Source organism: Pinirhizobacter sp., assembly GCF_036499745.1.
In the GTDB taxonomy this organism is placed as follows: Bacteria; Pseudomonadota; Gammaproteobacteria; order Xanthomonadales; family Rhodanobacteraceae; genus Pinirhizobacter.
Genome location: NZ_DASYDG010000043.1, coordinates 1 through 49,644 on the forward strand (window position 1 = coordinate 1; position 49,644 = coordinate 49,644).

At 64.0% G+C, this 49,644-nt stretch carries 48 protein-coding genes; 20 read left to right on the plus strand and 28 right to left on the minus strand.

Annotation, left to right across the window (positions count from 1 at the left end):
- Nucleotides 1-632: carboxypeptidase-like regulatory domain-containing protein (locus VGM61_RS14950; RefSeq protein WP_331523641.1), on the minus strand; the 632-nt coding region annotated here is incomplete at its 3' end.
- 382 nt (nucleotides 633-1,014) lie between these two features.
- Between VGM61_RS14950 and VGM61_RS14955 the strand changes: the two genes are divergently transcribed.
- Genes VGM61_RS14955 through VGM61_RS14970 form a run of 4 tightly spaced genes read left to right on the plus strand, consistent with a single transcriptional unit; the run spans nucleotide 1,015 to nucleotide 5,199 of the window.
- Nucleotides 1,015-2,415 (plus strand): SH3 domain-containing protein, encoded by a 1,401-nt coding sequence (locus VGM61_RS14955; RefSeq protein WP_331523642.1) that lies wholly within the window; start codon nucleotides 1,015-1,017, stop codon nucleotides 2,413-2,415.
- Between the two features lie 43 nt (nucleotides 2,416-2,458).
- Complete coding sequence (locus VGM61_RS14960; RefSeq protein WP_331523643.1) at nucleotides 2,459-3,553, plus strand: dipeptide epimerase; 1,095 nt, start codon at nucleotides 2,459-2,461, stop codon at nucleotides 3,551-3,553.
- A 10-nt stretch (nucleotides 3,554-3,563) separates the two neighbouring features.
- Complete coding sequence (locus tag VGM61_RS14965; RefSeq protein WP_331523644.1) at nucleotides 3,564-4,421, plus strand: MurR/RpiR family transcriptional regulator; 858 nt, start codon at nucleotides 3,564-3,566, stop codon at nucleotides 4,419-4,421.
- Nucleotides 4,422-4,440: 19 nt separating this feature from the next.
- A complete protein-coding gene (locus VGM61_RS14970) occupies nucleotides 4,441-5,199 on the plus strand; it encodes a hypothetical protein (protein WP_331523646.1) in 759 nt (252 codons plus the stop codon).
- A 52-nt stretch (nucleotides 5,200-5,251) separates the two neighbouring features.
- Here VGM61_RS14970 and mgtA read toward each other — a convergent pair whose 3' ends face one another.
- The 8 genes from mgtA to VGM61_RS15010 form a co-directional block, all read right to left on the minus strand.
- Nucleotides 5,252-7,864 (minus strand): magnesium-translocating P-type ATPase, encoded by a 2,613-nt coding sequence (mgtA, locus tag VGM61_RS14975; protein WP_331523647.1) that lies wholly within the window; start codon nucleotides 7,862-7,864, stop codon nucleotides 5,252-5,254.
- A gap of 148 nt (nucleotides 7,865-8,012) precedes the next feature.
- The gene (locus tag VGM61_RS14980) at nucleotides 8,013-8,180 is read right to left on the minus strand and encodes a hypothetical protein (protein ID WP_331523648.1); all 168 of its coding nucleotides are present in this window, start codon (nucleotides 8,178-8,180) and stop codon (nucleotides 8,013-8,015) included.
- Nucleotides 8,181-8,446: 266 nt separating this feature from the next.
- On the minus strand, nucleotides 8,447-9,622 hold the full coding sequence (locus tag VGM61_RS14985) for an ABC transporter permease (protein ID WP_331523649.1): 1,176 nt from the start codon (nucleotides 9,620-9,622) through the stop codon (nucleotides 8,447-8,449).
- Complete coding sequence (locus VGM61_RS14990) at nucleotides 9,619-10,353, minus strand: ATP-binding cassette domain-containing protein (protein ID WP_331523650.1); 735 nt, start codon at nucleotides 10,351-10,353, stop codon at nucleotides 9,619-9,621. The genes VGM61_RS14985 and VGM61_RS14990 overlap by 4 nt, the downstream gene beginning before the upstream one ends.
- The gene (locus tag VGM61_RS14995) at nucleotides 10,350-11,927 is read right to left on the minus strand and encodes an alpha/beta fold hydrolase (RefSeq protein ID WP_331523651.1); all 1,578 of its coding nucleotides are present in this window, start codon (nucleotides 11,925-11,927) and stop codon (nucleotides 10,350-10,352) included. Before VGM61_RS14995 ends, VGM61_RS14990 begins: the two co-directional genes overlap by 4 nt.
- A 7-nt stretch (nucleotides 11,928-11,934) precedes the next feature.
- Nucleotides 11,935-12,129 (minus strand): helix-turn-helix transcriptional regulator, encoded by a 195-nt coding sequence (locus VGM61_RS15000; RefSeq protein ID WP_331523652.1) that lies wholly within the window; start codon nucleotides 12,127-12,129, stop codon nucleotides 11,935-11,937.
- On the minus strand, nucleotides 12,126-12,530 hold the full coding sequence (locus VGM61_RS15005) for a hypothetical protein (protein WP_331523653.1): 405 nt from the start codon (nucleotides 12,528-12,530) through the stop codon (nucleotides 12,126-12,128). Before VGM61_RS15005 ends, VGM61_RS15000 begins: the two co-directional genes overlap by 4 nt.
- A gap of 32 nt (nucleotides 12,531-12,562) precedes the next feature.
- Complete coding sequence (locus VGM61_RS15010) at nucleotides 12,563-13,567, minus strand: alpha/beta hydrolase (RefSeq protein ID WP_331523654.1); 1,005 nt, start codon at nucleotides 13,565-13,567, stop codon at nucleotides 12,563-12,565.
- A gap of 154 nt (nucleotides 13,568-13,721) precedes the next feature.
- Here VGM61_RS15010 and VGM61_RS15015 point away from each other — a divergent pair, with 154 nt between their 5' ends.
- Nucleotides 13,722-14,381 carry a zinc ribbon domain-containing protein gene (locus VGM61_RS15015; protein WP_331523656.1) on the plus strand — a complete coding sequence of 220 codons (660 nt, stop codon included), beginning with the start codon at nucleotides 13,722-13,724 and terminating at the stop codon, nucleotides 14,379-14,381.
- A gap of 142 nt (nucleotides 14,382-14,523) precedes the next feature.
- Here VGM61_RS15015 and VGM61_RS15020 read toward each other — a convergent pair whose 3' ends face one another.
- The 7 genes from VGM61_RS15020 to secB all read right to left on the minus strand — a co-directional run bounded on the left by VGM61_RS15020 (nucleotide 14,524) and on the right by secB (nucleotide 22,070).
- Nucleotides 14,524-15,480, minus strand: coding sequence for a M23 family metallopeptidase (locus tag VGM61_RS15020; RefSeq protein WP_331523658.1), 957 nt, complete (start codon nucleotides 15,478-15,480; stop codon nucleotides 14,524-14,526).
- A 177-nt stretch (nucleotides 15,481-15,657) separates the two neighbouring features.
- Nucleotides 15,658-16,221: a hypothetical protein gene (locus VGM61_RS15025; RefSeq protein WP_331523659.1), complete on the minus strand. Its 564-nt coding sequence runs from the start codon at nucleotides 16,219-16,221 to the stop codon at nucleotides 15,658-15,660.
- A gap of 423 nt (nucleotides 16,222-16,644) precedes the next feature.
- Nucleotides 16,645-16,938 carry a type II toxin-antitoxin system RelE/ParE family toxin gene (locus tag VGM61_RS19560; protein WP_414694894.1) on the minus strand — a complete coding sequence of 98 codons (294 nt, stop codon included), beginning with the start codon at nucleotides 16,936-16,938 and terminating at the stop codon, nucleotides 16,645-16,647.
- A complete protein-coding gene (locus VGM61_RS15030) occupies nucleotides 16,935-17,201 on the minus strand; it encodes an antitoxin of toxin-antitoxin stability system (protein ID WP_331523661.1) in 267 nt (88 codons plus the stop codon). The genes VGM61_RS19560 and VGM61_RS15030 overlap by 4 nt, the downstream gene beginning before the upstream one ends.
- A gap of 198 nt (nucleotides 17,202-17,399) precedes the next feature.
- Nucleotides 17,400-20,420, minus strand: coding sequence for a DEAD/DEAH box helicase (locus VGM61_RS15035; RefSeq protein WP_331523662.1), 3,021 nt, complete (start codon nucleotides 20,418-20,420; stop codon nucleotides 17,400-17,402).
- A 127-nt stretch (nucleotides 20,421-20,547) separates the two neighbouring features.
- Entirely contained in the window at nucleotides 20,548-21,573 is a 1,026-nt protein-coding gene (locus VGM61_RS15040) for an NAD(P)H-dependent glycerol-3-phosphate dehydrogenase (RefSeq protein WP_331523663.1), read from the minus strand.
- Between the two features lie 8 nt (nucleotides 21,574-21,581).
- Entirely contained in the window at nucleotides 21,582-22,070 is a 489-nt protein-coding gene (secB, locus tag VGM61_RS15045; protein WP_331523664.1) for a protein-export chaperone SecB, read from the minus strand.
- Between the two features lie 297 nt (nucleotides 22,071-22,367).
- On the opposite strand from secB, the gene rpmB reads away from it, so the two are divergent.
- From rpmB to VGM61_RS15065, 4 genes are all read left to right on the plus strand, one after another.
- Complete coding sequence (rpmB, locus tag VGM61_RS15050; protein WP_331523665.1) at nucleotides 22,368-22,604, plus strand: 50S ribosomal protein L28; 237 nt, start codon at nucleotides 22,368-22,370, stop codon at nucleotides 22,602-22,604.
- Nucleotides 22,605-22,617: 13 nt separating this feature from the next.
- Nucleotides 22,618-22,782: a 50S ribosomal protein L33 gene (gene rpmG / locus VGM61_RS15055; RefSeq protein WP_331523666.1), complete on the plus strand. Its 165-nt coding sequence runs from the start codon at nucleotides 22,618-22,620 to the stop codon at nucleotides 22,780-22,782.
- Nucleotides 22,783-22,916: 134 nt separating this feature from the next.
- The gene (locus tag VGM61_RS15060; RefSeq protein ID WP_331523668.1) at nucleotides 22,917-23,711 is read left to right on the plus strand and encodes a hypothetical protein; all 795 of its coding nucleotides are present in this window, start codon (nucleotides 22,917-22,919) and stop codon (nucleotides 23,709-23,711) included.
- Nucleotides 23,712-23,713: 2 nt separating this feature from the next.
- Entirely contained in the window at nucleotides 23,714-24,130 is a 417-nt protein-coding gene (locus VGM61_RS15065; RefSeq protein ID WP_331523669.1) for a GNAT family N-acetyltransferase, read from the plus strand.
- Between the two features lie 8 nt (nucleotides 24,131-24,138).
- On the opposite strand, the gene VGM61_RS15070 is transcribed toward VGM61_RS15065, so the two are convergent.
- From VGM61_RS15070 to VGM61_RS15085, 4 genes are all read right to left on the minus strand, one after another.
- Nucleotides 24,139-24,948 carry an isocitrate lyase/phosphoenolpyruvate mutase family protein gene (locus tag VGM61_RS15070; RefSeq protein ID WP_331523670.1) on the minus strand — a complete coding sequence of 270 codons (810 nt, stop codon included), beginning with the start codon at nucleotides 24,946-24,948 and terminating at the stop codon, nucleotides 24,139-24,141.
- A gap of 69 nt (nucleotides 24,949-25,017) precedes the next feature.
- Entirely contained in the window at nucleotides 25,018-25,305 is a 288-nt protein-coding gene (locus VGM61_RS15075; RefSeq protein WP_331523671.1) for a HigA family addiction module antitoxin, read from the minus strand.
- A gap of 28 nt (nucleotides 25,306-25,333) precedes the next feature.
- The gene (locus VGM61_RS15080) at nucleotides 25,334-25,612 is read right to left on the minus strand and encodes a type II toxin-antitoxin system RelE/ParE family toxin (RefSeq protein ID WP_331523672.1); all 279 of its coding nucleotides are present in this window, start codon (nucleotides 25,610-25,612) and stop codon (nucleotides 25,334-25,336) included.
- Between the two features lie 165 nt (nucleotides 25,613-25,777).
- Entirely contained in the window at nucleotides 25,778-26,974 is a 1,197-nt protein-coding gene (locus VGM61_RS15085) for a DesA family fatty acid desaturase (RefSeq protein WP_331523673.1), read from the minus strand.
- A gap of 223 nt (nucleotides 26,975-27,197) precedes the next feature.
- Here VGM61_RS15085 and VGM61_RS15090 point away from each other — a divergent pair, with 223 nt between their 5' ends.
- The 6 genes from VGM61_RS15090 to mutM all read left to right on the plus strand — a co-directional run bounded on the left by VGM61_RS15090 (nucleotide 27,198) and on the right by mutM (nucleotide 32,841).
- Nucleotides 27,198-27,926, plus strand: a complete 729-nt coding sequence (locus tag VGM61_RS15090; protein WP_331523674.1) for an ABC transporter ATP-binding protein — start codon at nucleotides 27,198-27,200, stop codon at nucleotides 27,924-27,926.
- Nucleotides 27,923-28,678: an ABC transporter permease subunit gene (locus VGM61_RS15095; RefSeq protein WP_331523675.1), complete on the plus strand. Its 756-nt coding sequence runs from the start codon at nucleotides 27,923-27,925 to the stop codon at nucleotides 28,676-28,678. The genes VGM61_RS15090 and VGM61_RS15095 overlap by 4 nt, the downstream gene beginning before the upstream one ends.
- Nucleotides 28,678-30,024: a GldG family protein gene (locus VGM61_RS15100; protein WP_331523677.1), complete on the plus strand. Its 1,347-nt coding sequence runs from the start codon at nucleotides 28,678-28,680 to the stop codon at nucleotides 30,022-30,024. The genes VGM61_RS15095 and VGM61_RS15100 overlap by 1 nt, the downstream gene beginning before the upstream one ends.
- Complete coding sequence (locus VGM61_RS15105; RefSeq protein WP_331523679.1) at nucleotides 30,003-30,503, plus strand: hypothetical protein; 501 nt, start codon at nucleotides 30,003-30,005, stop codon at nucleotides 30,501-30,503. Before VGM61_RS15100 ends, VGM61_RS15105 begins: the two co-directional genes overlap by 22 nt.
- A gap of 110 nt (nucleotides 30,504-30,613) precedes the next feature.
- A complete protein-coding gene (gndA, locus tag VGM61_RS15110; RefSeq protein ID WP_331523680.1) occupies nucleotides 30,614-32,020 on the plus strand; it encodes an NADP-dependent phosphogluconate dehydrogenase in 1,407 nt (468 codons plus the stop codon).
- A gap of 8 nt (nucleotides 32,021-32,028) precedes the next feature.
- Nucleotides 32,029-32,841 carry a bifunctional DNA-formamidopyrimidine glycosylase/DNA-(apurinic or apyrimidinic site) lyase gene (gene mutM, locus VGM61_RS15115; RefSeq protein ID WP_331523681.1) on the plus strand — a complete coding sequence of 271 codons (813 nt, stop codon included), beginning with the start codon at nucleotides 32,029-32,031 and terminating at the stop codon, nucleotides 32,839-32,841.
- A gap of 4 nt (nucleotides 32,842-32,845) precedes the next feature.
- On the opposite strand, the gene VGM61_RS15120 is transcribed toward mutM, so the two are convergent.
- The 3 genes from VGM61_RS15120 to VGM61_RS15130 are packed head-to-tail and all read right to left on the minus strand — an operon-like array spanning nucleotide 32,846 to nucleotide 35,634.
- The gene (locus VGM61_RS15120) at nucleotides 32,846-33,625 is read right to left on the minus strand and encodes a hypothetical protein (RefSeq protein WP_331523682.1); all 780 of its coding nucleotides are present in this window, start codon (nucleotides 33,623-33,625) and stop codon (nucleotides 32,846-32,848) included.
- A gap of 9 nt (nucleotides 33,626-33,634) precedes the next feature.
- On the minus strand, nucleotides 33,635-34,267 hold the full coding sequence (locus VGM61_RS15125; RefSeq protein ID WP_331523683.1) for a thymidine kinase: 633 nt from the start codon (nucleotides 34,265-34,267) through the stop codon (nucleotides 33,635-33,637).
- 59 nt (nucleotides 34,268-34,326) lie between these two features.
- Entirely contained in the window at nucleotides 34,327-35,634 is a 1,308-nt protein-coding gene (locus tag VGM61_RS15130; RefSeq protein WP_331523684.1) for an NAD(P)/FAD-dependent oxidoreductase, read from the minus strand.
- A gap of 90 nt (nucleotides 35,635-35,724) precedes the next feature.
- Between VGM61_RS15130 and VGM61_RS15135 the strand changes: the two genes are divergently transcribed.
- Nucleotides 35,725-37,722, plus strand: coding sequence for a UvrD-helicase domain-containing protein (locus VGM61_RS15135; protein WP_331523685.1), 1,998 nt, complete (start codon nucleotides 35,725-35,727; stop codon nucleotides 37,720-37,722).
- On the opposite strand, the gene VGM61_RS15140 is transcribed toward VGM61_RS15135, so the two are convergent.
- Nucleotides 37,719-38,738 carry a hypothetical protein gene (locus VGM61_RS15140; protein ID WP_331523686.1) on the minus strand — a complete coding sequence of 340 codons (1,020 nt, stop codon included), beginning with the start codon at nucleotides 38,736-38,738 and terminating at the stop codon, nucleotides 37,719-37,721. The genes VGM61_RS15135 and VGM61_RS15140 overlap by 4 nt on opposite strands.
- Nucleotides 38,739-38,880: 142 nt before the next feature.
- Here VGM61_RS15140 and VGM61_RS15145 point away from each other — a divergent pair, with 142 nt between their 5' ends.
- The 3 genes from VGM61_RS15145 (at nucleotide 38,881) to plsB (ending at nucleotide 43,493) form a co-directional block, all read left to right on the plus strand.
- Complete coding sequence (locus tag VGM61_RS15145) at nucleotides 38,881-39,786, plus strand: 5'-nucleotidase, lipoprotein e(P4) family (RefSeq protein WP_331523687.1); 906 nt, start codon at nucleotides 38,881-38,883, stop codon at nucleotides 39,784-39,786.
- Between the two features lie 173 nt (nucleotides 39,787-39,959).
- On the plus strand, nucleotides 39,960-40,859 hold the full coding sequence (locus tag VGM61_RS15150; RefSeq protein ID WP_331523688.1) for a hypothetical protein: 900 nt from the start codon (nucleotides 39,960-39,962) through the stop codon (nucleotides 40,857-40,859).
- A 9-nt stretch (nucleotides 40,860-40,868) separates the two neighbouring features.
- Entirely contained in the window at nucleotides 40,869-43,493 is a 2,625-nt protein-coding gene (gene plsB / locus VGM61_RS15155; RefSeq protein ID WP_331523689.1) for a glycerol-3-phosphate 1-O-acyltransferase PlsB, read from the plus strand.
- Here plsB and VGM61_RS15160 read toward each other — a convergent pair whose 3' ends face one another.
- The 3 genes from VGM61_RS15160 to VGM61_RS15170 form a co-directional block, all read right to left on the minus strand.
- On the minus strand, nucleotides 43,494-45,305 hold the full coding sequence (locus tag VGM61_RS15160; protein ID WP_331523690.1) for a monovalent cation:proton antiporter-2 (CPA2) family protein: 1,812 nt from the start codon (nucleotides 45,303-45,305) through the stop codon (nucleotides 43,494-43,496).
- Nucleotides 45,306-45,368: 63 nt separating this feature from the next.
- The gene (gene hemB, locus VGM61_RS15165; protein ID WP_331523691.1) at nucleotides 45,369-46,364 is read right to left on the minus strand and encodes a porphobilinogen synthase; all 996 of its coding nucleotides are present in this window, start codon (nucleotides 46,362-46,364) and stop codon (nucleotides 45,369-45,371) included.
- 81 nt (nucleotides 46,365-46,445) lie between these two features.
- Nucleotides 46,446-47,549, minus strand: a complete 1,104-nt coding sequence (locus tag VGM61_RS15170; protein WP_331523692.1) for a sn-glycerol-3-phosphate ABC transporter ATP-binding protein UgpC — start codon at nucleotides 47,547-47,549, stop codon at nucleotides 46,446-46,448.
- 148 nt (nucleotides 47,550-47,697) lie between these two features.
- On the opposite strand from VGM61_RS15170, the gene glk reads away from it, so the two are divergent.
- Nucleotides 47,698-48,711, plus strand: a complete 1,014-nt coding sequence (glk, locus tag VGM61_RS15175; protein WP_331523693.1) for a glucokinase — start codon at nucleotides 47,698-47,700, stop codon at nucleotides 48,709-48,711.
- A 13-nt stretch (nucleotides 48,712-48,724) separates the two neighbouring features.
- Here glk and VGM61_RS15180 read toward each other — a convergent pair whose 3' ends face one another.
- Nucleotides 48,725-49,471, minus strand: a complete 747-nt coding sequence (locus VGM61_RS15180; protein ID WP_331523694.1) for an FAD-binding oxidoreductase — start codon at nucleotides 49,469-49,471, stop codon at nucleotides 48,725-48,727.
- Between the last annotated feature and the right edge of the window lie 173 nt (nucleotides 49,472-49,644).

Genomic DNA, 49,644 nt, shown 5'->3' on the forward strand with positions numbered 1-49,644 from the left:
TGGTAGAAGGCAAACGGCGCCTCGGAAAACCCGTTGCGGTTGTAGAAATCGGTAACGTTCAGTCCGTTGACATAGAACGAATTCTCCGCCACCGACGAGCCACCGAAGGAAATGCCCCCGAAACCTGCATTGCCCTTGTTCACACCCGGCGCCAACAGCGCCACGGCCTGGACGTTCTGATCCACCGGTAACCGTGACAGTTGTTCCCGGCTGATGTTGGTGGCCGATTCGGTGGAGGTCACGTCAACCACCGACACCACGCTGGGCGCGGTCACCTGCACACCGGCCAGGTCCACCGCCTCGTTCTTCTCGCCCACATTGACCGTGGTCGCATTGCCCAGGCTCACCGTCACGCCGACGGGCGAGCCCACCGGTTGACCGTCCTTGCTGCTTTCCAGCTGATAGTGGCCTACCGGCAGGTAGGAGAAGCGATAATTGCCGCTACTGTCGGCCGTGACCGAGCGCGTCAGTCCAGTACTTGGATCGCGGATGGTGACCACCGCACCGGGACGGGTGCGACCGACCACCGAACCATCTGTGTTGGCCGCATGCACGGGTTGCCAGGCGGCCAGGCAGAGGCCTACGGCCACGCACAATGCACCACGACGCAGGACACGCCTGCCTTGCTTCATCTGCCACATCGTCCCCACTCCCCAGGCAAAGTTGTCTAACTGGTCAGTTCCTCGCGGTGCTGCCCGCGCTTTCCGATGCGGGCTTCACTTCCCCCCGCGTGTTCCTGCACCCCGGCTGCTGTGCCGGCCACACACAACAGCAAGAACAAAGCACCGGATCGCAGGAAACTGCGAACTTGCGTCGCGTGAAATCGCCCTGTCCGGGCCATCACCGCCGATGGAACCCTCTTCAAGCCGGCGCCCCGCGCGCCGTCTCCCGAAAAGGCTGTGTAACATGCTTGCAAACGGCGGTCAATAATTTATGCTTCGACCATAATATCTAGGAATAGATATTCCTGGCAGCGGTGATGTCCAGGCCGGCTTTTTAAGGACTCTTCAATCCATGCGAACGCTGAAAACGTTTTTTCTTGCCGCCGCCCTGGCGCTATCCCTGGGCACGATGCCGCTTCACGCCCAGGCGTCTTTCAGCGTACCGCCCTCCGGCGTGCTGGGCATGGACGACACCAAGCTCTCACCGGACTTCTGGCTGGCGCGCCTGACCGACGCCGACCACGTGGTGATGGATGCCAGGTCCATCGATGCACTGAACCAGAAGGTGCTGACGCTGGATCCGTCGATGTACGACCTCCGGGCCCTTCCTGCGAACCTGACAGCCGAGCAAGTGAAGGGCTGGTTGACCAAGCTCGCCAAACGGCCCGAACACCCGATCTACGATGTCCATGGCCAGGAGGTGTCGAAGGCAACCATCGACGCCGTCTTTGCCAATCGCGCGCTCGACACCGTTCCCGCCCTGGCGCCCACGCGATTCGGCATGGCCGTACGCCGCACCGCGCTGCGTGGCGTGCCCACGGACATGCGCGTGTTCAGCCATGCGGGCGACACCGACATCGATCGGTTCCAGGAGAGCGCGCTTTTTCCCGGCGATCCGCTGGTGATCGCCCATGCGAGCAGCGACGGCCACTGGCTCTTCGTGGTGAGCCCGCGATATGCGGCGTGGGTGTGGGCGCAGGATGTCGCCGAAGGACGCCGCGAAGACATCCTGGCCCATGTCGACGCTACGCCCTATCGCATCATCACCGGGGCAAAACCCCGCACGGTGTTTACCCCCGAAGCCCCCGCGGTGTCGGAACTGCAGCTGGACATGGGCACGCGCGTTCCACTGGATACCACGGTGCCCGCCGACCAGCCGGTAAACGGTGAGGGCGCGTATACCTCGTGGGTGCTGAGCCTGCCGGTGCGCAAGGACGATGGTCAACTCGCCTTCGTCCCCGCCTTGCTGCAACGGAACCAGCAAAGCAGCTCTGACTACCTTCCGCTCACCCGGGCCAACATCATCCGGCAGGCCTTCAAGTTCCTCGGTGAGCGCTATGGCTGGGGAAACGCCTACAACGGCCGGGACTGCAGCGGCTTCGTTTCCGACGTATACCGCAGCATGGGCGTGCAGATGCCACGCAACACGCGCGACCAGAGCATCAGCCCCGGCCTGCAGCACACCGTCTTCGGCCCTGCCGACAAACACGACGCGCGGGTGAAAGCCGTGCTTGCGATGGATGTGGGCGACCTGATCTACATCCCGGGCCACGTGATGATGGTGATCGGCAAGGTCGAGGGCCAACCCTATGTCATCCACGACGTGTCCGGCATGAGCTACGTGCAAGCTGACGGCAGCATGCGCCGGGTGAAGCTGAACGCGGTGTCGGTCACGCCCCTGTTGCCGATGATGGCCAACGCGAAGGAGTCCTTCGTCGACCACATGACCAGCATCGTGCGCATCCGGCCCTGATTGATCATCCCCTTTCGAAGAATAACGAGACAAAGACGTCCACATGAAAATCACCGACATCCAGTTCGGCATGCTGCGTGTGCCATTGAAGACACCTTTCAAGACGGCGTTGCGCACGGTCAAGAGCATCGAAGACATCGTGATCATGGTGAACACCGATACCGGCCATGTCGGCTACGGCGAGGCTCCCGCCACGGCAGTCATCACCGGTGACACGCATGGGTCGATCATCGATGCCATCCGACACTACATAGCGCCGCGCCTGTTGGGCCAGGACGTGGCCGACCTCAACCACATCACCCAGCTGATCCAGGGCGCGATGGAGAAGAATTCCAGCGCGAAGGCGGCGGTGGAAATCGCCGTCTACGACCTGTGGGGCCAGCTCTACGGGGCCCCCCTGTACAAGCTCCTGGGCGGTGGCGATCCGGCGATCACCACCGACATCACCATCAGTGTGGACTACATCGACAAGATGGTGGCCGATTCCGTCGATGCGGTGGACCGGGGATTTGAGTCACTGAAGATCAAGGTCGGCAAGGACATCGGCGTGGACATCGAGCGCGTGCGAGCCATCTACGCGGCGGTGGAGAACCGCGCACTGCTCCGCCTTGACGCCAACCAGGGCTGGACGGCGAAGGAAGCGGTGTATGCGCTGAACACGCTCGAAGACGCCGGTGTACGCCTGGAGCTGGTGGAGCAGCCGGTGAAGGCGCGCGACCTTGCTGGCATGCGCTATGTCACCGAGCGCGTGCACACGCCGATCATGGCCGATGAGAGCGTGTTCGGGCCGATGGAAGTGATCGAGCTGATCCGCATGCGCGCGGCCGACATCATCAACATCAAGTTGATGAAGACCGGCGGCATCTCCAATGCCATCCGCATCGCCGACATCGCCGGCATGTTCGGCGTGGAGTGCATGATCGGTTGCATGCTCGAGACAAGCATCAGCGTGGCGGCGGCCGTGCATCTGGCGGTGGCCCATGCCAACGTGATCACCAAGGTGGATCTGGACGGACCGTCGCTTTGCCAGTACAACCCGGTGGACGGCGGGGTGATCTTCAACGAGTCGGAAATTTCCGTAACCGACGCGCCCGGCCTTGGCATCCGCGAGATCCGCGGACTGGAACCGTGTCACTGAAGGCCGTCCCATGTCGCCCCTGGTCAAGATCCGTTCCGAACGCGACCGCATGTCGGCGGTGGAACGGCGTATTGCCGACTTCATCCTGGAGAACGCGCAGCTCTTGCGCGACTATTCCTCGCAGCAGTTGGCCAACGCCCTGGGGATCAGCCAGTCGAGCGTGGTGAAATTCACCCAGAAGCTCGGCTTCCGCGGCTATCCGGACCTCAAATTCTCGGTGGGGGAAACCATCGCCCGCGGCGAGAACGGCGACGGCGGGGAACTTACCGCGCCGGCACCAGCCCACGCGGGATCGAGCGCGGTGATGGCGCTATGGCGGAAGAAGACCGAAGCTGAAGAAGCCACGCGCCTGATCAACGCCCCGGAGTCGCTCGATGCCACGATAGCTGCGCTGACCCGCGCCGGCGCGAACGGGCGCGTCTTCATCATCGGGCTGGGCGAGGACGACCTCTACGCCCGGGGCTTTGCCCTGAAGCTGTCGTTGCTGGGTATTCTGGCGGTCCACAGTTTCGACGCTTCGCGCATGGCGTCCAACGTATCGGCCGCCCAGCCTGGCGACGTGCTGGTCGTGTTCTGCGAGCATGGGCGGCACCCGGCGCTGTACAAGATCGCACGGTACTTCCACGAGCGGCGCGGGCAGGTAGTGACTGTCACCCGGCATACCTTGAACCCGCTGCGCACGATGGCCGACATTGCCCTGGTGGTGTCGGCGCACGACGAGCAGCAACACGTGCAGTCGCTGGTTTACCAATCGTCGCTGCAACACTTGCTGGACGGCCTGTTCATGCGTCTTTGCGAGGAAGACGACAACCGCCACGCGCAACTGGTGGCCAACCTCGAACGCATCGGCCAGATGCTCGAACCATGACCAGGAACAGGGCCCACACATGTCGCGACTGATGATCCAACGAACCTCCTTCCTTGCCATGGGCCTGCTTGCCACGCTGGCGCCCGCGTTCGCGGCCCCGCGCCTGCCCTGGGCCGATGCGCGGCAAATGGTGGTGGTCACGGTGCCGGGCTGGGACAGCACCCAGGGGCAATTGCGCACGTACGAACAACATGATGGCCACTGGCGCGAAGTGGGCGTGGCGGCACCGGTGGTGATCGGCAAGGGCGCGGCCTGGGGCGTGGGATTGAATGAGCAGCCTTCACGCGGACCGACCAAGCATGAAGGCGATCGTCGCAGTCCGGCAGGGGTATTCCGTGTCGGCGAAGCATTCGGTTATGCCGGCAAGGCAGCGACGACCATGCCTTACCGGGCACTGAGCGCCACCGACTACTGTGTGGATGTCAGTGGCTCGCCGCTGTACAACCGCATCGTGGATGCACGGCAGGTCGGTGAGAAGGCCGTGGCCGGTGCGACCGAGGCGATGCGGCGGGACATCCACGACAACGGCGACCACGCGTACCGGATCGGCTTCGTGATCGAACACAACCCCGACGGCCGCGTAGGCGCCGGCAGCTGCATCTTCGCGCACCTGTGGAAGACTCCCAGCTCACCGACCGTCGGCTGTACCGCCATGGCCGACGGCACCATGGATCGCCTGCTGGCGTGGCTGAAGCCCGATGACAAGCCGGTGATCGTATTGCTGCCGGAGGCGGAGTACACAAGGTTGCGCACGCCGTGGAACCTTCCCGCGCCGTGAATACCATCACCCACGCCGATGTGATCGTCCCGGGCTTCCTGGCTCATCCGCCCTACAACCAACGCCCGAAGCGGCGAATGTAGAGCATCTTCATCAGCTGCGTGAGCACGCAGTACGACAGTAGCGTCACCGCCAGGTAGCCGAAGTACACGCCGGGCAGTGGCACCAGGCCGATCTTCGCGCCCAGCAGCGAGAACGGCAGGTACATCCCCACCACCATGATCGCCGCCGTGAGCGCAAGCACGGGTGCGGCGGCAATGCTCTGCACGAACGGGATGCGCCGGGTGCGGATCATGTGCACCACCAGGGTCTGCGACAGCAGCCCTTCGATGAACCAGCCGGACTGGAACAGCGATTGATGCCCGGGTGAGTTGGCACCGAACACATGCCACATCAGGAAGAAGGTGGTGATGTCGAAGATGGAGCTTACCGGGCCGATCCACACCATGAAGCGGCCGATGTCGCCTGCGTCCCATTTGCGCGGCTTGCGCAGGTATTCCTCATCCATGCGGTCGAAGGGGATGGCCAGCTGAGACAGGTCGTACAGCAGGTTCTGCACCAGGATCTGCAAGGGCAACATCGGCAGGAACTGAAGGAACGCACTGGCCACCAGCACGCTGAACACGTTGCCGAAGTTCGAGCTGGCCGTCATCTTGATGTACTTCATGATGTTGCCGAAGGTGATCCTGCCTTCGATCACCCCTTCTTCGAGCACCATCAAATTCTTCTCAAGAAGAATGATGTCGGCCGACTCCTTGGCGATATCGGTGGCGGTGTCCACCGAAATACCCACGTCCGCCTCGCGAAGCGCCGGCGCATCGTTGATGCCATCGCCGAGGAAACCCACCGTATGACCCTGGCGCTGAAGCGACTTCACCACGCGCGCCTTCTGCAGCGGGGACATCTTGGCGAACACCGTGGTGCGGGCCACCATGGCATCGAGCGCCGCGTCGTCCAGCGGCTCGATGTCGCGGCCGAGCGCGGAATGCTCCACGTCCAGGCCCACCTCCGCGCAGATCTTCCGCGTCACCGCCTCGTTGTCGCCGGTAATCACCTTCACCGCCACGCCATGATGGTTCAGCGCCTTGATCGCGGTGGCCGCCGAATCTTTCGGCGGGTCCAGGAAGGCCAGGCAACCCACGGCGGTAAGGCCCGATTCGTCGGCCACGCTGTAGGGACGGTTATGCGCGCCGTGCTGGGCGATCGCCACCACCAGCACGCGCAAGCCATCTTCGTTAAGCTCGCGGGTCATCGCGCGGATCTCGCGGCGACGCTCGTCGGTCAGCTCGATCACGTTGCCGCCAATGCGTGCATGACTGCAGATCAGGAGCATTTCCTCCACCGCGCCCTTGCACACCAGAAGGTGCTGGCCATCGTTGCCCGACACCACTACCGACATACGCCGGCGCTGGAAGTCGAACGGGATCTCATCAACGATGTGGTAACGCTCGGCGATGGGCTCGAGGTCACGGTGCGAAAGCACCGCCTTGTCCATCAGGTTCTTAAGCCCCGTCTGGAAGCGGCTATTGAGGTAGCCGAATTCCAGCGCCTCGTCGGACTCTTCACCGTCCAGATCCAGGTGGCGTTCGAGCACGATCTTGTCCAGGGTGAGCGTGCCCGTCTTGTCGGTGCACAGCACATCCATCGCGCCAAAGTTCTGGATCGCGTTCAGCCGCTTCACCACCACCTTGCGGCGGCTCATGGCCAACGCACCTTTGCCCAGGTTCGCGGTGACGATCAACGGCAGCATCTCGGGGGTGAGGCCCACCGCCACCGACAGCGCGAACATCGCGGCGTTCAGCCAGTCGTGCTTGTCCAGTCCGTTGATCACGAACACGATGGGCACCATCACCGCCATGAAGCGCAGCAGCAGCCAGCTGACGCTCTTCACGCCGCGATCGAAGCTGGTCTGCACGCGCTGGCCGGACAGGCTGCGGGCCAGTGATCCCAAATACGTGCGCTCGCCGGTAGCCACCACCACGGCCGTTGCCGTACCGCTGACCACGTTGGTGCCCATGAAACAGACGGTGGGCAGGTCCAGCGGGTTGCCGGTATCGCCTTCGCCGGCGGCGGCGATTTTCTCCACCGGCAGCGATTCACCGGTAAGGATGGCCTGGCTGATGAACAGATCCTTGGCGGTCAGCAGGCGCAGGTCCGCCGGCACCATGTCACCGGCGCCAAGGTGCACGATGTCGCCGGCCACCAGTTCTTCCACCGGTACTTCGATGCGCTCGGAATGACCGTCTTCCGCCCGGCGGGTAGCCGTGGCGGTATTGCGCACCATCGCTTTGAGCTTTTCCGATGCCTGCGAGGAGCGGAATTCCTGGGTGAAGCTCAAAAGCACACTGATGCCCACCATCACGCCGATGATGATCGGCCCGGTGAGATCGTCCTCGGTGAACAGCTGCACGAAGGCCAGCACCAGCAACACGATGATGAACGGGTTGTTGAAGGCGCGCAGCAGCTGCAGCGCCCAGTGCGGCGGCTTTTCATGGGAAACACGATTGGCGCCGTCGCGATCCAGGCGCTCGGCGATGGCTTCCTCGCCCAGGCCCTTCAGGCTGGTATCGAGCGCCTGCAGCAATTGCGCGTTGGGGCGGAAAGCTTCCTGCGTGGCGGCGCTGCGGCCGGCGGGCGCGGCAGCCGTCGTGGTCTTCACATTCATGGGTTACGCATCCTGGTGCACCGCTTTAACTTCGCACCGGGATGGGCGTCGTCATGAAGGCGACATTTTCCGGTCGATTAGCGACGTTTCGATGAATCGGCGCGCGCCGGGGCTGCAAGGCCGGCGCGCTGGCTAGAAACGGGGTTCATCATGCGTGGGTAGATCGGGTCGAAACCAGGGCATCGCCACGCGGACGAGGCACGGTGATCGTGCGCGGCGGCTGGGCGCGGCGGGCCGCGGCGCGGCGGCGCGCCAGGGCAAAAGCGAGGCGGCGGCCGAACATGCGGGCGCCGGACAGATCGATGGTGAGCTTCATGGCCCATCTCCTCTATGCAGGTGCCCAGGGCACCCGCCAGGAGTGGACCGGACCTTCCTAGACGCGGAAAGCGCCGGCCGACCGGGAGCGGTCGCCGAGGGCGTTCAGATTGTTTGACGCCGGCATCCGAGGCACGCGGTTGCCGACGTAGCGACTAGGGGTGTCGTCCATAGCTCTTGATAGGTTGAACACAGGCCCGGTGGGCGCTTGCGGCGCCGTGGGCGCGCGCATTGTTGCGCTGCGCCAGGGGGCTGTCAAGCGCATGGTCATCCGGAGATCGCCAGCCTTTCGGAACGGTACAGCCAGGCCGTTACGCCGATGGCCACGACAGCGGCCGCGAACCCGCTGGCGAGTACCAGGCCCAGTTCCTGCCCGCTCACCATCTGTCCACGCAACACCTTGATGATGCCCAGGTTCTGCGCCAGGAGCGGCACCGCGTACATCCAGGTCACCGCCTTGATCGGCAGCACCGAAAGCATGGCGCTGGGCAGCACCGGGATGATCATCAGGATGGACAGATAGGTCTGTGCTTCGCGATAGCTCTTGGCGAACGCCGCCACCATCGACTGCAGGGCCGCCAGCAGCACCACCAGCGGCAGCATCAGCAGCAGCACGGTGCCGGCAAAGTGGAACCCCAGGTCCAGCACCATGCCGATGCGGTCGAAGGGGATGAAGAGGCCCGCCGTGGAAAACGCTGCCAGGCTAAGCAACAGGCTCACGGTAGAGAACGCACAGATCGCCAGCAGCTTGCCCGCAAGAATCTGCGAACGGGGCACCGGGTTGGCGAACAGGGGCTCCAGAGACTGGCGTTCCCGTTCTCCCGCCGTGAGGTCAATGGCCAGGTACATGCCGCCGAGGAATACCGTCAGCACGAAGAAGTACGGCAGGAACGAGAACATCAGCGCCGCGCGGGATTGCGACGTCGCCTGGTCGCGCTCGGCCACCTGTACCGGCCACGCCGTGGTGGGCGACAGGCCGCGGGCGATCAGCCGCATGGCACCCTCGCGCTTGGCATAGAGTTCGATGGCCTGCTTCACCCGCTGCACGGCGGTGTTGGCATCGCGTTGCGAGGAGTCATAGATCAGCTCCACCTGCACACCCTCGCCCTTGCTCCACGACTTGGCGTAGTCGGGCGAGATGCGCAGTACCAGGTCGGCATCCTGGGCCACCACGGCGCCTTCCGGATCACTCACCGGGGCCTTGGCATCGATGCCGATACCCTTCATCGCTGCCACGAAGTTCGGTGCGTACTGCGCGCCGACCACGGGCACGGCGATCGGCTTGTCGGCCTTTTCCAGCTCCCGGTTCACCACGATGTTCATCAGCATGATGAAGATCACCGGGCCCATGAGCGGTCCGGTGATCAATGCACTGGTGATGGTGCGGCGGTCGCGCAGGTTCTCGCGCACCTCTTTGAGGAACACCGTGATCCAGGGGCTCATGCGGCAAGGCCCTCGTCGGTACCGATGATGGCGACGAACGCGTCTTCGAGGTTGGCCTGGCCGGTTTGCTTGCGCAGGGCGTCTGGTGTTTCATCGGCCACCACGCGGCCCTTGGCGATCACCACGATACGGTCACACAACGCACCCACCTCCTGCATGATGTGGCTTGAGAACAGCACGCAACGCCCCTCGTCGCGCAGCTGGAACATGAAGCGACGCATGGCGCGCGTGGCCATCACGTCCAGGCCATTGGTGGGCTCGTCCAGGATCACATTGCGCGGATCGTGGATCAGTGCGCGCGCGATCGCTGTCTTCACCCGCTGACCCTGCGAGAACCCTTCGGTGCGCCGGTCGGCGATGTCGTCCATCTCCAGCGCCTTCACCAGCGCATCGCGACGACGGCCGAGGTCGGCCTCGGGCACGCCGTGCAGGCGGGCGAAGTAATCGATGTTCTCCCGCGCGGTCAGGCGCTTGTAGAGGCCGCGGGCGTCGGGCAGCACGCCCAGCGCGCGGCGCACGGAGAGTGGATCGCGGGCGGCGTCCACGCCATCCACCAGCACCTGGCCCTGGTCGGGGTTCATCAAGGTGTACAGCATGCGCAAGGTGGTGGTCTTGCCCGCACCATTGGGGCCAAGCAGGCCCGTGATCTGTCCGTCGCGGGCGGTAAAGCTGACGCCATCCACGGCCTTCACCGTGCCGAACGCCTTGTACAGGGATTTGACCTCGATCATGGCGTGGCTCCGTTGAATCCGACGAAGACGGGAATCGGTCCCACCCGCTCAAGGCAGGTGGTGTCCAGCGATTTGGGTGAGAGCTTGTCGATGAAGTCTTCCACCACCCGTGGCATGCAGCCGCGGCCGATCACGTTGTGGCCCTGGCCCTTGAGCACCAGGTGGCGCGCGTTGGACAAGCCCTTGAGCACTTCATCGCCATAGCGCGGCGGCGTGACCGGGTCGTACTCGCCCGACATCAGCAGAGCGGGTTTGTCGGTTTTGAGCGGATCGTGGAAACCATCCGGGCGCTTGCCATGCGGCCAGATCGAGCAGGCCGTTTTGAAGGCCTCGATCATCTTGTCGCCAAGGATGGTATCGGCGTCCTGCGGGCGCGAAGTCAGCAGGTCCGCATCTTCGGAGCAAATCACCGAATACTGCATGCCGCCGTCCATGGTGTCGCCGAGATCACCGGTGAGAAGCTTGGCCTGCCCAAGCAACGGGCCTACATCGCCGTGCGCGGCGGCGTCGATCGACAGCGGCAGGAGCGCTGCCGTTTCCGGGCCATAGGCAAACATGCGCACCACCGTGGCCAGCGCGAACTCGTTGAGGTTGCGCTTCACCGACTCATAGGTTTGCGGGTCGCGGAAGCTCACCTGGTGCGGGTTGGCGCGCAGGGCATCACGCAACTGGTAAAGCGTCTGGTAGGTATCGCCGAAGCGGTCATGGCAGGCTTTGTCGGCTGTGCAGCGGGCGAACTGGGCTTTCAGCGCAGCGTCCAGGTTCATTGCGAACTCTTCGCCCAGCACCAGCGAATTGGGCGCCACGCCGTCCAGCACGATGCTGCGCACGCCTTCGGGATGTTCGGCGGCATAACGCTGGGCCACGCGCGTGCCGTAGGAAATGCCGACCAGGTTGAACTGCGGCGAGCCCAGCGCCTTGCGGGCGTCCTCGAGGTCGGCCACGGCATCAGTGGTGGTGTAGAAGCGCGGATCGGCGTCCTTGCTTACCTTGTCCAGGCACGCCTGGGTTTCCTTGCGCAAGGCCTTTTCATCGTAGCTGGAACTGTTGTCGTCGAGGCCGCCGGCGCCTTTCTCCTCCCCACCGCATTGCAGCGGGTGAGAATGCCCTGTGCCGCGCTGGTCGATCAGAAGCACGTTTCGATGCGCCAGCAGTGGAGCGAAGGCGGCGGCGACGGCGGGGTAACTTTCGGTGGCCGCCTGGCCCGGGCCACCGGCCAGCATCACCACCGGATCGGCCTTGGGCGCCTGCGCGCTGGAGCGCAACAGGGCAAGGTTGAGCTTGATGTGCCGACCGTTGGGATGCGCGCGGTCTTCGGGCACATCCAGGGGGGCACACCAGGCGGCGGTGGATACACCACTGTTCGGCTGGCCGAGCGCGCAAGGCTTCAGGGCGAGGGAGCCCACCTGCCAGATGCGCGGCGGCGGCGGTTTCACCGGCGCAACCAGCGCGGCCGTGCTGGCACCGGCCGGCACATCGTGCAGTGGCGAGGCTTCCTTATGGCGGAAGTGCTGGCCAGCCAGGATCGCGATCACTACCACGACGACGAGCGATATACGTGCGCGACTTTTCATGCGGGCTTTAATCCCCCGGTTCGAATATGGTTTCGATCGACAGCGCGAAGAGGCGCGCGATCTTGAAGGCCAGCGGCAGGCTGGGGTCGTACTTGCCGGTCTCGATCGCGTTCACCGTTTGCCGCGAAACATCCAGCCGGTCGGCGAGGTCCGCCTGCGACCAGCCGCGCTCGGTGCGAAGTTCGCGAACGTGGTTGATCACGGAAATCCCGGGTTGCCATAGCGGCGCGAGGTAAGCCACATCGCCACGCCATACACGCCTATCAGCGCCGGTAACACCCAGGTGAAGAGACTGCCCGGAAAAGACAGGATCTTCGCACTGGCCAGGAACCCCAGTGCCATGCAGGCCATGCCCACCACGCACACCGCGATCGACAACGCCATCAGGTGCATCTGCTTTTCAAGTTCGTCCGACGCGACCACACGCCGGATGAAGGCCCAGGCAGCAAAGGCCAGGGGCAACATCGGCGCCAGTGCGGCCGCAATTTTCAATACGGGGATGTCCACGCTGTCGACCTTCGGCCAGATCATCAGCATCACGATCACGTAGGCGGCCATCGCTGGCAGGAACTCGCGTAGGTAGCGTTTGTCGATCTGGCGCATGTGGTACATCCCCGATGGTTGCCGCCCGGTATTTACAGACTGTGGAGGAAGTCTGCCAGCGTTTTCTTCAATTGGGCGGGCTGGTCAAGCATGACGTAATGTCGCGCCGGGGCGATAGCGACCACGTTGGCTTTCGGTGCCCCGCCCAGCAAGCCCTTGTAGTACGCGGCCTTCTGCTCCTGCGTGGCCTTCATCGGGCCCATCTGTGCGTCAGGCGCGTAGTAGGGAACGATTTCAAGCACGGGCACCGTGGCTTTGGACAGCTGCGGGCGCCAGTCGCCTGAGGCGTCTTCGGCCATGTAACGTGCCACGGCTTGTTTGTCGCTGCGTGCGTTGAAGGGTGCATAGCGTGCAGCCAGTGCAGGATCGATCACGCCTTTGTTTTGCATATAGCCCAGCTGCTGGGCCTTGAAATCTTCATCGGAGAGCGAGCCCATCCTCTGCGCGAGGTTGGCGCCGAAGGCCTGGCGCTGCGTGGCCGACATGGCATCGAGCCCCGGGAACACCGGCAGTCCGTCTACGGCCACCGCGCCGGCGATCTTGTTGCTATGTTCACCGGCGAAGCGAAGGGCCAGCGTGCCGCCCAGGCTATGGCCGATGATCACCGGCTTTTCCAGCTTCTTCGATTCGATCAGTTGCAGCAGGGAGGCATCGGCGCGATCGAAGTAGCTTTCGTCCCCCACGGGGGCCGCGGTGCCGTCGAAACCCGCCAGGGTGACGGCGTACACCTGATGATCCCTGCGGAGGTCATCAATGGTGTCCTTCCAGACCCAGGCGCCACCGGCCAGACCGGGGATCAGGATCACCGGACGGCCATGGTCGCCGTAGACCTGCACATGGAGGGTGCCGACCTCGAAGCTGCTCCCGGGCCTGGCGGCATATTCGGGCCCAAGCGCGCCTGGTGCCGGGGTCGCAACCGCTGCGGCAAGCGGATCGGCATACGCCGGGATGGCCGCGTCGAACAGAGTGGCGGCAGCCGTCGGCACGGCCAGCGTGGCCAGGGACAGGGCGAACAGGTGGCGAAGCGGGGTACGCATGGCAGTCCTCCTCATGTAAAGTGTGCTTGACACGGATCATCCACTCGATAACGTCGCGTGTCAAGTGTCCTTTACATTTCCCTTGATTCAGAAAACTGCCAAACACAGCAGGTAACCTCCCAAGCCTGGAATATGGGCTAAGGGTTGGGGACACATGGCTGAAGAATTGAGCTTTTCGAACAACTACACGGACGTAAGCCAGCAATACGGCACCGGCGCCGGCTTCCAGTTCGAGTTCTATTGCGAATGCTGCCGCGACACCTGGCGATCCCCTTTCGAGCCTTACCGCAGCGCCCAGGCCGCCGGCTGGCTGCAACGCATGGGGGGCGTGGCAAGTTCCTTCCTTGGCAGTGCCGGCAACGTGTTGGACGAAGCCGCCGAAGGTTATGCCCGCGCAGGCTGGGGCAATGCCCGCGATGAAGCATTCCGCCAGGCCATCGATCACGCCAGGAGCCATTTCCATCGCTGCGCGAAATGCCACGACTATGCCTGCGATAAGTGCTTCAGCACCGAAGCGGGCCTGTGCAACCGCTGTGCGCCGGATGTTGCCGCTGAGGTTAGCGTGGCTCGCCACGAGGGCCTGCTTACGCAGGCGCGTGAGAGCGCCCGCGAAGTGGGCATGGGCCGCGCCGCCAAGGTGGACATTGCTACCGACAAACAGTTGGTGTGCCCTGAGTGCGAGACCGAGACGCATGGCGCGAAGTTCTGCCCAAATTGCGGGCATGCGTTGAATACGGCGAAGAATTGCGCAGGATGTTCGGCGCCGTTGCCGGCGGAAGCGAAATTTTGTCCGGAGTGTGGGAAGGCGGCTTGACGGCAAGCTGACCGCACAGTCGATTGGCTACCGCCTGGCGATGGCCTTCGTATCCATTGCATGAATGATGGGCCAGCACGCGCGATGTCGAACTCAGGTTCGGCCTGGATCCACAGAGCCAGGCCGACCCTCGCCAGGGATTTTAGATACCCGGATCGTCTTCGCCGTAGTTCGTTACCAGAGTGCGGGAACCCGGATTGATGCGCTGGTTGCCACGGCTCAGGTAGCCCTGGTACGGGAACCAACTTTCATGGAAGGTCCAGCCACCGAGTACGCTGCCGTCCAATGGCGTGGCACGGCCGTTATATTTCAGCGACATGTGCACATGAGCGCCGGAGCTTGAGCCACCGCAAGGCAAGGCATTGCCGACGTAGCCGAGAAAAGTCCCCGTTTCAACGCGCGTGCCATCGGCGATGTTCGCCATGTTTTCCATGTGGTAGTAGGTTGTCTCGTAGCCGTTATCGTGGAGGATGTGCACCAGCGCGCTGCCCCTGGCCCTGCAAGTGACGTAGTAATTCCCGGCCGTCGGAACGAGCACCCTGCCGTTGGACGACCACAGATCGACGGAATTGAATGGCCGGCTCGAGCCGCTGTCGCCATGTATGCCGGCGGTCATCTGCCAGCCCTGGTTCACCGGCCACGGCAAACCGATGCCGACGTGATTGGCCAGCGACGCTTCAGCGGTCACCGCGTGATTGGATGCCCAGACCCGGCGCTCATCGGAACTTAGCAATGACTCGGGCATTGCCTCTAACTCGTCGAGGAATGCTTCCTGGCCGGACATGCCAAGCTTCCATCCATCCGCTGCACGATGGGCAAAGAAAAATGCCGTGGGCGGCGTGCCGTGGACATCCAGCGGAAGTTTTCGCGTGACGCTGCCCATCACATACTGTGAGCTTGCATCCTGTTTCATGACCTCGACAAGGAGGTCGCTATCGGACGGGGCACCGAGCGATGAAAGCGCGGCAGTATCGCTCCCGACGAAAGCATCTATCGCAGCGCGCTGGAGATCGACCGGCACGTCGGTCGAGGCATGAACGCCCGTAGCGCCTGCGAGTACGGCGAGCGCGAGCGCCGCCCGCAAAGTTTTCCTGTACATGATTGGCTTCCTTCCTTGATGAATAGTCGAGGTATGGCTCGTTGGATATTCCGTACGAGCAGAAACCAAACTACGCCGCTGAGCTCGCATGTGCAGTCATCTATGGATGAAGTTGTGTAGGACCTTATCCAGGCCCGCAAGTCCTTTTCGGAGTGCGGAAAGGCGGCGTACCCGACGTTAGTCCTCGTCGCGCACGAGCAACGCACTTAAAGCCTCGAACTCCGCTTGCACATCGGCGCTTTGAGGAGCTCTGTCCTCTCTCATGTCGGGTAACGGGAAAGCCTGGTCGTCCGTTCCGTTTGCTACCCTGGCCGCCCGCTTTTGCTCCTGGATGCGGTGGAACATCTCCAGCGACGGCTGGCGAAGCGATATCGACCGCAGTTGCTGCGCCCACCCGGCGGCCAGTTCCTTGTAGATCTCCAGGCGAATGGTGTCTTTCCGCACCAGGCCGATGCGGCGTTCAAGGCGAACGGTGGCGTGCCATCGCCGGTTCACATCGGTGAGGTCGCGGCGCCACTGCTTGAACTCCTGCGTCAGCGGATGACGTCGGCCCATGGTTGAGCTCAGGAAGTCGAGGATGAAGCCGAGGCGGTCGCGGAATTCCAGGCGCTCGAGCATGAGTTCCATGCCGGCGTCGCATTCGGGCGCGATGCAGGCACCGACGCATCGACCGATCTGTTCGACGAGCTCGGTGTACGAGCGGAAAAAGATCTGAAGATCTTCGTCTGATGACGCGTCCATGCGTTCTCCGGCAGAGCCACCTTGCAACCAAGGTGGCGGGCGTGTCGGCTCAAACTCCGCATCAGTGAACGGCCAGGGACGAACCCTTCCGACACGCCCACCGTAATGATGGGCGATAAGAAGCCGACGCGCACCCTTGTGCGCGTGCGACTCCAATGATGCAGGGTGTTTGAGGCCCTGGCCGCTTAGGGCGGCCCGCCGATATTGCCAAAGTCGCCGCGGCATCTCCATCGGAACGGTCGCAAATGTGCGAAGAAAAGCGAACGGAAGTTTCCGCAAAGTTGCCGCGATCACGGCTATGGACGAGCGCGGCCGTTCCATTCGGGAGCGACCGACGCCGAAGTTTCTCGCTTAGGCAAAGCCGCCTAACTGGACATGAATGCTCCATTGCCGACGTCACTGATCGCAGTGGCCTGATCGGACTTAGGACAAGCTCGCCAGCACCGGCCGCCATTGTCTCGATGTGTGCGTGATCGCCGATACTGTGATCGAATCCGATTCGACCTGATAGACGATCCGATAGTTTTCGTGAACGATGAACTCACGCGTCCCATCGATCATCCCAGGCTTTCCCATTCTTGGAAAAGCCGCGATATTCTGTAGTGATGAACTAAAAAGCTCGTCAATCGCAGCCGCAGACAATGGGCTTTCTTCGGCGATCGTCTGGAGTATGTGGTCGCGGTCGGATCGCCCCTCCACGGTCCATCTTATGTTCACTTCCTGAGCTTCAGTTCCGCGCGCTTGGCGGCAAACTCTGCCTCGACTTCATCGTGCGGAATGAGCCGGCCAGCGCGTATGTCGGCACGGGACGCCTCAATTTTTGCACGTAGATAATCCTCGTACTCGCGGGACTGCTTGCGCCGATCAACATAGTCGCGCAACAGCCCCTCGACGACTTCCGGCGCAGATGCGCCCTGTAAACTCACTTCAGAAAAAAAGGCTTCCTGGACTTCTACATCAAGCTGCATGGTGATACTCATTTTCGATGCCATCACTGCCCGCCGGGAAATCCGATGCCGTTTGGTACGAAACAGTATCGTTCCGACGACAGGGTCCAGCAAGCCCGGTTGACAGGCTAATGGATGAGTAAACGAGGAGCTTTAGGAAATCGCCGCGACTTGGCTAAGGTAGTTTCTTGCCGCTTGTAGGAATCCCGCTACGGGCGCACTCGATTCGCATCAACCCGAAGGCGCCAACAACGCATCCAGATCACTCTGGTCGAAGCTGAGCTTCTCGCGGCTGCCGCCACCTTCAAGCACCGCATGCGCCAGTTCCGCCTTGCGCGCCTTCAGTTCCTCGATGCGCTCTTCCACCGTATTGGCGGTGATCAGGCGGAAGACAAATACGGGTTTGTCCTGGCCGATGCGATGGGCGCGGTCGGAGGCCTGGGCTTCGGCGGCCGGGTTCCACCAGGGGTCGTAGTGGATCACCGTATCGGCGGCGGTGAGGTTCAAGCCTACGCCGCCGGCTTTGAGCGACAGCAGGAACAGCGGCACTTCGCCGGCCTGGAATCGCTGCACGGGTTCGGCACGGTCTCGCGTCTCGCCGGTGAGGGTGACATAGGCGATGCGGCGACGATCCAGTTCGTGGGCGATCAGCTTCAGCATCTCGGTGAACTGGCTGAACAGCAGCACGCGCCGGCCCTCGGCCAGCAGGTTCGGCAGCATGTCCATCAGCAGTTCGAACTTCGCCGATTCACGCACGCCTCGCGCGGCTTCCAGTTTCACCAGGCGAGGGTCGCAGCATACCTGGCGCAGCTTAAGCAGCGCGTCGAGCACCACGATGCCGCTGTGCGCGATGCCACGCTGCGCGATCACGTCGCGTAATTCTTCCGACAGGGAAAGACGCAGGCTTTCATAAAGGTCGCGCTGGCGGCCTTCGAACACCACGCGGCGGGTGATCTCGGTCTTGGCCGGGAGCTCCGAGGCCACCTGCGCCTTCGTGCGGCGCAGGATGAAGGGCGCGATGCGTCGGTTCAGCCGCTCCTGCACTTCAAGGTCGTGTTGTTTCTCGATCGGTCCGCGGTAGTGGCGGCGGAAGGCGCCCTCATCGCCGAGCAGGCCCGGCACGGCCAGGTCGATCTGCGACCACAGTTCGCCCAAGTGGTTTTCCAGCGGCGTACCGGTGAGGCACAGGCAGCGCGGCGCCTGCAGGGCCAGCAGTGCGCGGCGCGCCTGTGTGCGCGGGTTCTTCACCTGCTGGGCCTCGTCAAGGACGATCAATGCGAAAGGTTGCTTCTTGAGCGCAGCCACATCGCGCGGCAGCAGCGCATAACTGGTAAGGACGATGTCGAAGGTACCCAGCTGCGCGAAGCCTTCGGCGCGCTGCGGGCCGTGCAGCGCAAGCAAGCTTAAGGAAGGTGCAAAACGTGCGGTCTCGGCGATCCAGTTCGGGATCAGGCTGGTGGGCACCACGATCAGGGCCGGCGAGGTAAGTGAGCCGCTTTCCTTCAGGCTAAGCAAATGGGCTATCAGCTGCAGGGTTTTGCCCAGGCCCATGTCGTCGGCCAGGACGCCGCCGACTTCCGCTTCGGCCAATGCATTCAACCAGCGCAGGCCTTCGCGCTGATAGGGGCGAAGCTCCGCCAGCAAAGTTTCGGGCACGGCGTCGCTTGCTCGTTCACCGGCGTCGCGCAGGCGCTGGGTGAATCCGCGCAGGCGCTCAGGTGCTTCGAACGAGCCGCCGGCAGGCAGGGCCAACGCCAGTTCTTCCAGGCGACCGGCCTGCACCCTCGGCAGGTGCAACGACTGCTTCGGGCGTTCGAGGTATTCGGCCAGTGGCGCCAGCAGGCCGCGGAGATCCTTCAACTGCACCGGCACGCGTCGGCGGTCGTCGACGGGCGCATACCATACGGCGTCGTCTGCCTCGCTGGCACCAGGGCTCAGCGAAAACTGGTGTTCGGCCAGGGCCTGCGCCACCACCGGCAGCAGGTTCACCCGCTTGCCTTCCACCTCGATACCGATCTCCAGGTCGAAGGCGTGGTCGGCATCGTCTTCGGCGGCCTTGCCGTACCAGCGCACCGGGCCTTCGAGCACCTCGAACGGAAAGCTGGGTGCGTATTCAATGTGAAAGCCATCAGCTTCCAGCCGCGCGCGCAAGGCCAGCCATCGCGCCGGCGTATTCACTTCCAGGGCGCCAGCGTATCCCTTCCCGGGGAATAGCCAGGCGTCGTCGGGCAGGGTGTCGGCCATGTCCCAAGGCAAGCCCTCGGTGTCCACGGCCGGATTCAGACCCGCCGCTTCCAGGTGCTCCATGCTGGCCAGTTCCTCAGCGCGCCGGCGGATGATTTCCACCAGCGATCCGGAACGTACGCGACGCACCAGCGGCTCACCGCCGCGACCGGGCAGGCGCTCGCCGGCGTAATCGAAGGCCAGTCGCGCATAAGCCAGGGGCGGCGTACCGACGGCAAGGCGCGCATGGCGTGTAAGCGCATGCAGTACCACGACAGGCTGGGGTGGCAACGAGGCGCGGCGGACGCCGTCGAACACCTGCGGTGCCGGCACGCGCGATTCACGACCGGCTTCGGCCAGCGCATGACGCATCGACTGCGAATGTTCCGGGGCCAGCGGCGGAAGATCGAGCCACGCCGTTTCGTCCAGGCCGCCCTCCAGGATGCCCATCTGGGCATGCTCGGCATCGAGGTACCACAGGTGCTCGATGCGCAGCAGGCGCTGGCTGGTGGGAAGCACCGGCAGCAGCCGCTGGCGGCCGTCTTTCTCTAGTTGCCAGCGCCAGCCCAGTGGACGCGCCTTGCCGCGCGAAAGGTGCAGGCCGGCCGTACCACCGAAGAAACACGGTGCCGTGTCGAGCATCTCGGCGAGCAAGGCGTCGCCCAGATGGGCGGACAACCGCGCGTAGGTACGACCCTTGCGCACGGTTTGCCCGAGGCCCAGTACCGTGGCGGCAAGGCGGGTTTCAGCAACGGTGAGCGCCGCGGTGGGTAGGTGCTTGCCATCGAGCGGCATAGGACGCGCGTAACGCCCATGCTCCAATACGGTGAGCAATACGGGCGCAGCCTCAAGTCGGCCGGCCGCCTCGTTCTCGTCGTTGACCATTTCCAGGAAGAAGCCCAGCACCACATGTTCGGCTGGCGGTGCGGCGATCGGGTCGAGCATCCGTTTCCAGGCAACGGGCAGGGCTTCGCCATGCCCACTGGCGTGGGTCAGGCCCTGGCTTCGTTTGCCGCTGGGTTGTTGCATCGGCCGCCGGTCGCGATTCGCAAAAGAACCAGCTTAGCAGGGGCAGATGAAACTGCCGCCACGACCTTTGGGGCATGTCCCGGCCGGGTATCGGAACGATTCAGCGGGGCTGCGCAATGCTGGCTGGTTAGCCCTGCCCGAACAGGCCGTGCGGATACTCCGGCTTGCGTTCGCGGGCCATCAGGGCGCGCAGGCCCTCCACCGGGGTGACTTCGCCATGCAGGACAGCGCGTACGCCGCTGGCGATAGGAAGATCCAGCTGGTGGAACTCGGCCAGGCGGGCTACTTCATCGGCAGTGACCACGCTTTCAACCACCTGGCCGATCTGTCGGATGGCTTCATCGATGGGCACGCCCCTGCCGAGCGCCAGGCCCAGTCGACGGTTACGGGAAAGATCGCCGGTGCAGGTGAGCACCAGGTCGCCCAGCCCTGACAGGCCCATCAGGGTTTCCGCACGCGCACCCAGGGCCACGCCCAGGCGCAGCATCTCGTTCATGCCGCGGGTGATCAGGCCCGCGCGGGCGTTCAGGCCCAGCTCCATGCCATCGGCAACACCCGTGGCCACGGCAAGCACGTTCTTCATCGCACCGCCGAGCTCCGCGCCAAGCATGTCGTTACCGGTGTAGGCGCGGAGATTCGGCGCGTGCAGCAACGTAGCCATGCGCGTGGCAAAAGGCTCGTTGTCCGAATGTACGGTGACGGCGCTGGGCAAGCCCATCGCCACTTCCCGGGCAAATGAGGGACCTGTGATCACCGCAGCCGGCCGGCCGGGCCATTCGTCGTCGACCAGCTCATGCAGGAAGCGTCCGGTGCCCGGCTCGAAGCCCTTGGTGGCCCAGGCCACGGCCGTTTTCGGACCCAGCATGGGGCCGATCTCGGCCAGCATCGCGGCGAAGGCATGGCTGGGCACCACGATAAGCACGATGTCCGCGCCCTCGAGGGCGGCGGCCAGGTTGCTTTCATAGTGGAGTTCTTCCGGGAGCTCGACTTCAGGCAGGTAACGGGCGTTGCGCCGGCTGGCGGCCATGGCCGCCAGCGCTTCCGCGCCGCGGCCCCACAGCCGCGTGTCCGCACCGTTACGCGCCAGCAATGCCGCCAGCGCCGTGCCCCAGGAGCCGGCGCCGAGAACGGCGACCGTGGCAGGAGGGGACATGCCGGTTATCAGCTATTGAGGGTTTGTGTCTCGCCGCCGGACACGCGGCGCTGCTGCTCGGCGTACAGGGCGTCGAAATTGATCGGCTGCAGCAGGAACGGCGGGAAACCACCCTCCTGGACCATCGAAGAAACCATCTGGCGGGCATAGGGGAACAGCAGGTTCGGGCAGTAGCTGCCCAGGATGCCGTCGCGGTCGTTGTCGGCGAAGCCGGCCACGCCGAAGATGCCGGCCTGGTGTACTTCAGCCAGGTACGCGGTGCGCTCGCCCAGGCTGCAGGTGAGCGTGAGCGAAAGGACCACTTCGAAGATGTCCTCGCCAAGGTCGGTGGCCTTGTGGCCAAGGTTCAGCTGGACCTGCGGCTGGTCAACGCCCTCACCGATCTCCTGGAACACCTGCGGTGCGTTGGGCGCCTCGAAGGAGGCGTCCTTCACGTAGATCTTCTGCAGGACCAGCTGCGGGCCGGCCGCCTGGCCGTTGACGTTGATGTCGGACATGTGGATTCCCTCGAGAATGCGGTCTGAAGGCACCCCGCGGGCGCCAAAGAGGCTAATTGTTTCATACATCCTTGGCGTCCGCACCCGCGACTTGCGCCGTCCCGTAGGCTTCTGCGACAATGCGCGGCTTACCTGTGCCACCCCGATTCGTCGGGGAAGCCCGCCACACGCCGCGGGCCCCATGGCAAACCCAGGGGTTCCACCTCCAGCCAAGGCGCGTAACGGTCCCGATCGGACTGTGGCTGGGCCGATGCCGTCCTGGCCAAGGGGCGGTCTAACCAAATTACGGAGGTCATCATGGCCCGTAGATGCCAAGTCACCGGAAAGGGTGTGCAGACCGGCAACAACGTCTCGCACGCAAACAATAGGACCCGTCGCCGCTGGTTGCCCAACCTGCACGAGCGCCGCTTCTGGGTCGAAAGCGAGAAGCGTTGGATCAAGCTTCGCGTCAGCAACCACGCCCTGCGCACGATCGACAAGAATGGCATCGAAGCCGTGATCGCCGACATGCGTACCCGCGGCGAAAAAATCTAAGGAGAAATGAGACATGGCTGGCAAGCGTGACAAAATTCGCCTGATTTCAACCGCGGGCACCGGTCACTTCTACACGACCGACAAGAACAAGAAGAACACCCCGGAAAAGATGGAAATGCTCAAGTACGACCCGGTCGTACGCAAGCATGTGGCCTACAAGGAAGGCAAGATCAAGTAACACCAGAACCCGCCGCAAGGCGGGTTTTTTTTACCTGGGTTTAGCTTGGCAGGTAGGCGGAAATCCGCCGCATGCGTTAAGCGTCAGGGAATGGGGTAAGTTCCCCCTGTAATTCCTGTCAGGAAGAATCCGCCATGGTCCGTCCCGCCCTTGCCCTGCCCTTGCGCGTCGTCGCGGCCGTCGCCGTGCTGTGCGCCAGCCCCATGACCATGGCCTTCCAGTCCGGCAAGCCGGCAATCAACGCACCCGGCGATGCAGCTCCCGCTCCGGCCAGCACCTCGCCGGACTTGAGCCAGCAGGCCCTGGACAGCACCGGTGGCAAGAAGATCAACTATTGCATCGATGGCCTGGAGCGCATCCTGCCCGCCGATTACTACGGTTGCCGCGCGCTTTATCACCTGCAGCGAGAACACTGGTCCAGCTTTACCGAGTCGCTTCGTGACGCCGCTTATTGGGCCAACAAGAACGCCCAATACCTGCTCGGCATCACTTACTTCAACGGCGACACCGGCGATATCCGCGCAAATCGGCCGTTAGGCCTGGCCTGGCTGGCCCTGGCGGCCGAACGCAAGAATCCGGACTACGTCACGGCCTATGCGGAAGCTGTCGCCCGCAGTACACAGGCGGAAAAGATGCAGGCCTCCAGGCTGTATCTGAAACTGAAAAAGGACTACAGCGACAAGGTGGCCGGCACCCGTGCCGTCCGCCGCTTCAACCATGAGATCCAGCCGATGCAGGATGCCGCCCAAAGCGGCGGCTTCGTTTATATCAGTGGCTTCGGGCCGTTCCCGGAGCAGGCAACGTCCGTGGTCAAGCGCCTGCACGACCAGGCCGAGAAAGACTTTGACGGACTGATGGGCACAGTCACCGTGGGCGCCATCGATCCTGACGCACATAGCGCACAGATCCGTCCGGAAGCATCGAAGTAGCGATGGACGGGCACGATATCTACACCCAGCGCAACCAGGTGCCCTCACTGGCCACCTACCAATACCTGCGCATTTCCGCCGGCCTGAGCGCCAAGCACACCGACGCTGCTACCCGTGGCCTGGCCAACACACTGTTCGCCACGATGGTGTTCGCCGACGACGAACCGGTAGGCATGGGCCGCGTGATCGGCGATGGTGGCTGCTTCTTCCAGGTGGTGGATGTCGCTGTACTGCCTGCGCACCAGGGGCGAGGACTGGGCAAGCGGATCATGGCCGCCATTACCCAGTACCTGCAGGACCACGTGCCATCCAGCGGTTACGTCAGCCTGATCGCCGACGGCCAGGCCCATCGGCTTTACGTCCAGTTCGGCTTCCAGCTCACCGCACCAGCTTCGGTGGGGATGTACCTCGACCGATAGCTTCCGAGCTACATGGCGATACCCGCAAACAGTTTGTTCATGGCCCCGTATTCAGCCGCTGGCGCATCCGCCACCTGTGCAATATCGCCCGCCAGGAAACTCGTGGTGAGCTTGCTGACATGGCCCCAGCCTGCCTGCGCTATGGCCGACCCCGCGCTTAGGCGCCGCACGCCCAGGCGCTGCAGGACGGGCAGATCCGGTAAGTTCGGCACCAGCATGATATTGAGCGGCAGCCCGTCGATGGAGGAAACGATATCGCCGATCTGGCCGGCATCGGATGCGCCCGGCGTAAACAGCCCGTCGCCACCTGCCGCGCGATACAACGCGGCGCGGCGCACTACTTCGGCGACCGCATCACCCGCTCCGGCGAGCCCACGAAGATAGACATCGGTACGCACATTGAGGAAGAGGTCGGCACCCGCGCTCGCCAATGCCGCCCGAATGGCCGTGAGCTTGCGGCAAAGGAGCTCCGGCGCATCGTTACCGTCCTCGATATTCACCCCGTTGACCCCGGCATCCACCAGCCGCAGCGCCAACTCCGCCACGGCATCCGGATCGTCGGAATACCCCGCCTCCATATCCACGGTCAACGGCACCGACACCACCCGCCGGATATCCCGCGCCGCGCCGATGATCTGCTCGGGCGGCAGCGCCACCGCATCGGCATATCCCCGCGACCAGCAAAGCCCGGCGCTGGTGGTTGCCACCACCTTGGCGCCCAGGCTCTCAACCAGCCTGGCGCTACCGGCATCCCAGGCGTTGGGAAGCAGCAGGATGGAAGGACCTTCATGCAACTTGCGCAGTGCTGCGGTGGTCATGGAGAAGTCTCCCAGGAAAGAGGCCTCTACCTTGCCTGTACCGCCACCGCGAAACAATGATGTCGCAGGTCATGCCGCCTTGAGGGGCAGTACCTCGCTCGCGATGCGCTCGCCGAATTCGACGCCGGCTTTGCGCAGGTCGTACGACGTTTGCAGGTTCATCCACAACTCGGCACTGGTCGAGAAAAAACGTCCAAGCCGCATGGCGGTATCGGCCGACACGGCACGCCTTTCGTTGACGATCTCGTGGATCCGCGTGGCAGGTACACGCAAAGCCTGCGCAAGCGCGTTCGACGACAGGTGCAATGGCATGAGGTAGTCCTCACGCAGGACTTCACCGGGATGTATGGGACGCATGCCTGAGAGAAGCACAGCTCACTCCTTGTCAGTGGTAGTCGATAATCTCGACGTCATAGGCATCACCGTCCAACCAACGGAAGCAGATTCGGTATTTGCCATTGATTCGAATGCTGTAATGACCTGCCCGATCGCCCACGAGCGCTTCGAGCATGTTTCCAGGCGGTGATCGCAGATCGTCCAGGCATCCTGCGGCATCGACGAAGGCCATTTTGCGTTCGACAACCCTGCGTATGACAACGAGTTGCCTGGGACATCGGCCTGCTGCAACTTCAAGCGCAAGCTTGCCCCTGGTCGATTTGATCACCTGCAATCCCTGCGTGACGCTCGCACCGCATCCGCGGCAAATGAATAGTATTACGTGATACGTATTACGTCAAGCGGACAGACCAAGGAGTTGTTTCCGAACTCGAGCGATAAAAAAAGGCCGCGCAATGCGCGGCCTTTTTCGCTTTCTTTTTTCCAAGGTTGCTTAAGCAGCGCCAGCCGCCGAGTAGCCCTTCAAACGCTGGGCGAACTCCTGCAGGGAGCGGATGCCGCTTTGCTCGGCCTCATGGATCCAGGCCTGGAGATTCTTCAGGGCGTTTTCGGCACCGCGCTCTTCCATGACGTTGTTCAAACGGGTGCGGAAATCACACACGGTAGCCAGCGTGGGGCGGCGGGCCATGACGGCCTGCATGCGCTCGCGGCCTTCGGTGTCCAGCCATTTGCCGCCGTCGGCCATGGCGCGACGCAGGCGGCGCGGCACGGACTTGACGGTGTCGCCGGCATGGCCGACTTCGTCACGCAGGGTGGCAAGGATCACATTGCGGTAGTAGTCCGTCATCGCGTGGAAGCGATGGGTAAGCAGGCCCTTGAGCGTTTCGGAGTCCGGCAGGCTTACGTTGGGACGCAGGTTCAGGGTGGGAGCCACGCGCAACACCTTGGCCATGCCGACGGCACGGAAGGCGCAGATCGCAGCCCAGCCGATATCGAACTCCCACTTGCGCAGGGCGAACTTCGCCGAGCTCGGGAAAGCGTGGTGGTTGTTGTGCAGTTCCTCACCGCCGATCCAGAAGCCCCACGGCGAGATATTCGTGGCCGTGTCGGAGCTTTCGAAGTTGCGGTAACCCCACCAGTGGCCGATACCATTGACGAAGCCGGCGGCCCAGAACGGGATCCAGATCATCTGGACGGCCCACATGGCGACACCGATGGCACCGAACAGGGCCAGGTCAATGAAGAGCATGAGGGTGGGACCCCAATAGGGGTGGCCGCCGTAGAACTTGCGCTCGAGCCAGTCGTCCGGCGTGCCCTTGCCGTACTTGGCCATGTCTTCCTTGTTCTCGCTGGCGTCGCGATAAAGCGACACGCCATCCCAGAAGACCTTCTTGATGCCGTAGATCTGCGGGGAATGCGGATCTTCCTCTGTTTCGACCTTGGCGTGGTGCTTGCGGTGGATGGCCACCCACTCCTTGACCACCATGCCCGTGGTAAGCCAGCCCCAGAAACGGAAGAAATGCACCAGCACCGGGTGGAAGTCCACGCCGCGGTGCGTTGCGCTGCGATGGTAGAACAGCGTGACGGTGAAGATCGTCAGCTGCGTGACCACCAGCAGGTAGACAAGCTTGGCGACCCAACCCGCCTGGGTCAGTCCGTTGGAGAGAAAGTCGAGCAACGACTGGAACATGGATGAAAACCACGCGAAGTCAGGTGAGGAAAGAGTGTAGTGGACGATGAACCATACCCACCAGCACGGTTAGACCGACGGGCGCACATTTAGTGCCGCCGGTTGTACGAATACAAAGGCGACGTGACAATCAGCCCATGACCGATCCCAACGTGCGCCCATTCTCCGCTAGTTCCAAGGCATGCAGGTTATATGCCGACCCCGCCAAACTGAACAACGCCGCATGACCGCCACCCGGGTATTACTGCGGATGGCGGGCGTGGCGCGGCGCCGGGCGGGCCGGGTGGCCGTGGACGACCTGAACCTGTCGCTGGCGCGGGGCGAGGTACTGGGCCTGCTCGGGGTCAATGGCGCCGGGAAATCCACCACGCTGGCGATGGTGGCGGGTGCCTTGCGCCCGGATGCCGGCATCATCGAACTGGACGGTCAGGACTTCGTCGACCGACCTGAGATCGGCCGACGGCTGGTGGGTTGGTTGCCTGAAACTGCCCCGCTGTGGCCGGAACTGACGGTAAGGGAACACCTGCAGGCGTCCGCCAGCTTGCGCGGATTGCGCGGCACGGCGCCGGTCGAGGCCGTGATCGACCGGCTGAATCTGGGCCCGATGGCCCGGCGGGTGGCAGGGGTGTTGTCCCAGGGCCAGCGCCAGCGCCTGGGCCTGGCCTGCGCGCTACTGCACGATCCGGCCCTGCTGGTGCTGGACGAACCGGCCAATGCGCTCGATCCGGTCCAGACCGCTGAACTTCGAAACATCATCGCCGAGCGCGCCGCAGCAGGTTCCGCGGTGATCCTGTCCACCCATGTGCTGGCGGAGGTCACCGCCGTGTGTACGCGCGCGGCCATCCTGCACGAGGGCCGCCTGCGCCATGACGGACCGCTAGCCAGCGATGCCGACCGCCAGGCGCTGGACAAGACCTTCTTCACCATCGCCACCCGCGCGGAGGCCGCATGAGCGTCGCCGCGGTTGCCGGACTGGAGTTGCGCCGCCTGCGCGTGCGCCCGCTGGCCTGGTTGCTGGCCGCCCTTACGCTGGGCTGGCTGGCCTGGCGATATCTGTTCCTGCTCGATACCTTCATGAAGATGCAGGTGAAGCTGGCGGCGATGGCCGACGGCCCGGGCTTCACCGATCTTGTCGCCGTGCCGTTGCTGGCGGAACTGCTGCAACTATCGTTCGTGGTGGTGCCGCTGATGACGATGACGCTCATTGCCAGCGACCGCCGCCAGGGCACCCTTCCCCTGCTGCTGTCCACCGGGCAACCACCCTCGCACGTGGTGCTGGGCAAGTACCTGGCCGCACTGTGCTGGCTCGCGCTTTGGCTGTTGCTGGCACTGGCGATGCCGCTGGCATTGGCGGGGTCGGTCCACCTGGACTTCGGCAAGCTGGCCGCCGCCACCCTGGGCTGCGCCCTGATGATGGCGGCCCTCGCCGCCATCGGCATCGCCTGCTCGGCCTTCACCGCTCAGGCCGCCCTGGCGGCGGTAGCGGCTCTGATCATCGCGCTGGCACTGTGGACAGTGAACGCCGGCGCGCGCGCGGCCGGCGTTGAGGGCGGATTCCTCGACTGGCTGGCGATGAGTACGCACCTTCAGATCATGGCGCGCGGCGTCGTGGGGACGAACGACATCGCCTGGTTCCTGATTGTTATCGTAGTGTCGCTGGCCTTGGCCAGCAGGCGCCTGGCCGATGAGCGGGGTCGCCGCTGATGCGCCGCCTGGAAAGCTGGGTCTTTGCGCTGGCCTTGCTGTTGGCCGCCGCCTGTGTCGGTTTCTTTACCTCGCGGTATGCCGTGCGAGCCGACTGGAGCGCCGGTGGCCGCGCCTCCATCGCGGCGGAAAGCCAGGCCGTGCTCGACCGCCTGCCCGGGCCGGTGGAGGTGGTGAGCTACGCCAGCCCCTCCGGTGAGCTGCGCGCAAACATCGGCGCTTTCATGGAGCGCTACCAGCGCGCCAAGCGTGACCTCACCCTTCGCTTCGTCGATCCGGAAAAAGATCCCGCCGCCATGCGCGAGCTGGGCATCAGCAACGACGGCGCCATGATCATCCACTACAAGAACCGCGTGCAGCGCCTGGATGATTCGCTCACCGAACGCTCCATGAGCAACGCCCTGGAGCGACTGGCGCGCGGCGGCGAGCGTATCGTCGGCTTCGTCACCGGCGATGGCGAGCGGCTGCCTGGCGGCAAGGCCAATGCCGATCTGGGCACCTTCATGACCCAGTTCGAGGCCCGCGGTCTGCGCTCGGTGCCGCTGAACTTCGGCCAGGTCCAGGCGGTGCCCGAGCATACGGACCTCGTGGTGCTTGCCAGCCCTTCGGCGCCGTTGTCGCCAGCCGCGGTACAGGCGCTGGTGAACTACATCGGCAACGGTGGCAACCTGCTCTGGCTCGCTGAACCCGGCGACCAGGACCTGGGCCTGAAACCGCTGGCTGATGCGCTGGGCGTGCGCCTGCTGCCCGGCGTGCTGGTAGATGGCCAGGGCGCCAGCCTGAATCTCACCGACCCGCGGCAGATCGTGCAGGTGAGTTACCCGCCGCACGCAATCACGCATGGTTTCACCCTCACCACCCTTTTCCCGCAAGCGGCGGGCCTGGCCAAGGTCTCCGGCACCGACTGGACGGTCGCGGCGTTCCTGCGTACCGGCGAGCAGAGCTGGACGGCCTTCCATGGCATCGCCAATGACCAGCCCTCCACCATCCGCTACGACGCGGCGGCGGGCGAGCTTCGTGGCCCGCTGGATTTTGGTTTTGCCCAGACCCGCCTGTCGCCCAGCCCCGAGAAGAACGAGCAGCGCGTGGTAGTGGTGGGTGACGGTGATTTCCTTGCCAACACCTTCGTCGGCAACGGCGGCAACCGGGCCCTGGGCGAACGCATCTTCGACTGGCTGCTGGGCGACGACGCACTGGTGGCGCTGCCACCGCGCGGCGCTCCGGATCGCGTGCTGGAACTCTCGCAGGCACGCCTGGATGTCCTGACGCTGGTCTTCCTGGTGGGGTTGCCCGTGCTTCTTGCCGCCATGGGTGGATTCATCGCGTGGCGGCGCCGGCGCCGGTGAAGCGACAGACGCTCCGGCGCCTGACCATGGTGACCGTGGTCGCGTTCCTGGCCCTGGCCATGTGGCTGCAGGTGCATCACGACAATACCCGTGCGCAACAGCAGATGCTCTCGTCGCTGGACGAAGCCACCTTCACGCATGTCGAGCTGTCCTTCCGCGGCGGACCGCGCAAGTCATGGACCCGGCACGAGGGCACCTGGACACTGGATGGATCACCCGGCACCGCCGTTGACCAAGGGCGCCTGGAAGACCTGGTCAACCTCGCCGCCGCGCCGGTGGCCAGTTGGCGGCCGGTCAACGATTTCGACGTGGCCAAGCTCGGCCTGGCACCACCCGTAGCCACGCTACGGCTGGGCGACATCACCATCGAATTCGGCGAGCCGGCGGCCATCGGCCAGCTCCGCTATGCCCGGGTGGGCGAGCGCATCGCCCTGATACCCCTGCAGGCCCTGCCCCGGCCGGACAAGACCACGCATTAGCACCACAACATTCTGATGACGGGCACGGGGTAATCATGGATGGCCTTGCCATCCACCGCACTGCGCCTATATCGAAGCGGTCCCCTCTTTCTTCGCGGAGCTTAAATCCCATGAGCAAGCAAGCCATCGGCGTGGTCGGACTGGCCGTGATGGGCCGCAACCTGGCGCTGAACATCGAAAGCCGGGGGCACGCCGTTTCGGTATTCAATCGCAGCCGCGAACGCACCGATGACATGCTGAAGTCCTTTCCCGGCAAAAAGCTGGTGGGCACTTATTCACCGGAGGAATTCGTCCAGTCGCTGGAGAAGCCGCGCCGCATCCTGCTGATGGTGAAGGCGGGCGAAGCCACCGACTCGACCATCGCGGAACTGCTACCCCTGCTGGACAAGGGCGACGTGCTGATCGACGGCGGCAATACCTTCTTCAAGGACACCATTCGCCGCAACGAGGAACTGGCCAGGCACGGCATCCACTTCATCGGCACGGGCGTGTCCGGCGGCGAAGAGGGCGCGCTGCATGGTCCGTCCATCATGCCGGGCGGCCAGAAGGAAGCGTACGACCTGGTGGCGCCGATCCTTATCGAAATCGCAGCGCGAGCGCCCGATGGCGAGCCCTGCGTGTCGTACATGGGACCCGACGGAGCCGGCCACTACGTCAAGATGGTGCACAACGGCATCGAGTACGGCGACATGCAGCTGATCGCCGAAAGTTACGCGGTGCTCAAGAACGTGCTGGGCCTTTCCAACGAAGAACTGGCCAGGGTCTATACCGAGTGGAACAAGGGCGAGCTCGACAGCTACCTGATCGAAATCACCTCGCGCATCTTCGCCAGGAAGGATGAGAAGACGGGGAAAGATCTCGTCGACGTGATCCTCGACCGCGCTGCGCAGAAGGGAACCGGCAAGTGGACAAGCCAGAGTGCGCTGGATCTAGGCGTGCCGCTGCAGCTGATCACCGAAGCGGTATTTGCACGCGTGCTGTCATCGATGAAGGATGAGCGCGTCGCCGCCAGCAAAAAGCTGGCCGGCCCCGGGGCCGTCAAACCCGGCGATCGCGATGCATTGATCGAATCGGTACGCAAGGCGCTGTACTTCAGCAAGATCGTGTCCTACGCACAGGGCTTCGCCCAGTTGCGCGCGGCGTCAGCGGAGTACAAGTGGAACCTGAAGTATGGCGAGATTGCCAAGGTATTCCGCGCCGGCTGTATCATCCGCGCACGCTTCCTGCAGAAGATTACCGACGCGTACGCCCAGGACAGCGATCTGACCAACCTGCTGATGGCGCCGTATTTCGCCGACATCGCAGAGAAATACCAGGATGCCCTGCGCGAAGTGGTGGTGGCAGCCGTGCAGGCCGGCGTGCCGGTTCCGTGTTTCTCCTCCGCCATCGCCTACTTCGACGGTTACCGAAGCCAGACGCTGCCGGCGAACCTGATCCAGGCCCAACGCGACCTCTTCGGCGCGCATACCTTCGAGCGCACCGATGACAAGGGTAGCTTCCATGCCGACTGGAGCTGAGCCGCTTCGTGCCTGAACTTCCGGAAGTCGAAACCACGCGGCGCGGGATAGCTCCGCACGTCGTGGGCAGCAAAGTGGATCGTGTCGTGCTGCGACGCGCGGATCTGCGCTGGCCCATTCCCACTGCCGTGGCGGCACTGCTTCCCGGCCAACGTATCGATGCGGTGGAACGGCGGGCGAAGTACCTGCTGATCCAGAGCCAGGCCGGCACTGCCATCATTCACCTGGGCATGACCGGCGTACTTCGCGTATTGCCCGATGACACCCCGCCGGGCAAGCACGACCATGTCGACATCGTGCTCGACTCGGGCGACATGCTGCGCTTCACCGATCCGCGCCGTTTTGGCAGCCTGCTATGGCAGGGGCCGTTCGAGACGCACGAATTGCTGAAGAACCTCGGCCCCGAACCCCTCACCGACGACTTCGACGGCGACACGCTCTGGAATGCCTCGCGGAGCCGCAGCGCGGCGGTGAAGACCTTGCTGATGGACAATGCCGTGGTGGTGGGCGTGGGTAATATCTACGCCAGCGAAGCGCTGTTCGCGGCGAAGATCGACCCCCGGCGCAAGGCCGGGACGATTTCCCGCGCGCGGTACGCAAGGCTTGCCACGGAAGTCAAACGCATCCTGGCCCATGCGATCGAACGCGGCGGCACCACCCTGCGCGATTTCCTCGCACCCGATGGCGCACCGGGTTACTTCTTCCAGGAGCTCTTCGTGTACGGACGCGAAGGCGAGCCATGCAAGGTGTGCGGCATGACCATCCGCAACGTTACGCTGGGGCAGCGCTCGACGTTCTACTGCCCGCGCTGCCAGTCTTGAGGCATCAGCTTCGAGCGTCGGGCCAGATCAGTTCGGCGTGGGTATTGTTGAAGGCGGGGTCGTCGTGTGAGCCTCCGACGTAGACGGTAACGTCTTCGCCCACGCCTTCGATGTCCATGCCCTGGCCATCGACGAAGTGAGCACCGAGGGCCTGCATCTCCACCATGCGCTCGGCCAGCATGCCAGCGCGGCCGGCGTCGTCCGCGGGGACGTTTCGAAGGCTGATGTCAGGTCGTGCGAACTTGCGCATGCCGCGGGTGTGGATCCATTGGCGGCCGGGGTTGTGTTCGTCGTCGCTACACAGGATCAACACGTGGTTGCGCGGCGGCGCGCCGCCCTCCACCAGGTAGTGGTTACGCCACTGCGGAGCCTCGTACAGCGACAACAGCTGCGGATCCACCACCACCGCGCCGCCGGCATCGAGCAGCGCGGCGACCACGCCGAGTGTATCGCGCAGGTAATCCAGGCTTGCCGAATCATCCACTTCGCCACGTACCGCCAGCACATGCGGCGCCTGGCGCGCGCGTTCGAAGCCCGACGGGTTGTCTTCCTTGAGGATCTCGCCCAGCGCGCCGGAGAGCGGATAGCCTTCCCAGCGCGATAGCACGGCGTTCTGGTAGCGCTGCAGCTCGACGCCACCAGGCAGGCCCGCGCTATCGTACTTGCGCGCGGGAATGACGATTTCCTCGTCGAAGCTGCCGAAAATGAAGAACAGCAGCATCGACTTTCCGCCGGCTTGCTGGAAATAGGGCCGCGGCCAGGTGTTGAGCGGGGTGTCGGTCACTAGTGTTTCCTATGCATTGTTGCCTAGCGGCAGCACCGATTGCTGCAACTCGATGCGGCCGTCGCCGGCGGTGATCTTCTTGAATTCGGCGCGGCTGACCGAGACATAGCGGTCGTTGCCACCGATCTCAACCTGTGGGCCCTGGGTCACGGCCTGGCCCTGTTCATCCACACGCACCACCATGGTGGCCTTGCGACCGGTGTGGCAGATGGTCTTGATTTCGTCGAGGTTATCCGCCCAGGCAAGAAGGTATTTGCTGCCTTCGAACAACTCCCCGCGGAAATCGGTGCGCAACCCGTAGGCGAGCACGGGAATACCCAGGCGATCGACCACATCGGAGAGTTGCCACACCTGGGCACGACTGAGGAACTGGGCTTCATCGACCAGGACGCAATGCAGTGCACCGTGCCCGGTGATGTCCGCCTGGGTGGTGGCCAGCAAATCCTCCGTGGAGGAGAAACGACGTCCCGCGGCCTTCAGGCCGATACGCGAAGCCACCACGCCCTCGCCGTAACGGTTGTCCAGCGAGGGGGTGAGGATGAGCGTGCGCATCCCGCGTTCATGGTAGTTATGGGCGCTCTGCAGCAAGGTGGTGGTCTTGCCGGCATTCATCGCCGAATAGTAGAAATAGAGCTTCGCCATCGCGCCATATTACCGTTTTGCGACGCGCTGTCGGCATTCTTCCCGCCTGGGGGGAAAGGTCAGTCAGCGGCGGCTTGGGAAAGGCGTAACCTGCGCTCGGCCCACCAACGGCGCAGGTCCAGCATCACGCCCACGCCATAGAGAAGCTTGAACATCTGCAGGCGCAACCAGACCGGCCGCGAATCGTAGATGTCGCCGGCAAGCATGGAGATCACCCCCTGCTCCAGTCGAAAGGCATTCCGGGGGTGGCTGAAAAGGTTGGCCATCACCGGACCGTTGAACCGATAGATGAAAAACGCGAATCGGCGTATGCCCATGCGCACGCGCCGTTGCATGCGCCGTTGCGCGGCGGCCTCGGCCGCGGGGTCGCGCAGGGCGCGGTCAATCACGTCCACGGCCTGCTCGGCTCCATGCATGGCCAGGTAAACACCGGACGAAAATACCGGGTCGAGGAATGCGAAGGCATCGCCGATGAGGATCCAGCCCGGACCCGCCATCTCGGTGGCGTCATAGGCGTAATTGCCCGTCACGCGCACTTCGTTGTCGATCAGGGTGGCGCCGGACAGGCGCTGCGCCAGCTGGGCGTTGTCATTGAGGGTGGCCATGAAGAAATCCACATTCTGGCCACGACGCGTTTTCAGATAGGCCGGCCGGCATACCGCACCGACGCTCATCACCCCCCCTGGCAGGGGAATCATCCAGATCCAGCCGTGCTCGAAGCGGTAAATGCTGATGTTTCCGGCATCTTCCCCAGGTCGGAACTGCGCACCTGAAAAATGACCGAAGATCGCCGCGCTCTGGTGCTCGCGGTTACGTCGGCGAAGCTTCTTTTTCGTCGCGATGAATCCATCGCGACCACTGGCATCCACCACGTATTTCGCACGGACGGTGTACGTGCTGCCATCATCCGCCCGCGCGGCCAGGACGCTGTCCCTCGGGCCGGACTGCTCCACGGAAAGCACCTCCACGCCGTCGCGGGCGTCAGTGCCGCACTCCCGGGCGTGTTCGAAGAGCATCTGGTCGAGATCCTGGCGGTACACCTGGTAAGCGTGTGGCGGACTGGACCCCAGGGCGCGGTCAAAAGAGAACGTGCTGTAACCGGCAGGCGTATCGGATTCAAAATCCGCGCCGCGCTTGTGCACGCCGATGGCGCGCACCTTGTCCAGCACACCAAGCCGCTCGAACAGCGGCAGGTTCATCGGCAGCAGCGACTCGCCGATATGAAAGCGGGGATGGCGCGCTTTCTCAAGGACCACCACGCGATATCCCCGCCTTGCCAGCAGGGCCGCCGCAGTGCTGCCACCCGGCCCGCCGCCGATCACGGCGACATCGCACTGAACTTCGTTCCCCACCTGTGCAACCGTCATCTTCCGCTCCCCTGTCTGCTTCCGAAGGCATGGCTTGCGTCTGCTACCATGGCCCCTCGCTCCAACCGCCTGCCGTGAAACCTTCCGTCCATGCTTAATCCGCAACAACACGCGGCGGTCGAATATTGCGACGGCCCCCTGCTGGTCCTGGCCGGTGCCGGCTCGGGCAAGACGCGCGTCATCACCGAGAAGATCGCCCATCTGATCGGCCGCCGCAAGCTTGCGCCGGAAAAGATTGCAGCGATCACATTTACCAACAAGGCCGCGCGCGAAATGCGCGAACGCGTCTCGAAGATCATCCCGGCCGAGGCTGCGGCGGCGGTCACCGTTTGCACATTCCACGCCCTTGGCCTGAAATTCCTGCAGATCGAACATGAACGTGCCGGTCTGCGGCGCGGCTTCTCGGTGCTGGACGCCGACGACACCGACGCCATCATCAAGGAGCTCTCGCCCAAGGGCGTCAAGCCCGAGGTGCTCAACGGCCTGCGGAACCTGGTGAGCCGGGCCAAGAACTCGGCTCTCACCCCCGACGAAGCCATGGCCGCGGCGCGAAGCCCGCGCGAGATTGAAGCCGCCACCATCTACGACCTCTACCAGCAGCGCCTGGCTGCCTTCAACGCGGTGGATTTCGATGACCTGATCCGACTGCCCTTGCGCATCCTGGAAGCCGACGACGACTGCCGCCTTGCCTGGCGCGAGCGCCTGCGCTACCTGCTGGTGGACGAATACCAGGACACCAACGACGCCCAGTACCGCCTGCTCAAGGCGCTCTCCGGCGACAAGGCGCGCTTCACCTGCGTGGGCGACGACGACCAGAGCATCTACGCCTGGCGCGGCGCCAACCCTGAGAACATCGACCAGCTTGGCCGCGATTTCCCACAGTTGCAGGTGATCAAGCTCGAGCAGAACTACCGCTGCGCCAAGCGCATCCTGCGAGCTGCCAACAAGCTGATCGCAAACAATCCGCACGTGCACGAAAAGCGCTTGTGGAGCGACCACCTGGAAGGGCCGCCCATCCGTGTGCTCGAATGCAAGGAAAGCGAGCACGAAGCAGAGAAGATCGCCGCCATCGCCTCGCACCTTTACGAAAAATACAAGGAAAAAGGCTGCCGCTGGAGTGACTTCGCCATCCTCTATCGCGGGAATTTCCAGGCCCGCCCGCTGGAGAAAGCCCTGCGCCTGGCACGCGTGCCCTACCACCTGTCCGGCGCCTTGAGCTTCCTGGACCGCGCGGAGGTCAAGGACGTGCTGTGTTACCTGCGGCTGCTTGCCAACCCAACCGACGACGCGGCCTTCCTGCGTGTGGTGAACGTACCCAAACGCGAGATCGGCGCCACTACGCTTGAGAAACTCGGCCAGGTAGCCGCCTCCCGCGGCGCCTCGATGCTCGACGCCGCACGCAGCGACAGCGTGCTGAAGACCCTTTCACCGCGACCGGCCTCGCAGCTGGCCTCGTTCACCCGCCTGATGGATGAACTGCGCAGTGCCGCGATCCACCACAGCGCCGCGGAACTGGTGGAGATGCTGTTGCAGAAGACCGGCTATGCCGCGCAGATCGCTTCCACCACACCCGACCAGATCACCCGCGATCGCAAGCTGGGCAACCTGCGCGAGCTCACCGAGTGGTTCGCCGCCATGCAGAAGAATGGCGGCGGCGCGGGCGATCTTGCCGCGCAGCTGGCCTTGCTCAGCCATGCCGACCGCGACGATCCCGGCAACGCGCTGCGCATGATGACCCTGCATTCGGCCAAGGGCCTGGAGTTCCAGTTTGTATTCATCGCCGGCTGCGAAGATGGCACCCTTCCCCACGAAGGCGCGCTCGACGAAGGCCGCATCGACGAAGAACGCCGCCTGATGTACGTGGGGATTACCCGCGCCAAGGAATTGCTCACCCTGAGCTATTCGGCCCGCACGAAGAAATACGGCGAGATCCTCTCCAACCAGCCCAGCCGTTTCCTGAAGGAACTACCCGAAGACGACCTTCACTGGGAAGGCAAGGATCCGGAGGCCGATGCCCAGGTCACCCGCGAGACGGCGCAATCGCACATGGCGAAGATCGCCGCGATGCTGGCGGCCAACAACCGCTAGATGAGCCGCTCCGCTTCCAGTTCCTGCTTCAGGTAGGCGTAGAAGATGGGCGCGGCGATCACGCCGGCCAGCCCGAAGGCCGCCTCGAAGAACAGCATCGCGATCAAAAGCTCCCAGGCCCGGGCGCGGATCTGCGTGCCGACGATGCGCGCGTTCAGGAAATACTCCAGCTTGTGCACCACGATCAGGAAACCCAGCGCTGCCATGCCCACGTACAGCGACACCGACAACCCGGCGATGGTCACGGCGGTATTGGAGATGAGGTTGCCGATCACCGGCAGCAGGCCCACCACGAAAGTGAACAGCACCAGGGTCTTGGCCAGCGGCACATGGATGCCCATCAGCGGCAGCACGCCCAGCAGGAAGATGCCGGTGAGCACGGTGTTGACCAGTGAAATCTTGATCTGCGCGAACACGATGTCGTGGAACGCCTTGGCCAGGCGCGAGCAGCGCAGGCCCAGGGCCGCTGCCAGCGGGCCCACCTGGTGCGGCGGCCGCGTGCGCGACAGCGCGACGATCCCGCCCAATACCAGGCCGATCAGGATGTGCACGGTGACACGCGCAGCCTCCTTACCAGCCAGCTGAAGGCTGACCGCATGTGTCCTGGCAAATCCGGTAAGGGCCAGACGCAGTTCTTCCACGCTGTCCGGAAGGTGGTCGACGACGACCATGGGTAGTTGTTCGCGCGCCTTGTCCACCAATGGCATCAGCTGGGTCTGCCAGAGCACCTCGGGGTTGCCCAGTTCGCTACGCAGGAAGCTGACGGCGCCGAAGATGCCCAGGATCAACAAGCCCACCACGACCACCGCCAGGATCGCCACCACCAGGGCGCGTGCGCGCGTTCCCGCCAGACGGTTACCCAGCAGCGGCGCGGTGGAGAACACCACTTCATAAACCAGCAGGCCCGCCAGCAGCGCCGGCAGCAGCCGGACTTCCATCACCAGGAAAAGCGCCACGGCAGCCAGGGTGTAGCTGGCGATGCGGATGGGCAGGGTCGAGCGCGAGAGGTTGTCCATTCGGGTCCGTGCGGTGGGGCCAGTTCGTGACTTTATACGATGGCCGGGTGTCGCGGCCGTGGCGCGGGGCCGGGCCGGGCGTCACCCAGCTGTCGTAAACTTTCCCGATTATCACCCGCCCTTTCAGCAGGATGCCCAAAGCATGTCATTGATTCGACCGCTGGTGCTTGGCTGTGCGCTGGCGCTTTCCGCCTGCGCCACCGTCGACCACCAGCCCAAGGCCACTTCCGCACCCGCAACCGCCCCGGATGCCCAACCCACCGTGGCCGCCGCCCCCGCCGACGACAACCTCAATGCCGCCTTGTGGAGCCAGCGCGCGGTCGAGCATGATTTGATCTACGAAGAAGTCTTCCGCGACGCGCAGGAGAAACTCACCCACGCCCTGAAAGACCCCTCCTGGGACGCATTGCCCAAGGATGACCGCACCACGCCCTTGAGCAGGAAACTCAAGCCTGCCGTGGTACTGGACATCGACGAGACCGTGCTGGACAACTCCCCCTACCAGGTGCGTGTCATCCGCGGGGGCGGCGAATTCAATGAAGCGGACTGGGCCGCCTGGTGCAAGGAGGCGGTGGCCCGCGCCATGCCCGGCGCGGTGGCCTTCACCCAATGGGCGGCCAGCCACGGCATTGCCGTGATCTACGTATCCAACCGCGCCAAGGACCTGGACGAACCGACCCTGCGCAACCTGCGCCAGGCGGGCCTGCCGGTATCGGGTCCCGAAGCGTTCCTGGGCCTGGGCACCTTTGTCCCCGGTTGTGAGCAGGTAGGCACCGAGAAAGGATGCCGCCGACAGTTGATCGCCGGCAAATACCGGGTGCTGATGCAGTTTGGCGACCAGGTAGGCGACTTCGTCACCGTGATTGCCAACACCCCTGAAGGCCGCGAGAAAGCTATCGCGCCTTATCGTGCGTGGATCGGCGAGCGCTGGTTCGTGTTCCCCAACCCTACCTATGGATCGTGGGAGCCGGCCGTGTTCAACAATGACTACACCCTGCCCCGCGGGGAGCGTCGGAAGGAAAAAATCGACGCTTTAAGGGATAAGTAAATAAATTCAATTAGTTAGACATGAAATCTTACCTATTGCCTTAATTTTAACGCGCAATTAAGATGGCCGCGCCGAAACCGTAAGCCGCCAAAGCGAAGCGGGCAAGGCCATTTCCCTTTCCGGCCTGGAGCCGGCAAGCCCCGCAGGCCCGACCCGCGGGGTTTTCTTTTTTTATGCTGCGCACCATGCATCGCTTGTTCCTTGCCCTTGCCGCGTGCCTGCTCGTTGCCTGTCACCAGGAAGACGCGCCTGCGCCCGTGGCGGTGACGCCGCCCGAGGCAGCACTGAAGGCCTCGGTGGACCTCCTGGGCAGGGGTGATTTCGCCGGCTTCTGGCAACACGCCCTGCCACCTGCCGATTTCGCCAATCTCAAGGCCGACTGGCAGCGACGCCCCGGCCTGCTCGACGAACCCGACCGGCAGCGCCTGGATACATCCCTGGCCGAGCTCGGCCGTGATGGTGCCGACAAGCGGCTGTGGACTGAAATATCCCCCTTCGTGCTCCACTTCGAACGCGACTACCGGGAGCAGATGCCGTTGACCATCGGCATTTTCCAATCCATTGCCATGACCGGCATCGGCAGCGCCACTTCGCTCACCACGGCGCAAAAGGCGCTGGCCCGCGAGGCCGTGCTGGCGTTGGGCCCGTGGGCCCAGGCCGCACCCTGGGGTGACGTGGCCGCCGCGCACAAGGCGATCGACATCGCGGTGGCGGCCGGCAAGGACCTGCAATTTACAGCCGATGGCAAACCTGCGGACTTCGAGACATCCATGCGCAACCAGCAGCTGGCCTTCAATGCCGTGGTGGACATGGCCCACCTCTACCATCTCGACCTCGACGCCATGTTCGCCTCGGCGCATACCCAGGTGCTGGAAAATACCGAGGCCAGCGCCCGCGTCCGCGTGATGTATACGTTGGTGGACCGTCCGCTCTCGATCGACATCGCCATGGTGCGTGAAGACGGCCGCTGGTACGACCGCGACCTGCTCGAGTCGGTGCGTTCCAGCCACAATGACATCGTCCACGGCCTGGGCGTCGACATCCGCGCCGCGCCCTTAACAGGCGCACGCTAAACTAGCCCGATGGCTGATCCTTCCACCTATCCCGTCAACCCGGCCCGCACCCGCCCGCGAGGTCCCTGGTGGTTCGCACTTTTAAGCCGCGTACTTGAGCCCTGGGTGCGCATCAAGCGCGATCCGGTCGAGCCTTCCAGCCTGCTGCGGGCGGATATACCGGTCTGCTACGTGGTCGAGCGCGATGGCGTGTCCGATGCGCTGATCCTTGAACGCGCCTGCCGCGAGGCGGGCCTGCCCAGCCCCATGCAGCCGGTGCCGAACATTCCCGTGCGCCGGCGCCGCGCCATGTTCGCCCTGGCACGCCGCGAAGGCTGGGGTTTCGGCCGGCGCCAGGCCGCCTTGCCGAAAGAACCCTTGAACCGGCTGGTGCATGCGCTGGAAGCCATGCCCCACCAGGACGTCCAGCTGGTACCGGTGTCGATCTACGTCGGCCGGGCCCCCGGCCGCGAGAGCGGCTGGTTCCGCGTGCTGTTTTCCGAAAACTGGGTCGTGGTGGGCCGCTTCCGGCGCCTGCTGGCCGTGCTGTTGAATGGCCGCGACACGGTGGTGCATTTCTCGGCGCCCGTTTCGCTGCGCCAGGTGCTCGATGACGCCGGCGACATGCGCGTCGAACGCCTGACCCGCAAGATCGCCCGCGTGTTGCGCACGCATTTCCGGCGTATCCGTGCCGCCGTGATCGGCCCGGACCTCTCGCACCGGCGCACCGTGGTCGATGCCGTGCTCAATGCCGAACCCGTGCGCGAGCAGGTAGCTGCCACGTCGGCAAAGGAAAAAATCCCTTACGCGAAGGCCTGGCGGCGCGCACACGGCATGGCCATGGAAATCTCGGCCGATTATTCCCACCCGGTGGTTCGCTCGACCTCGTTCCTTCTGTCGAACTTCTGGAACAAGCTTTACGACGGCATCGCCATGCACCATTTCGACAAGGCGCGCGCCGCGGCGCCGGGCCACGAAGTGGTGTACGTGCCATGCCATCGCAGCCACACAGATTATCTGTTGATGTCCTACCAGTTGCACCAGTCCGGAGTAGTGCCACCCCACATCGCCGCCGGTGTGAACCTGAACCTGCCGGTGATCGGGCCGATCCTGCGTCGCGGCGGCGCCTTCTTCCTGCGCCGCAGCTTCCGCGGCAACGCGCTGTATTCGGTGGTGTTCAACGAATACCTGGCGCAACTGGTCGACCGTGGCGTGCCGCTTGAATATTTCATCGAAGGCGGTCGCTCTCGCACTGGCCGCCTGTTGGCTCCGCGGGCCGGCATGCTGGTGATGACCGTACGTGCATTCCTGCGCGCGCCGCGGCGCCCGGTGCTGTTCCAGCCGGTGTACATCGGCTACGAGAAACTGATGGAAGGAAAATCCTACATCGGTGAATTGACCGGCAAGCCGAAAGAGAAGGAATCGCTACTGGGCCTGTTGCGGGGACTGAAAGTGCTTCGCCAGCGCTACGGCCACGTCACCTTGAACTTCGGCGAGCCGATCGCGCTGGAGCCACTGCTCGACGCCGCCGAGCCCGCGTGGCGCCAGACCACGGCCGCACCCGACGCCAGGCCCGAGTGGCTGTCCGGCATGGTCGACGACCTGGCCGAACGCATCCTGGTGAACATCAACCGCGCTGCCGACGTCAACCCGATCAACCTGCTGGCGCTGGCGTTGCTTGCCACGCCCAAGCACGCCATGGCCGAGAGCGACCTGCTGGCCCAGCTGGAATTGACCAAGGCCCTGGTCACGGAACTTCCCTATTCCGACCGTGTCACCGTCACTCCCACCCCGCCTGCCGGCATCATCGCCTACGGCGAACAGATGGGCTGGATCCGGCGCGTGCGCCACCCGCTGGGCGATGTACTGATGGCCGAGGGCGAGCAGGCGGTGCTGCTTTCGTACTTCCGAAACAATGTTCTGCACTTGAATGCCACGGCCGCCTGGGTGGCCTGCTGCTTCCTCAACAACCGCCGCATGTCACGTTCGTCGGTGATCCGCCTGGGCCGCATCGTCTATCCGTTCATCCAGGGTGAGTTGTTCCTGCCGTGGGACGAAGAAGGTTTCACCGGGCAGATGCAGGCCACCGTCGATTTCTTCGTGGCGCGGGGCATCCTGGAAACCTCCGGCGAAGGCCGCCTGCTCGAGCGCGGTCCCGGCCAGGACGACGGCGCCTACCAGCTTCGGGTGATCGCCCGCAGCCTGCTGCAAGCGTTCGAGCGCTATTACATCGCCATCGCCGCCCTGGTGAAGAACGGGCCGCACACGCTCACGGCAGGTGAACTTGAGAACGCCTGCACGCTCACCGCGCAACGCCTGGGGATGCTAAACGAACTATCGGCTCCGGAATTCTTCGACAAGGCCCTGTTCCGCGGTTTCATCCAGAAGCTTCGCGAGCGCAAGGTGGTGTGGACCGATGCCGAAGGCAAGCTCGATTTCGCCCAGGCCCTGGAAGGCATGGTCGACGACGCGCGGCTGATCCTTGCCCGCGAAGTGCGCCATTCGATCCTGAAGATCACGCCGGGCGCCGCCGAGCCTCGCGATCCGCCGCCGCCGCCGCTGAAGGAAGCACCCGCCGGGGATGTAGCCTCGGACCTGCACCAACGGCACGTGGTGAACGAAGAAGAACGGCACCACCCGACCCACCTTCCCTGATCAGACGTTCTCTTCCCGATGCATGCCGTCATCGGCGGTATCGGCTTCAAAGAGCCTCTGCAGGTCACCCAGGGCCTCAAGCGAGGTCTCGCGGAGCGCCGCATCGTCGTCGTATACCAGGTATTGCTTGGCCAATAGTTGTTCGTCGTGCTTGCGGAAGCGGTCGACGCGGGCCTCGGCCAGATCCTCGGGCATGCCCAGCGCCTGCAGCGTCAGGCGTGCCATCTTCAACGAGGAATAGAAGGTCTCGCGCACCGGCTCCTCGATGCCCAGGTCCATCAGGCGGAACGCATGTTGCCGGTTGCGTGCGCGGGCAACGATCTTCAGGTGGGGAAACTGGCGGCGCACCAGCCGTGCGGTGCGCAGGTTCACGTCCGGATCGTCCGTGCCCAGGACGAAAACTTCAGCCGTTTGTGCCTGCGCCGCGCGCAGCAGTTCCGGCCGCGCCGGGTCGCCGAAGAACAGCGAGGTGCCGCCGAAGCGGCGCGAGAATTCCACCTGCTCGACGGAGTTCTCAAGGGCCACGAAGGGAATATCGTGTGCGCGCAGCAGGCGCGAGACAATCTGGCCGACACGGCCGAAGCCGGCGATGATCACCCGGGGACTGGCAACATCCGGCGTTTCGAATTCCCGGTCTGGCTTGCGTGCTTTCACATTCAACAGGGCTGCCACGCTGATCACCAGCAGCGGCGTCAAGGCCATCGACAAGGTGATGACCAGGACCAGGACGTTGCGCTGGGTGCTGTCGAGCAAGTGGTTGGACTGCGCCAGGTTCAGTACCACGAAGGCGAACTCGCCACCGCAGGCAAGGAGCGCGGTAAGTCGCCAGGAGTCGGCCATGCTCAGTCGGCCCGCCGCCAGGCCCAGCGGCCACAGCACCAGTGACTTGGTTGCCAGCAACAGGGCCACGAGGCCCAGGATCAACAGTGGCTGGTGGATCAACAGGGAGAGGTCCACCGACATGCCCACGCTGATGAAAAACAACCCCAGCAGCAATCCCTTGAAGGGCTCGATGTTCGACTCAAGCTCGTGGCGATATTCCGAATCGGCCAGCAGCACGCCGGCAAGGAAGGCGCCGAGCGTCACGGACACACCGATCAATTCCATCACCAGGGCCGTACCCATTACCACCAGCAGTGCCGTGGCGGTCGATACCTCCACGCTACCGGCGCGCGCAACGAAACGGAACACTGGCCGCAGCAGCAGCCGCCCACCCAGCACCACCAGCACGATGCCGCCGACCACGATGGCGATCCTGGAGAGCTCCGGTGGGTGGGTTCCATGTTCCATGGATCCGCCAAGGAGTGGGATGGCAGCAATCAGCGGGATGGCAGCCAGGTCCTGGAAGAGAAGGATGGCAAAACCCATCCGGCCATACCCGGAGTTCGCTTCCTTCCGCTCGGCCAGGATCTGCAGGCCGAAGGCGGTGGAGGACAGCGCCAGCGCCCCACCGACAATCACGGCCGATCGTGCCGCCAGGCCGAATGCCATGGAGGCCACGGCGCCGATCACCAGCATGGTCAGCAACACCTGGGCCAGGCCGCTGCCAAACACGGCGCGCCGCATCACCCACAGCCGCTGCGGCGAGAGCTCAAGGCCGATAACGAACAACATCAGCACCACACCGAACTCGGAGATCGCGGCAACGCCGGCCGTGTCGCGGATCAGGCCAAAGCCGGAAGGCCCGATCGCCAGGCCCGCGACCAGGTAGCCCAGTACCGCCCCGAGCTTGAATCGCTTGGAAATGGGCACCGCCACTACCGTAGCGAGCAGGAAGATGACCGCCGATTGCAGGAACTGGTGGTTTTCCATGGCCTCTACCCCGGGATCTGTGACCGGAATTATGGCATGGACAAATGACGACCTCGTCCGGCTTTACCTGTCGTCGCGCAACCAGCGCGCCACGTCGATGGCGAAATAGGTAAGGATGGCATCGGCGCCGGCGCGCTTGATCGAGACAAGCGATTCGAGCACCACTTTCTTCTCGTCCAGCCAGCCGTTCTGCGCGGCGGCCTTGATCATCGCGTACTCGCCGCTCACCTGGTACACGAAGGTAGGCACACCGAAGGTGTCCTTCACCCGGCGCACGATATCCAGGTACGGAAGCCCCGGCTTCACCATCACCACATCGGCGCCTTCGGCAAGGTCGAGCTCGACCTCACGCAGGGCTTCATCGCTGTTGCCGACATCCATCTGGTAGGTATGTTTATCAGCCTTGCCCAGGCTGGCGGACGATCCCACCGCGTCGCGGAACGGACCATAGAAGCTGGAAGCGTATTTTGCTGCGTACGACAGGATCCGCGTATGGATGAATCCGTGGGCTTCCAGCGCATCGCGGATGCTGCCGATGCGGCCGTCCATCATGTCCGACGGCGCAATGAAATCGATGCCGGCCTCGGCCTGGGCCAGCGACATCTTCACCAGCGCCTGGACCGTCGGCTCGTTCATCACGTAGCCATCGGCGTCGATCAGGCCGTCCTGGCCGTGCGTTGTGTAAGGGTCGAGGGCCACGTCACCGATCAGGCCAAGCTCTGGCCAGGCCTTCTTCAAAGCACGCGCGGCACGTTGGAAGAGTGCCTGCGGGTTCCACGCCTCCGCGGCGTCCTCGCTCTTGGCGTTCGTGCCCACCGACGGGAACAGGGCCAGCGCCGGGATGCCCAGGGCCACGCATTCGCCACCGAGCTTCACCAGTTCGTCGATCGACAGCCGTTCCACGCCAGGCATCGAGGGCACGGCCTCGCGCTGCCCTTCGCCTTCGATGACGAAGGCGACCATGATCAGGTCGTGGGCGGTGAGGGTGGTCTCGCGCATGAGGTTGCGGGAAAACGCATCGCGGCGCATGCGACGCATGCGGACGGCGGGGAAGTTCATGACCTGGACCTGAGGGAAAGTGGCATCTGGCGGCCATTCTACGCCCCGTGCCAGCCTTGGCTTGCGCGGCAAGTTGTCCCGTTACCCGCCGATACGCAGAGTGGTTGCCGCATCGAAGTAGTGCGCCCGCGCCGGGTCGAATGTCAGCTCGATATCGCCACCCGGGTGCGACGCGGCCTGGGGCGGGGCGCGGGACACCAGTTCACCCTCGGCGCCACGCATGTTCAGGAATACCTCGTTGCCCACCGGCTCCACCACGTCGACGAAGGCCTTCAGGCGCGGGAACGCCTCGGGGGTCGCGGAGATGGCAGGCTGCAGGTCTTCCGGGCGTATGCCCATCACCACCTGCTGGCCCAGATGGCCAGAAAGCGCCTCGGCGGGGGCAAGCGGCCCAAGTGGCAGCAAGGCGGAGGGGGTGCGCAGCACGAAACCACCTGAGTGTTCGAGCGTGCCGGTCCAGAGGTTCATCGCCGGGCTCCCCAGGAACCCGGCCACGAATAAGTTGGCCGGCCTGTTGTAGAGGTTCATCGGTGTGTCGATCTGCTGGATCACGCCGCCGTTAAGCACCACGATGCGCTGGCCCAGGGTCATCGCCTCGATCTGGTCGTGGGTGACGTAAATCATCGTGGCGCCGAGTTCGCGATGCAGGCGGCCGATCTCCACGCGCATCGACAACCTCAGCTTCGCATCGAGGTTCGACAAGGGCTCGTCCAGCAGGAACACCGCCGGGTCGCGCACCAGTGCCCGGCCGAGTGCCACGCGCTGGCGCTGACCACCGGACAGCGCCGCCGGCCGGGAAGCAAGCCTTTCGCTCAATCCAAGCTTGGCGGCGGATTCACCTACGCGCCGGTCGATCTCCGCCTTCGGCTGTCCGCGCAGGCGCAGTCCGAAGCCCAGGTTTTCGGCCACCGTCATGTGGGGGTATAGCGCATAGTTCTGGAACACCATGGCGATATCGCGATCCTTCGGCGCAACGTCGTTCACGACGCGGTCGCCGATCCAAAGCTCACCGCCGGTGATGTCCTCCAGGCCTGCGATCATCCGTAGCAAGGTGGTCTTGCCGCAACCGGACGGCCCAACCAACACCAGCAGCTCGCCATCGGCGATGTCGAAGCTGGCTTCGGAAACCGCCACGTGGCCGTTGGGGTACACCTTTCGAATCTTGTCCAGGCGGACACCGGCCATACTGTTCTCCACGATGCGATGGGCTATTCTGCCCACGTAATCGTTTACGTCAAAGTCCGGACTGATTGCTGCAACGCAGCATCAGGCGGGCTGGACATTCATGCCGCCCCACAGGCAGGCTTGACCGATTTCGACAGGCTCTTTCCCCATGGCTCATCACAGCGCGCTGCAACCGACCCTCCTGGCCGATGTCGGTGGCACCAATATCCGCTTCGCGATGGCCGATCCCACGCAAAGGTCCCCCTTCCGCGCCGACACCGTGCGCCGGTATCACGTGGCGGACTTCCCGAACATGAGCGACGCGGGCAAGCGCTACTTCCAGGAGACGGGCCTTGAGGCCCACCGCGCCATCGTCGATGCCGCCGGCCGCGTCGCCGATGCCGAGGTGAAGATCACCAACAATCCATGGGAGATCTCCGCCGCACGCCTGGAACGCGAGCTGGGCCTGGATTCAGTGCACCTGGTGAACGATTTCGCGGCATTGTCGATGGGCGTTCCGCTGCTCGAGCAAGAAGACTGCGTGGTGATCGGCGAGGTGCCCTGCCCCACGCTCGGCGCCACGCATGCGCAGACCTTCGCCGTGATCGGGCCGGGCACGGGCCTGGGGGTAGGCGCGCTGCTTATCCGCAACGGCCATTGCAGCGTGCTGGAAACCGAAGGCGGGCACGCCGGCTTTGCCGCACATACCACTGAAGACATCAAGATCCTGCGCCGGCTCAACGAGAAATACGGCCGTGTATCCAACGAACGGTTGATCAGCGGGCAGGGCCTGGTAAACCTCTATGGCGCGCTTTGCGACATTGCCGGCCAAACGCCGGAAGACCTCAAGCCCGAGGATGTCACCCAGCGTGCGGAGGATGGCAGCGACCCGATGTGCGTGAAGACAGCCGAGCGTTTCGCCGGCATCTTAGGTTCGATCGCGGGCGACCTGGTGCTTAGCCTGGGCGCCTGGGATGGTGTGTACATTGCCGGCGGCCTGCTACCGATCATGCTGCCCTGGATGGAAAAGGGCTCGTTCCGCAAGCGCTTTGAAGAAAAGGGCCGTTTCAAGGCCACCATGCAGAACGTGCCGACGGTGGGCATCATCCATCACGACCCGGGGCTGCTCGGCGCCGCCGCACTGGCGGTCATCGACGCCGGGTTGCCGCTGCTTAATCGCTGAAACCGGCCATTCCTTATCGCGAAGAAATATATTTCTCGCGGCGGATGTGCTGAACCGACAGGCCGTGCTCCTTCAGCGCGGCAAACGATGCATCGACCATGTTCGGGTTACCGCACAGGTAGGCAATATCGCCTTCCGCATCGGGTTCCAGTTCCGCCAGCACCGTCTGCACGTAGCCCAGGCGATCATGCGGACGCGGTTCCGGACGTGCGCCGCGGCTAAGGCAGGCGTGGAAGGTGAAGTTCGGGTGCGTGCTGGCAAAGGCTTCGAATTCCTCGCCGTAAAGCAACTCGGTTTCGTTGCGCGCGCCGTACAGCAGCACCACCTTTACCCCGCGCGACTCCATCACCCTGGACAGCTGAGGCAACATGGCGCGGTAGGGCGTGACACCCGTGCCGGTGGCGATCAGGATGTAGCGCTTGTTGGCATCGGCATCCATCAGGCAGAAACGGCCATAAGGGCCGCTGGCATCGATGCTGCCCTGGTGGGTGAGCTCCCCCAGGAGCTTGGTCGCGGCGCCGCCCTCCACGTAGCTCACGGCAATTTCCACCCGCTGCACCGGCGAGGCACCATCGCCCACGGTGCCCACCGAATAGCTGCGCTTGGTGGCCTTGCCGTCGTCGTAGTGGAAATGCACCTGCAGGAACTGGCCCGGGATGAACGCCAGCGGGGCACCGTCGGCGCGCTCGAAAGAAAGATGGCGCACCGTTGGGGCCAGCATGAAGCTGTCGACGAGGCGTAGCTGGAACTGTTCGGCCATGCGGATTACTCGTGTTCGATCCGCCCATTGTCCGCGATCGGACCCCCGGGAGGCCAGCAGCCCGGTCACAGCTGCTTTATAATGAAGGCCTTACGTCTTAAAAAGCTCCCTCCCCCCATGTCCGCACCCGCCTTGCAGGTCAACGACCTGCGCAAGACCTACGGCAATGGCGT

Coding starts and splice junctions, on each gene's coding strand:
- VGM61_RS15070 (WP_331523670.1), bottom strand. CDS start 24,948: ATGACCACCGCAGCACTGCGCAAGTTGCATGAAGGTCCTTCCATCCTG.
- VGM61_RS15150 (WP_331523688.1), top strand. CDS start 39,960: ATGCTGCGCACCATGCATCGCTTGTTCCTTGCCCTTGCCGCGTGCCTG.
- VGM61_RS15100 (WP_331523677.1), top strand. CDS start 28,678: ATGCGCCGCCTGGAAAGCTGGGTCTTTGCGCTGGCCTTGCTGTTGGCC.
- VGM61_RS15060 (WP_331523668.1), top strand. CDS start 22,917: ATGGTCCGTCCCGCCCTTGCCCTGCCCTTGCGCGTCGTCGCGGCCGTC.
- VGM61_RS15030 (WP_331523661.1), bottom strand. CDS start 17,201: ATGAGTATCACCATGCAGCTTGATGTAGAAGTCCAGGAAGCCTTTTTT.
- hemB (WP_331523691.1), bottom strand. CDS start 46,364: ATGAACTTCCCCGCCGTCCGCATGCGTCGCATGCGCCGCGATGCGTTT.
- VGM61_RS14970 (WP_331523646.1), top strand. CDS start 4,441: ATGTCGCGACTGATGATCCAACGAACCTCCTTCCTTGCCATGGGCCTG.
- VGM61_RS15025 (WP_331523659.1), bottom strand. CDS start 16,221: ATGGACGCGTCATCAGACGAAGATCTTCAGATCTTTTTCCGCTCGTAC.
- VGM61_RS14965 (WP_331523644.1), top strand. CDS start 3,564: ATGTCGCCCCTGGTCAAGATCCGTTCCGAACGCGACCGCATGTCGGCG.
- VGM61_RS15005 (WP_331523653.1), bottom strand. CDS start 12,530: ATGCGCCAGATCGACAAACGCTACCTACGCGAGTTCCTGCCAGCGATG.
- VGM61_RS15065 (WP_331523669.1), top strand. CDS start 23,714: ATGGACGGGCACGATATCTACACCCAGCGCAACCAGGTGCCCTCACTG.
- VGM61_RS15075 (WP_331523671.1), bottom strand. CDS start 25,305: ATGCGTCCCATACATCCCGGTGAAGTCCTGCGTGAGGACTACCTCATG.
- VGM61_RS15135 (WP_331523685.1), top strand. CDS start 35,725: ATGCTTAATCCGCAACAACACGCGGCGGTCGAATATTGCGACGGCCCC.
- VGM61_RS14990 (WP_331523650.1), bottom strand. CDS start 10,353: ATGATCGAGGTCAAATCCCTGTACAAGGCGTTCGGCACGGTGAAGGCC.
- VGM61_RS14960 (WP_331523643.1), top strand. CDS start 2,459: ATGAAAATCACCGACATCCAGTTCGGCATGCTGCGTGTGCCATTGAAG.
- gndA (WP_331523680.1), top strand. CDS start 30,614: ATGAGCAAGCAAGCCATCGGCGTGGTCGGACTGGCCGTGATGGGCCGC.
- VGM61_RS15180 (WP_331523694.1), bottom strand. CDS start 49,471: ATGGCCGAACAGTTCCAGCTACGCCTCGTCGACAGCTTCATGCTGGCC.
- glk (WP_331523693.1), top strand. CDS start 47,698: ATGGCTCATCACAGCGCGCTGCAACCGACCCTCCTGGCCGATGTCGGT.
- VGM61_RS15170 (WP_331523692.1), bottom strand. CDS start 47,549: ATGGCCGGTGTCCGCCTGGACAAGATTCGAAAGGTGTACCCCAACGGC.
- VGM61_RS15160 (WP_331523690.1), bottom strand. CDS start 45,305: ATGGAAAACCACCAGTTCCTGCAATCGGCGGTCATCTTCCTGCTCGCT.
- mgtA (WP_331523647.1), bottom strand. CDS start 7,864: ATGAATGTGAAGACCACGACGGCTGCCGCGCCCGCCGGCCGCAGCGCC.
- VGM61_RS15125 (WP_331523683.1), bottom strand. CDS start 34,267: ATGGCGAAGCTCTATTTCTACTATTCGGCGATGAATGCCGGCAAGACC.
- secB (WP_331523664.1), bottom strand. CDS start 22,070: ATGTCCGACATCAACGTCAACGGCCAGGCGGCCGGCCCGCAGCTGGTC.
- VGM61_RS15130 (WP_331523684.1), bottom strand. CDS start 35,634: ATGACGGTTGCACAGGTGGGGAACGAAGTTCAGTGCGATGTCGCCGTG.
- VGM61_RS15140 (WP_331523686.1), bottom strand. CDS start 38,738: ATGGACAACCTCTCGCGCTCGACCCTGCCCATCCGCATCGCCAGCTAC.
- VGM61_RS14980 (WP_331523648.1), bottom strand. CDS start 8,180: ATGAAGCTCACCATCGATCTGTCCGGCGCCCGCATGTTCGGCCGCCGC.
- VGM61_RS15035 (WP_331523662.1), bottom strand. CDS start 20,420: ATGCAACAACCCAGCGGCAAACGAAGCCAGGGCCTGACCCACGCCAGT.
- VGM61_RS15040 (WP_331523663.1), bottom strand. CDS start 21,573: ATGTCCCCTCCTGCCACGGTCGCCGTTCTCGGCGCCGGCTCCTGGGGC.
- rpmG (WP_331523666.1), top strand. CDS start 22,618: ATGGCTGGCAAGCGTGACAAAATTCGCCTGATTTCAACCGCGGGCACC.
- VGM61_RS14985 (WP_331523649.1), bottom strand. CDS start 9,622: ATGAGCCCCTGGATCACGGTGTTCCTCAAAGAGGTGCGCGAGAACCTG.
- VGM61_RS14995 (WP_331523651.1), bottom strand. CDS start 11,927: ATGAAAAGTCGCGCACGTATATCGCTCGTCGTCGTGGTAGTGATCGCG.
- VGM61_RS15010 (WP_331523654.1), bottom strand. CDS start 13,567: ATGCGTACCCCGCTTCGCCACCTGTTCGCCCTGTCCCTGGCCACGCTG.
- VGM61_RS15095 (WP_331523675.1), top strand. CDS start 27,923: ATGAGCGTCGCCGCGGTTGCCGGACTGGAGTTGCGCCGCCTGCGCGTG.
- rpmB (WP_331523665.1), top strand. CDS start 22,368: ATGGCCCGTAGATGCCAAGTCACCGGAAAGGGTGTGCAGACCGGCAAC.
- VGM61_RS15090 (WP_331523674.1), top strand. CDS start 27,198: ATGACCGCCACCCGGGTATTACTGCGGATGGCGGGCGTGGCGCGGCGC.
- VGM61_RS14955 (WP_331523642.1), top strand. CDS start 1,015: ATGCGAACGCTGAAAACGTTTTTTCTTGCCGCCGCCCTGGCGCTATCC.
- VGM61_RS15085 (WP_331523673.1), bottom strand. CDS start 26,974: ATGTTCCAGTCGTTGCTCGACTTTCTCTCCAACGGACTGACCCAGGCG.
- VGM61_RS15015 (WP_331523656.1), top strand. CDS start 13,722: ATGGCTGAAGAATTGAGCTTTTCGAACAACTACACGGACGTAAGCCAG.
- plsB (WP_331523689.1), top strand. CDS start 40,869: ATGGCTGATCCTTCCACCTATCCCGTCAACCCGGCCCGCACCCGCCCG.
- VGM61_RS15020 (WP_331523658.1), bottom strand. CDS start 15,480: ATGTACAGGAAAACTTTGCGGGCGGCGCTCGCGCTCGCCGTACTCGCA.
- VGM61_RS15145 (WP_331523687.1), top strand. CDS start 38,881: ATGTCATTGATTCGACCGCTGGTGCTTGGCTGTGCGCTGGCGCTTTCC.